Consider the following 48,844-nt stretch of genomic DNA (forward strand, 5'->3'; position numbering starts at 1 on the left):
GGCCGCTACCGGAGCCGAGCCTTCCAGAACACCGCCCGGCAAGGACCCATTAGTCGTGGAGACGGAACTCCAGGACCGTCTCCCAGCGGCTGGAGTCCGGCTGCGCGACCGGGTCGGTCACGTAGTGCTCCAGCCGGCAGCCCCACACCTCACCACGGTCCCCGAGGTGCATGTCGAAGACGTGCCCGTGTTGCGACGCCCAGTCCCGGAACGCGCCCGTGGCCTCTTCCAGCCTGTCGTAGGGGCCGGTGTGCGTGGCGGTCAGGTAGCGGCCCGCCGGCAGGACCCCGCCGACAGCCCGCCCGTCACCCGGTAGCTCGGCCGCCACCGGGACACCCACCTGGATCGCCAGCTCTCGCTCCATGTCGATGACGTCGTACCGCACGAGGGGGGCCCCGCTGCCCGCGGCGACGATCTGCGGCCTGTCGAGCACCTCCCGGACCAGCTCCTGGATCACCGAGTCGATGGTCTCCATGGTGACGACGGCGTGGATGCCGATGTAGCGGCGTGCCTCCCGCTCCACGACCGTCGGCGTGCTGAGGTTCACCGTCACGGCAGCGTCCTCCCGCTCATGGCCGTCGGCCCGTCCGGCCGAGGCCTTCGAGCCAGGTAGATCCGCGAGCACATGCGGACTCATCGGCCCGCCCTGGTCGGCGGCGCGCTTCCTGGACGACCACCGAGTGTCACGACTCAACCCGGACGGCGATCGTCCGCAATGGCCCCTACGGTGTCGGCCCTGGGCGCCCCGCCGGAGCTGCCCGAACCCGACTGAGGAGTGCACAACCATGGACATCGTGCTGGTCGCCGGTCTCTGGCTCGACGGATCGGCGTGGGACGCCGTCGTTCCTGAGCTCGACCGTCTCGGTCATCGCGCACGGCCGCTGACCCTGCCGGGCCAGGGCGACGGCACGTCGACGGCGACCCTGGACGAGCAGGTGGCCGCTGTCGTCGCCGCGGTCGACGCCTCCGCCGGGCCCCCCGTCGTCGTGGGGCACTCCGCGGCGTGCACGCTCGCATGGCAGGCCGCCGACGCCCGACCCGACGCGGTGGCTGCCGTCGCGCTCATCGGTGGCTTCCCGGCGTCGGACGGCGCGAAGTACGCGGACTCCTTCCCGGAGCGTGACGGCGTCGTGCCCTTCCCCGGGTGGGAGCCGTTCGAAGGGCCGGACGCCGCCGACCTCGATGCGCCGACCCGGCAGAGGATCGCCGCCTCCGCGGTCCCGGTCCCCGCACCCGTCGCCCAGGGCGTCGTCCGCCTCACCGACGCACGGAGGTTCGGCGTCCCCGTCACCGTCGTCTGCCCGGAGTTCAGCCCTGCCGAGGCGCGCGCATGGATCGCCGACGGGCACGGACCCGAGCTGGCCAAGGTGGAGCGTCTGGACCTCGTCGACATCGACTCGGGGCACTGGCCGATGTTCAGCAAGCCCGTCGAGCTCGCCCGGCTCCTCGCCGGTGTCGCCGACGGTGTCTGACGCCTGACCGGTCGATCGGTGGCTGCCGCCGGTCGGCGGCAGCCACCGTCGTGTCAGCGCTCGTGACGACCGAGGGTGGCTGCGAGCGTGGCGACGAAGCGGGTCCGTGCCTCCCTGCGAGGGTTGTGGCCCGTGGGGAGGGCGACGACGTCGCAGCCCCCCGGGCAGACCGAGGCGCAGCGCCGGGCGGCGGTCGCGGAGACGATCCCGCCGCGGGCGGGGTCGCCGCGCACGAGCGTCACCGGGCACCGGACGTCGGCGAGCAGCGCTGCCAGCGGCTCACCCCAGTCCACCGGGACCGCGACGTGCGCGGGGTCGACCTGCCGTTTGGACCTCATCCAGGGGCCGTACTCGTCGTCGGGCCAGTCCGGGGCCTCGGCGACGATCTCTGCGCGCAGCGCGTCGTCGGACATCCCCCGGAGGCGCTCGAGCGCCGCGAGCCGGGCGGCCGACGAGCGCACCCGGCGCATCGTCGTCCGGGCCGGGTCCTCCAGCAGCAGGTGACGGACGACGCCGGGCCTGGCCGCTGCGACCCGGGCGGCGGTGAGCGCCCCCATCGAGTGGCCGAGGAGCACGACCGGGCCGCGCCGGCCGGCGAGCCGGATCGCGGCGTCGACGACGGCGACCCCGCCCCGCGCGTGGTCGGCGACCACGTACTCGGGGGCCGGCGCCCAGCGGGTGCCGCCGTGCGCCGGCGCGTCGGGAGCGAGCACCGGCCAGCGCCGGCCGAGGGCCTCGGCGAGCGGGGCGAAGCACTCCCCGGAGTCCGTCCACCCGTGGAACGCCACGAGGACCGGCCGTCGGACCCCGCGCGGGACCGTCACCCCGGGAAAGGTGTGCACGGAGACCGGACCGTCGGCGGTGCGCACCGTGCGGACGGCGGCCGGCGCCGCCCGACCGCCCTCCGGGTCGTCGTCCATCCTGCCGCCCGCCCCGTCGTCCACCCGGTCATCCAACACCCGGGGTCCGACGATCTCGACCCCTGCGGCACCGGCGTTCGCGTGTGACGGGACCGACATGATCGCGGGATTGCTGTATGCAGAGTTGTATACCAAGATTCGTCCTATGAATTTCCGTGCCCGGCTGGCCCTGCGTCCGTGCGCTCGGCCCCGAGGCGCGAGATCGTGCTGCCAGCAACCGCGAGTTCCCGTCTCGAAGGGCCTGCCATGGACGCCGTGACCTCCGTTCCCGCCCCGGTCAACGAACCGGTCAAGGACTACGCCCCGGGCAGCCCCGAGCGTGCTGCCGTCGAGGCGGCGCTGGCCGACCTCGGCTCGGCCCGGATCGACCTGCCCATGACGATCGGCGGGCGCGAGGTCATGGGCACGGGGCGCCGGTTCGACGTCGTCCAGCCGCACGCCCGGCGCGCGGTCCTCGGCACGCTGCGGCACGCGACGAAGGCCGACGCCGCGGCCGCGGTGGCCGCGGCGAAGGCGGCCGCGCCGGCGTGGCGCGCGATGGCGTACGAGGACCGCGCCGCGATCTTCCTCAAGGCCGCCGAGCTGCTCTCCGGCCCGTGGCGGCAGACGCTGAACGCGGCGACCATGCTGGGCCAGAGCAAGACGGTCTACCAGGCCGAGATCGACGCCGCGTGCGAGCTCATCGACTTCTGGCGCTTCAACGTCGCATTCGGCCGGCGCCTCATCGAGGAGCAGCCGCCCGCGAACTCCAAGGGCATCTGGAACCGGACGGACCACCGCCCGCTCGAGGGCTTCGTCTACGCCGTCACGCCGTTCAACTTCACCGCGATCGGCGCCAACCTCCCGACGGCACCGGCGCTCATGGGCAACGTCGTCGTCTGGAAGCCGTCACCGACGCAGCAGTTCTCCGCGCATTTCACCATGCGGCTGCTCGAGGCCGCCGGCCTGCCGCCCGGGGTCATCAACCTCGTGACCGGTGACGGGATCGCGGTCTCCGAGGTCGTCCTGCGGGACCCGGACCTCGCGGGCATCCACTTCACCGGCTCGACGCCGACGTTCAAGACGCTGTGGCGCACGGTCGGGGAGAACCTCGACGTGTACCGCGGCTACCCGCGGATCGTCGGCGAGACGGGCGGCAAGGACTTCATCGTCGCCCACGCGAGCGCGGACGTGGACGTGCTGCGGACGGCGATGATCCGCGGTGCGTTCGAGTTCCAGGGCCAGAAGTGCTCCGCGGCGTCGCGGGCCTACGTCCCGCGGTCGGTGTGGCGCCGGCTCAAGGACGACCTCGTCTCGGCGACGCAGGCGCTGACCCAGGGCCCGGTGACCGACCTGTCGAACTTCATGGGCGCCGTCATCGACGACCGTGCGTTCGCCAAGCACGCCGCAGCGATCGACCGGGCGCATGCGACCGACGGTCTGAAGGTCCTCGCGGGCGGCACCTACGACGACAGCGAGGGCTGGTTCGTCCGGCCGACCGTCGTCGAGGGCAGCGACCCGACCGACGAGGTGTTCACGACCGAGTACTTCGGGCCGATCCTCGCCGTCCACGTCTTCCCGGACCGGCAGTACGACCGGGTGCTGCGCGAGATGGAGTCGATCGCGCCGTACGCGCTGACGGGCGCCGTCATCGCCCAGGACCGGCAGGCGATCGTCGACGCGCAGGAGGTGCTCCGGTACGCCGCGGGCAACTTCTACGTCAACGACAAGCCGACCGGTGCCGTCGTCGGGCAGCAGCCGTTCGGCGGCGCCCGGGCATCCGGCACGAACGACAAGGCGGGGGCGCTGCAGAACCTCCAGCGGTGGACGTCGACGCGCTCCATCAAGGAGACGTTCGTGCCGCCGACCGACCACAACTACCCGCACCAGGGCTGAGGCGGTCGACACCAGGTGACCCGCCGCAGCACGCCGACAGCGTCGTCGGCGCGGCAGTCGTCCGCCCGCCCGAACGGTGCGGGCGGACGGTCAGCCGCGTGCGAGCCAGGCGCGGCCCTCGCGCTCCTCGACCCGGATGGCGGCCCGGATCGCGGGCTCGACGGACTTCTCGATCTTGCCGCCCACGAGCGGGACGGACGCCTTGAGGTCTCCGTCGATGACCTCGACCGTGCCGGGACCCTCGGCGACGAGGCTCAGCGTCCCGGTCATCCGGACCGGGGCGCCCTTGATCTCGAGCACGAGCGTGCCCTCGCGGTTGCCCCGGTCGTCCGCCGCCTGCCAGTCCTGGATCTCCGAGACGACGAGCGTCTGCCCGACGAACGTCCGGACGAAGTCGGGGACCTGGTCGGTGGGCATCGTGCGGTGCGCGGTGACGACGACCCCGCCGTCGTCGAACTCCTCGATGGTGACGTCGTGCGCGAGCGCGCCGGTCGCGACGCAGCGCTTCGACTGGAAGTCCTCGTCGCAGAGCATCGCGAAGACCGCGTCCGGGGCCGCGTCGTAGCGGATGTCGGCGGTGAGTCGCACGGTCAGTCCCTCCGTCAGGCGCACGTGCGCCGGTCCTGCGGGAAGCGTAGCGACGTGCACCGTCCCTGCCCCGACGACCCGGCGCAGCCGGGGCCGGCCGGGCGACGGGCCGCACGCAGCACTCCAGGTCGGCGGCCGATCCGCCGACAGGGTGAGAGGGACCGATCTCGACCGCCCGCCGGGCGGTATCCCCACGCGGGGGCGTCCCGCAGCGTGGGTATGGTCGACACACGGCGTGCAACGGCGCACGCCGTTCGAGAGGTGCGAAGTGAGGCGCGCGATGGCGCACACCCAGGACGCTGAACGGACGCAGATCCTCGAGCGGGCCACCGAGGCGGGCCTTCGACAGGGGTGCCGGGAGCCCAACCTCTCCCAGCTCCTCGAGCGCTACTACCGCCACGTGTCGATCGAGGACCTCGCCGAGCGCGACCCCGTCGACCTCGCCGGGGCGGCGCTGTCGCAGCGGCAGCTCGCCGCCACCCGGCCCCAGGGCACCGCGAACGTCCGCGTCTTCACGCCGACGGTCGACGAGCACGCCTGGTCGTGCGGGCACACCGTCGTCGAGATCGTCACCGACGACATGCCCTTCCTCGTCGACTCGGTCCAGGCGGAGCTCTCCCGGCAGGACCGGGCGATCCACCTCGTCGTGCACCCGCAGGTCGTCGTCCGCCGGGACATCGCCGGCACCCTGCTCGAGGTGCTCGACCAGGGGCCCGGCGGCTGGGCGTCGTCCGACCACCCGCGGGACAGCCTCGTGGAGTCCTGGATCCACGTCGAGGTGGACCGGGTCACCGACTCCGACCACATCGACGAGATCACGAGCGGGCTGCGCGGCGTCCTCGAGGACGTGCGGGTGTCCGTCGAGGACTGGCCGCGGATGCAGCAGCGCGCCCGGGACACCGCCGACGCGCTCGACGCCGAGCCGCCCGCCGGGCTGCCGGCCGACGAGGTCGAGGAGGCGACCCAGCTCCTGCGCTGGCTCGCCGACGGCCACTTCACCTTCCTCGGGTACCGCGAGTACCGGCTCGACGTCCGGGACGGCCACGACGTGCTCGTCGCCGAGAGCGGCAGCGGTCTGGGCATCCTGCGCTACGACCAGCACGCGGCGTCCTCGAGCTTCGACCGGCTCACCCCGCAGGCCCGGGCCAAGGCCCGGGAGAAGACGCTGCTCGTCCTCACGAAGGCGAACAGCCGGGCGACCGTGCACCGGCCCGCGTACCTCGACTACGTCGGCGTGAAGACCTTCGACGCGGCGGGCGCGGTCGTCGGTGAGCGCCGGTTCCTCGGCCTCTTCGCGTCGTCCGCGTACACCGACAGCGTCCGGCGCATCCCCGTCGTGAGCCGCAAGGTCGCCGGGGTGCTCAGCCGCACCGGCTTCTCGGTCGACAGCCACTCGGGCAAGGACCTGCTGCAGATCCTCGAGACGTACCCGCGCGACGAGCTCTTCGAGATCGGCGCCGACGACCTCACGAACATCGCCGTCGCCGTCATGCACCTGCAGGAGCGCCGCCGGACCCGGCTCTTCATGCGGTACGACGAGTACGGCCGCTTCGTCTCCTGCCTCGTCTTCCTGCCCCGGGACCGCTACACGACCTCGGTGCGGCTGAAGATGGAGGCGATCCTGCGGGACGCGTTCGGCGGCTCGCACGTCGACTACACGACCCGGGTCAGCGAGTCCGTCCTCGCCCGCCTGCACTTCGTCATCCGGGTCGACCCCGGTGTCCCGCTGCCGCAGGTCGACGCCGCCGAGGTCGAGGCCCGGCTCGTCGAGGCCACCCGGTCCTGGGACGAGGACCTCGCGGACGCGCTGCGGCTCGAGGCCGGCGAGGAGGAGGCGGCCCGACTGCTGCGCACCTGGGCCCGCGGCTTCCCCGAGGCCTACAAGGAGGACTTCCCGGCCCGGGTCGGGGTCGCGGACCTGCGCCGGATCGAGGCGCTGCCGGCGCTGGACGACGTCCCCGCCGCCCCGGTCGGCGCCGCCGCCGACGCCACGCTGGGGATGAACCTCTACGAGCCCGTCGGCGCACCCGCGGGGGAGCGCCGGTTCAAGCTCTACCGGCTCGCACCGCTGTCGCTGACCGCCGTGCTGCCCTACCTGAGCAACCTCGGCGTCGAGGTCGTCGACGAGCGGCCGTACGAGATCGTCCGCGGTGACGGCGCGATCGCCTACATCTACGACTTCGGGCTGCGGTACGACGCCACCGCCGGGGTCGCCGCCGAGCAGCCCGAGAAGGCGCGCGAGCTGTTCAGCGAGGCCTTCTCGGCGGCCTGGAGCGGCCGCGCCGAGAGCGACGGCTTCGACCGGCTCGTCATGCTCGCGGGGCTCACGTGGCGCCAGGTCGTCGTCCTGCGCGCCTACGCGAAGTACCTGCGGCAGACCGGGTCGACGTTCAGCCAGGACTACATCGAGCGCTGCCTCGCGGCGAACGTCGGCATCGCCCGGATGCTCGTGCGGCTCTTCGAGGTGCGCTTCGACCCCGACCGCTTCGGCGGGATCCGGACCAACGGCAGCCACGACGTCGAGCGGTTCGACGCGGCCGACGAGCTCGCGACGAAGGTCCGCGAGGCGCTCGACCAGGTGGCGAGCCTCGACCAGGACCGGATCCTCCGCTCGCTCCTCGGCCTCGTGCTCGCGACGCTGCGGACGAACTTCTTCCAGACCACCGGCGGGGAGCCCACGCCGTACGTGTCGTTCAAGCTCGACCCGCAGGCGGTCCCGGACCTGCCGCAGCCGCGGCCGGAGTTCGAGATCTTCGTCTACTCGCCGCGCGTCGAGGGCGTGCACCTGCGCTTCGGCAAGGTCGCCCGCGGGGGCCTGCGCTGGAGCGACCGCCGCGAGGACTTCCGCACCGAGATCCTCGGGCTCGTCAAGGCGCAGATGGTGAAGAACGCCGTCATCGTGCCGACCGGCGCCAAGGGCGGCTTCGTCTGCAAGAACCTGCCGGACCCGGCCGTGGACCGGGAGGCCTGGCTCGCCGAGGGCGTGGCCTGCTACAAGACGTTCGTCCGCGGGCTCCTCGACGTCACGGACAACCTCGTCACCGACCCCTCGGCCGCGCCCGCGCAGTCGACGGACGGCACCGGGGCCGTCGTCGCCCAGGTGGTCTCGCCGCCGCCGCAGGTCGTGCGGCACGACGAGGACGACACCTACCTCGTCGTCGCGGCCGACAAGGGGACGGCGACCTTCTCCGACATCGCCAACGGCGTCGCGAAGGAGTACGGCTTCTGGCTCGGGGACGCCTTCGCGTCCGGCGGGTCCGTCGGCTACGACCACAAGGCGATGGGCATCACGGCCAAGGGCGCGTGGGAGTCGGTCAAGCGGCACTTCCGCGAGCTGGGCCGGGACACCCAGACCGAGGAGGTCACCGTCGTCGGCGTCGGCGACATGAGCGGTGACGTGTTCGGCAACGGGATGCTCCTGTCCCGGCACATCCGGCTCGTCGCGGCGTTCGACCACCGGCACCTGTTCCTCGACCCCGACCCGGACGCCGAGGCGTCGTTCGTCGAGCGGCAGCGGCTCTTCGCCCTCCCGCGCTCGTCATGGGCGGACTACGACACCTCGCTGCTGTCCCCCGGCGGCGGGATCTACCCGCGGACGGCGAAGTCGGTCCCGGTGTCGCCCGAGGTGGCCGCCCGGCTCGGCCTGCCGGTGTCGACCTCGGCGCTCACCCCGGCCGAGCTCATGCGGGCGATCCTCAAGGCTCCCGTCGACCTGCTGTGGAACGGCGGGATCGGCACGTACGTGAAGGCGTCGGCGGAGTCGCACGGCGAGGTCGGCGACAAGGCGAACGACGCGATCCGCGTCGACGGCCGCGACCTGCGGGTGCGGGTCGTCGGTGAGGGCGGCAACCTCGGCCTCACCCAGCTCGGCCGGGTCGAGGCGGCGCTGCACGGCGTCCGGGTCAACACCGACGCCATCGACAACTCGGCGGGCGTCGACTGCTCCGACCACGAGGTGAACATCAAGATCCTCCTCGACCGCGTCGTGGCCGCGGGGGACCTCACGGAGAAGCAGCGCAACACCCTGCTCGCGGAGATGACCGACGACGTCGGCCGGATGGTCCTGCGCGACAACTACGAGCAGAACGTGCTGCTCGGCAACGCGCGCAAGCAGTCGCACTCGATGCTCACGGTGCACCAGCGGTTCATCCGGTCGCTCGAGGCGCGCGGTGCGCTCGACCGGGCGCTGGAGTTCCTGCCGGACGACGCGACGCTCGCCGAGCGGGACGACGACGAGCGCGGGCTCACCTCGCCGGAGTTCGCCGTCCTCGTGGCGTACGCGAAGATCGCCCTCACCGAGGACGTCGTCGCGTCCGGGCTGCCGGACGACCCGTGGTTCGCCCGGACCCTGCGCGACTACTTCCCGCCGGCCCTCGTCGAGCGGTACGCCGACCGGCTCGCCCAGCACCCGCTGCGGCGCGAGCTCATCACGACGTGCCTGGTCAACGAGATGGTCAACCGGGGCGGCATCACGTTCGCCTTCCGGGTCCAGGAGGAGACGGGCGCCAGCCCCGAGCAGGTCGCGCGGGCCTACACGGTGTGCCGGGAGGTGTTCGGGCTGCGCGAGTTCGTGGCCGCCGTCGAGGCGCTCGACAACGTCGTGCCGACGGAGGCGCAGACGGTGCTGTACCTGGAGTTCCGCCGGCTCCTCGACCGCTCGGTCCGCTGGTTCCTCCAGGCCCGGCCCGGCCAGCTCGACATCGGTGCGGAGGTGGCGCGGTTCGCGCCGGTCGTCGCCGAGCTGGGGCCGAAGCTGCAGGACATGATCGTCGGCGCCGAGCACAAGGCGCTCGTCGAGCAGGCCGGTCGGCTGGAGAAGATCGGCGTCCCCGCCGAGCTCGCCCTCTCGGGCGCGTGCCTGCTCAACGTGTTCCAGCTCCTCGACGTCGCGCAGATCGCCGAGCAGGCGCAGCTGCCCGCCGAGGAGGTGGCGCGGGTGTACCTCACGCTGTCCGAGCGGTACGCGGTCGACGCGATGCTCACCCGGATCAGCGGCCTCGAGCGGCAGGACCGCTGGCAGTCGCTCGCCCGGGCCGCGTTGCGGTACGACCTGTACGCGGCCCTGGAGTCGCTGACCCTCGCGGTCCTCGGCTCGACGCCGGCCGGTGCCGAGCCGGTCGCGCGGATCGAGCGCTGGGAGCGGGAGAACGCCGCGGCCGTCGCCCGGGCCACGCAGACGCTCGAGGAGGTGCGCCGGCTCGAGAAGGGCGACCTCGCGTCGCTGTCGGTGGCTCTGCGCACGCTGCGCGGGGTGGTGCGGACGACGGCCTGACGCGCCCCGGCCGGACCGGCCCGGCCGTGCGGTGCCGGCCCGGCTCTCGACCCGGTGCCGGCCCGGTGCCGCCCCGGCGCCGCCCCGACGGCGGACGCGGGACCGGTGGCGCCGCCGTCTACTGTGGAGGTCGTGCCGACCCTGAGCGAGCTCGTCGCCGCGAACACCGACCTCGAGGCGGCCGACGTCGAGTGGCTCCACCTGCTCGTCGGGGACTGGCAGATGATCTCGGACCTGTCGTTCGCCGACCTCGTGCTCTGGGTGCCGGACCGCGACTCGGACGGCTGGGTGGCCGTCGCGCACTGCCGCCCGAGCACCGGGCCGACCGTCTACTACGACGACGTCGTCGGCACCCACGTGCCGCGCGGGCGCCGGGTGCAGGTCGACCGCGCCTGGGACCTGCGCCGGATCTGCCGCGAGCGGGACCCGGAGTGGCACGACGACGTCCCGGTCCGTGAGGAGGCCGTGCCCGTCGTCCGGCGGGACCGGGTCATCGCGGTCGTCGCCCGGCACACGAACCTCGCCGCCGCGCGCACCCCGAGCCGGCTCGAGCTGACGTACCTGCAGTGCGCCGACGACCTGGCCCGGATGATCTCGACGGGGGAGTTCCCGGTCGCGGGCGCCCCGACCGGCTCCCGACGGGGTGCGCCCCGCGTCGGGGACGGTCTCATCCGGCTCGACCGGGACGGCCGGATCAGCTACGCGAGCCCGAACGCGCTGTCCGCCGTCCACCGGCTCGGGTACGTCGGGGACGTCCTCGACCGCTCGCTCGCGGAGATCGTGACCCCGCTGCTCGACCAGAGCGGGCCCGTCGACGAGTCGCTGCCGCTGGTCCTGTCCGGTCGGGCGCCGTGGCGCAGCGAGGTCGAGGCCCGGGGGACGACGCTGTCCCTGCGGGCGATCCCGCTCGCGGCCGCGGCGCACCGGATCGGCGCGCTCGTGCTCCTGCGCGACGTCTCGGAGCTGCGCCGCCGCGAGCGGGAGCTGCTCACGAAGGACGCAACGATCCGCGAGGTGCACCACCGGGTCAAGAACAACCTCCAGACCGTCGCCGCGCTGCTGCGGCTGCAGGCCCGGCGGATCCCGTCCGAGGAGGGGCGTGCCGCGCTCCAGGAGGCGATGCGCCGGGTCGCGACGATCGCGCTCGTCCACGAGACGCTCTCCGAGGGGCTCGGTGAGACGGTCGACTTCGACGACGTCGTCGCCCGGGTCGTCAAGCTCGCCGTCGAGCTCGCCGGGGCGCAGGCCCCGGTGGCCGTGAAGCGGGAGGGCCGGTTCGGCGAGCTGCGTGCCGAGAACGCGACGCCGCTCGCGCTCGTGCTCACCGAGCTCGTGACGAACGCCGTCGAGCACGGGCTCGCCGCCGGCGGCGGGACCGTCACGGTCATCGCCCACCGTGAGGGCCGCAGCCTCCGGGCGGTCGTCAAGGACGACGGTGCGGGGCTGCCCGAGGGGTTCAGCGCCGGCGTCGACGGGCTCGGGACGCAGATCGTCCAGGCGCTCGTCGGCGGTGAGATGCGCGGCCGCATCATCTGGACGACGCCCGCGGAGGGCGGCACCGAGGTGAGCGTCGAGGTGACCGTGCACCGCGTGGACGGCGACGACGACCAGGACGCCGGCCGGAGCACGTCGGACGGCGCGGGCGAGGGTGTGCCGGCGGGGGTCTAGGCGGACCGCGCAGCCCGGTGCCGGTGACCCGGCGCGCACGACCGGTGCCGCTGGTGCCCCTGAGGTCGTCCCGGCGCCGGGTACGACGAAAGCACCGACGGCCGTGGTCTGCCGCCGGTGTTCGTCGTGGGTCTGCGGGCCCGGCCCCGGGGATCACGAGCCGGGGCGGACGCTGCCGCCCCGGCCTACGGGGTCTCGGTCGGTGGTGCGATCGTTCGTCGGTGCAGGTGGGTCGTCGTTCGGGAAGGTCAGCTCGCGCGACGTGCGCGGGCGTTGCGGCGCTTGAGAGCGCGACGCTCGTCCTCCGAGAGACCGCCCCAGACGCCGGCGTCCTGGCCGGAGTCGATTGCCCAGCGCAGGCACGTCTCGACGACGTCGCAACGCCGGCAGACGGCCTTCGCCTCTTCGATCTGCAGCAGGGCAGGACCCGTGTTCCCGATCGGGAAGAACAGCTCAGGGTCCTCGTCAAGGCACGCTGACTTGTGCCGCCAATCCGCCATCAGGTGTTCCACTCCTCCAGCCCCGTGCGGGGGGCCTCGTCGCTTTCGGTGTCTGCGCGATTGCAGTGAGTGCTGGTGTCCCGACGTCCGCAACGGCATCTGTTCGCGCCTGTCGCTTCGGTCGGTGAAAGCGCTTCTTCGCGCCTCCCTGTATCCAACGCCAAGCCTCACATCCTTGTGCCCGCTTTCACAAGGGATACGGGACAACTTTTCGTCACCGTCCGCTGTGAAATCGCTGAGCGCGAGGAACTGTGTTCGTTCATGCACTTGTTGTGATGACTGCTGCTCAGATGCCCTGCGACCGGGGTCTTGGGAGAGGGGCTGAGCCCTGTACGGTGGCCCTGAGACGTGGTGAACGTCTCCTGACGGTGACAGGATGTGACGAATCATGACTCGCGAGCGGACCGGTGACGGTCACGAGACTCACCGTGTCCGTCAGATCGTCGCTGCGATCGTTTGTGCTGAATCCATTGTCGTCATCGGGTACGGATCCGTCCTGGGGATTGAAACACTCGTGGACCGACCCGCCAGTTTTGTCGGCTCCGCATTCCTCGCCCTCCTTGTCGTCCTGCTGGGCGCGGGGGTTGCCTCGGTGTCCCTGGGGCTGTGGCGGGGGCAGCGCTGGTCCCGTTCGCCGGCGCTCGTCTGGCAGGCGCTCCAGGCCTCGGTGGCCGTCCCGGCGCTCGGCCCGCGACCGCAGATCGGGGTACCGCTCCTGGTTGCCGCCGTCCTCGTCGTCGTCGGTGCGTTCACGCCCGGGGTCGTCGAGGAGCCGCCGGACGGCCGGACCCCGCTCGACGGGGACTGACCCCGCGTCGGCGGCCGCCGCGGCGTGCAGGCGCGGTCAGGTCTCGTCGGAGAGGTTCTCCCGCAGCGTCGACAGGCTGCGCGCGAGGAGCCGGGAGACGTGCATCTGCGAGACGCCCACCTCGGCGGCGATCTGGGACTGCGACATCCCGCGGCCGAAGCGCAGCGCGAGGATCGTGCGCTCGCGCGCCGGGAGCCGTTCGAGGAGCGGACGCAGCGTCTCGCGGTTCTCGACGAGCTCCATCCCGGAGTCGACCTCGCCGAGCGTCGGCTGGGTGTCGTCGGGGACGCTCGGCAGCGGGACCGTCGCGTAGGCGGAGCCGGTGTCGATCGCCTCGAGCACGAGGTCGGCGTCGGCGTCGAGGTGGTGGGCGAGCTCGGGGACCGTCGGCGAGCGGCCGAGAGAGTGGGTCAGCGTCTCGCGCGCCTCGGCGACCCGGCGGCTCAGGTCCTGGAGCCGGCGCGGCACCCGCATCGCCCAGCCCCGGTCCCGGAAGTGCCGGCGGATCTCGCCGAGGATCGTCGGGACGGCGAACGCGGTGAACGAGTCGCGGCCCGCGTCGAACCGGTCGACGGCGTTGAGCAGGCCGATCGTGCCGACCTGCACGAGGTCGTCGTACGGCTCGCCGCGGCCGCGGAAGCGCTGGGCGAGGTGGTGGACGAGGGCGAGCTGGCTCTCCACGATCTGCTCGCGGAGCACCGCGTGCGCCGGGTCGTCGGCGTCGATCGTCGACAGCCGCCGCAGCAGAGGGACCACCGCGGCGTCCGCGGGGTGGAGCTGCGGGGACGGCTCGGTCGCCGCGCGTGCCGCGCTGCCGTCCCTCGTCACTACGCCCTCCGACCCCCGGTGTGGCTCAACCGGATCCAGCATCCCTCCTCGGTGGCCCCGGTCTCAACCCGGCCCACGAGTGCTTCGAGGACGGACCAGGCGAAGCTCGACCGGTCGGGGAGGGTCCGGGCCGGGCCGCGGACGTGCACGTCGAGCGCGCCGGGCCGGATCGTGAACTCGGTGTAGAGGTGCGCGTCGGGGTGCGTCGTGTGGCCGAGCAGCAGTGCGCAGGCCTCGTCGACGGCGATGCGCAGGTCCTCGATCTCGTCGAGGGTCAGGTCGAGCCGCGCCGCGAGGCCGGCGCTCGCCGTCCGGATGACCGTGAGGTAGGCAGGGTCTGCGGGCACGCGGAGCTCGACGACATCCGTCACGTTGGTCTTCCCGCTCTCCCCGACGACTGTGATCATGGAATTTACCCCTCGCTGCCCCGTGCGACCTGGTGTGCGCCCTTGGCTGCACATCGGCCGAACGGCCGGGGGTGTTACACAGACCGTACGACCGACCACGTCCCGTGCCTGTAACGGACGGAACTGCTCCGACGCTACCGGCGATCCTGCGCCGGCGACGTTCCAGGTGATCCCGCCGTCCCGGCCGCGGCGGCGGCCTGCCGGGCGAGCGCCCGCAGCGGGTCGCCGGTGAGCCGGTGGACCGTCCAGTCCCCGAGAGGCTCGGCCCCGAGCCGCCGGTAGAAGCCGAGCGCGGGCTCGTTCCAGTCGAGGACGTTCCACTCCAGCCGGGCGTAGCCCCGGCGGTCGCACTCGGCCGCGAGCTCGGCGAGGAGGGCCTGCCCGAGCCCGAGGCCGCGGTACGCGGGGCGGACGAAGAGGTCCTCGAGCCAGATCCCGTGCCGGCCCCGCCAGGTCGAGAAGCTGACGAACCAGACGGCGGTCCCGGCGATCCGGGCCTGCGTGTCCCAGCGGGCGGCATCGGTGCCGTCGGCCGTGCCGGGGCCGGTGCCGCCCTCGGTCGCGTCGTCCTCGGGCAGCACCTCGGCGACGAAGGCGTGCACCCGTGGGTCGGCGCCGAAGAGCGCGGTGCGGAAGGCGTCCTCGTCGGCCTCGACGGCGTCCGGTTCGCGCTCGTACTCGGCGAGCTCGCGGACCAGCCCGAGGATCGCCGGGACGTCCTCGGGACGGGCCACCCGGACCCGGGTCCTCGTCGTCACGTCGACCTCCTGCCGGTGCTGCCGCTGCCGCGCGTGCCGTCGGCTCACTCTCCCATCGCGGTCGCCCCGGGGGTGCGTGCGACCTGGACCGGGGTGGCACGGCCCCGGTCGACCACGACGCCCCGGCCCGGGACCGTGGTGCGGGGCGGGGCGTCACGGACGCCCAGCACCTCCGCCTCGCCGGGCCCGCACGTGCCGAGCAGCAGCCCGCACCGCGACCGCCGCGCGGCGGCGAGCAGGCCGCGGAAGGCGACGACGGCGTCCGCCGCGGTCGCGGCGACGACGGCGGTCGCACCGGCTGCGACGAGCTCCTCGACCTGGGACAGGACGGGCTCCGGCAGTCGGTCGACGTCGTCGGCGAGCACGACGACCGGCGGCGTCGGTGCCGTGCCGACCCCGTCCGGTCCTGCTCGCACCACGGGCCGTCCGGCCCGCGCGACCTGGCGGCCCAGTGTGGTGAGGGCCGTCGTCCGACCGGAACCCGGTGGCCCCGCGACGAGGACGACCTCGCCGGGCGGCAGCGGCAGCAGGACCGGTGCGGCGTCGTCCCCGCCGAGCCCGACGGCGACGGCCGCCGGGCCGCCCGGACCGTCGTGCGTGCGGTCCGCGTCGACGGGACCGGGACGGTCCACGCAGGCGTCGAGGTCCACGACGTCGACGAGCCCGGGCAACGGCACCAGACGCAGGGGCCGCCTCCCGGCCTGCGCGGGACCGGCTGCCAGGGCGCGGGCGAGCCGGACGAGCGCCGCCTCCTGCGCCGCGGGAGCGGGGTCGCGGTCGAGCAGCCCGACCTGCGCCTCGACGACGGACCGGGAGCCGTCGGTCGCCGCGCCGAGCCGGAGCACCCGGCCGGGCGGCATCGTCGCGGGCAGTTCGTGCGCCGCCAGACCGGCGACGAGCAGGTCGGTGGGGTCGGCGGTCGGCAGGAGCAGCCGGGTCGGCAGCAGTGCGCCGACCGGACCGGTGAGCAGGCCGCGGCCACCGGCGGCGACGACGCGCAGGCCGTCGGCGCCGCGGTCCCGGGCGAGCGCCACCAGGTCATCGAAGGGCCTGCCCCGGTCGTGCGCGCGCAGGGCGTCCGCGACCGGCTCCCAGCCGTCGACGACGAGGACCGTCCAGCGGGCCCGGACGGGATCGGTCGCCAGGTGTCGCAGCAGCCGGGCCGCGCGCTCGACGTCGTCGACGGTGGCGACGGTGCCCGCCCCCGGCAGGTCCGACGGGACGGTCCGCGCGCCCGGCGCCGCGAGCACGTGCACGTGCACGTGCACGTGCACGTGCACGGTGCCGGGTCTGGTGAGCAGGCCCGCGACGACGGCCCGCAACGCCGTCGTCCGGCCCGAGCGCGGGCCGCCGACGACGGCCAGGTGGCCGCGTCCGAGGTCCCAGGCGAGGGCCGCCCGGCGCTGCTCGTCGGGGAGGTCCGCCAGCCCGACCACGACGTGCGGCCCGTCGCCCGCCGTCGCTCCGGGTGCGTCCTCCGGGGGGAGGTCCGCGAGCAGCACCACGTCCGGCAGCGGCGGCAGCCACGGTGCGGGAGGTGCAGCCGCGCCGGTCCGGGCGACCGCCTCCCGGCAGGCCACGGCCATGCTGTCGACCGCGTCCGGGGGCCCCTCGTCACCGGGCGGTCGCGCCGGGCCGCCGGCGGTGCGCCCGCCGCCTGCGGGTCCCCCGGCGAGCACCCGCACCCGGACCGTGGCGTCGCCCGCCCCACCCACGTCGTCCGGCACAGCGAGCAGCGCGGTCTGGACCGTCCGCAGGTCGCCGCCACCGGTCCGGACCACGGCCCGCCCGGGCGCCGAGGCGGGCAGCCCGGCCGCGTCCGGCGCCTCGACGACGTCGTCCGAGTCGGTCCGGTCGCGGACCCGCAGGGCGACCCGGAGGTTGAGGTTCGCCCGCATGTCCGCGGTGACGACACCTCCGGGCCGCTGGGTCGCCAGCACGAGGTGCACCCCGAGCGAACGGCCGACCGCGGCCACCCGGACGAGACCGCCGAGCAGGTCCGGGAGCTCCTCGGCGAGCACCCGGAACTCGTCGACGACGATGACGAGCCGCGGCATCGGCGCGGCTCCTGCCCGGTCGGCGGCGGCGAGGCGGTCGAAGGCGTCGAGGTCGGCGGCGCCCGCGGCGCGGAGCACCCGTTCGCGGCGGCGCAGCTCGGCCCGCAGCGCGGTGAGCGTGCGACGGGCGCCGTGCGGGTCGAGGTCGGTGAGCAGGCCGCAGACGTGCGGCAGCGCCTCGAGCCCGGCGAACGCCGTCCCGCCCTTGTAGTCCACGAGCAGGACGGCGACCTCGGTCGGCGGATGCTCGGCCGCGAGCGCGGCGACGAACGTCCGCAGGAGCTCGGACTTCCCGGCGCCGGTCGTCCCGGCGACGAGGGCGTGCGGCCCGTCGGTGCGCAGGTCCACCGTCCACGGGCCGTCCGGGCCGCGGCCCAGGGCGACCCGCAGCGGGGGCGGGGTCCGGTCCGGTCGGGCCCAACGGCGTGCGAGGTCGGCACCCCAGCGCGCCGGGGGGCCGGGCAGACCGACCACCTCGGCCAGGGTGACCCTGGCCGGCAGCGCGGACCCGTCCGGCCGCGGGGTGGCGTCCCGGAGCCGGGCGACGTCGCGGGCGAGCCGGGCCGCAGTCCCCGGGCCGAGCCCGTCCGGGACGCAGCGGCGCACCCGTCCGTCGTGGCGCACCACGGCCTCGAGGCCCGCCGCCCCGGCCCCGGGCGCACCGACGACGACCGTGGCGAGGCACTCCGCGGGGAGCCGGGACACGTCGTCGTCCAGGCAGAGGACGACGACCCGGGCGCGCGGTGTGCCGTGCCGGCGGTCCGCGGCCCGGGCCTGTGCGGCGGCCCGGCGGAGGATCTCCGCGACGGCGGTGTCGCGTCGCAGGTCGTGCGCGCCGTCGAGGACGACGACCAGCACCGCGGGGGTGCCCGGCGCGTCCCCTGGGACGGGTGCCCCGGGTGCGAGGGCGGCGACCGGGTCATCGTCGAGGTGCGGCAGCCAGGCCGCCCAGGACCAGCCGCGACCGCGGTCACGGTCCGACGACCGGACCACGACCCGGACCTCCTGCGGCGTGTGCAGCGTCGCGACCTGGGCGACGACGGCCCGGGCCAGATCCGTTGCCGCGCAACGGGGACCGGCGATGCCGAGGACGCCCGCACCGAGCAGGTCGACCGTGACCGGTGCGACGGCGTGCTCGGCCGCCGGCGCCTGCGGACCCTCGACGCGGACCCCGGCGGGCACCGGACCGAGCCCCAGCCGGACGACGAGCGCGTCCTCGTCGGCCGCCGATCGTTCCCACAACCGCCGGGTCGGGGACGCGGCCGCGGTCGTGAGGCGGCCGAGGTCCGGACGCACGCGGTCGAGGCGCGCGGCGTCCAGGCGGAGGGCAGCGGTGAGGTTCTCGGACGCGACCGCGACGGCGGCCGCGTGGTCGGCGGCGGCCCGGCGCGCGTCCCGCCGGCCGCCCCGCCGCTCGACGAGGTGCTGGCCGAGCAGCGCCAGCGGTGTGAGGAGCGCGAGGAGCAGGAAGACCGGCTGGTGCCAGACCAGAGCCATCGGGACGGCGACCACGGCCGGGACGACGAGCGCCGGCCAGGGCAGCCTGTGCGGCCGCGCCGGTGGCGGCGGGTCCGGGAACCGCACGGTCAGGGGCGGGTCGTCCACCCGGACCCGGGGCGCACGGTTGACGAGCAGGTGCCCGAGCCCGTCGGGCACGGCCGCCGCCGGCTCGTCCTCGTCCGGGTCCCGCAGCACGAGGTGCGACGACCCCACGACGAGGCGCGCGCCGTCCTCCCACCGGGCCGGCCCGCCGTCCGGGAGCGGCTCCGGCGCACCGCCCGCAGATGCGAGCGCCGTCCCGTTCGTCGACCCCAGGTCCGACACGACGACCTCGCCCGGGGCGACGGTGACGACGGCGTGGGCCCGCGAGACGCCGGGGTCCTCGACGCGCACCGTCGCGTCCGGTCCCCGGCCCACCACCCACACGCCCGGACCGAGCGCGACCCGGCGGCCGGCGTCCGGCCCGGCGACGACGTGCACCTCGAGCAGCGGGACGCCGGGCGACGGGCCCGGCGCCCCGACGACGACCACCGCACCGTCGAGCAGCGGCGGCCGCCCGACGACGGCCTCGCCGTCGAGGACGACGCCGCCGACGGAGAGCGGTCGGCCCGGCACGAGGCCGGCGGCCGCCTCCAGGGCCGGGCGGGCCTCGGCGAGGCCCGCCCCCGCCGGGGCCTCGACGACGACGTCGCACGGGGCCGCCGTCCGGCCCCGGTCGACGACCGTGAGCCGGACGGCCATCCGCCCGCCGGGGGCAGGGGCCGTCACCGGAGGCCGTGGCGCGGAGGGGTCGTCATGGCCGGGGAGTCTGCGCCGGGGGACCGACGATCCGCCGCCCGCGGCCGCCGGCCTGTGGATAACCGGCCGGTTGTCATGCCGTTGGTCACTGACCTGTGGACAGCCGATGATGACGTCGAAGATCACCTATAGGTTGCGTGATCTCCGCCGGGCGAGGGGCCCGGCGAGCCTTCGGGAGGTGGCGTGGACGCGGTGGCGATCGTCGCCGACGAGGTGCGCGAGCTGATCCGCCGGCGCGGGCTCGACCCGGCCCGGGACCCGGGCGGTGTGCGCCGCCTCGTCGAGGACGTCGTCGCCGACTACGACGACCGGTCGGTGTCGGGGGCGCTGCCGCCGCTCGCGGACACCGCGGGCGCGGTGAAGCGCGTGCTCGACGACGTCGCCGGGTTCGGTCCTCTGCAGCCGTACCTCGACGACCCCGACGTCGAGGAGGTCTGGATCAACGAGCCCGGCAAGGTCTTCGTCGCGCGCGGCGGGGTCAGCGAGCTGACGACGGCGATCCTCACCGAGGAGGAGGTCCGCGACCTCGTCGAGCGGATGCTCAAGACGAGCGGGCGCCGGGTCGACCTGTCGTCGCCCTTCGTCGACGCGATGCTGCCCGTCGGCTCGCGGCTGCACGTCGTCGTCCCCGACATCACCCGGCGCCACGTCGCGGTGAACATCCGCAAGTTCACCGTGCGGGCGACCCGCCTCGAGGACCTCGTCACGCTGCGGACCCTCACCCCGCACGCCGCGCGCTTCCTCACCGGGGCCGTCGCCGCCGGGCTGAACATCCTCGTCTCGGGCGGCACCCAGGCCGGCAAGACGACGTTGCTGAACTGTGTGCAGTGACATTGGTCATGTCCGATGCGCGTTGGCTCCTGCTAAGCCTCGTGCGCGTTGCCGCGCTTTCGAAGCAGAGTTGCTCTCAGGTCCTGTAACTTCATCCCGGTGACAGATGTGCCGCAGCCCCCTGGCAACGAAGCCTCCACCGCTCAGGAAGATCCGGGGTCTTCGGTGGCCGCGCCGAGCAAGCAGGGCCAAAATGGCGGAGAACACATCGGCGACGCTTTGGTTGCGACAACCGCGATTCACGCGGATCCGGGCGGATTCTTCTTGCCACGCGCCCAATTGGCGGATGTCCTGGCGTCCATCGCCAAGACCGCCGCAGCGAACAAATCTTCGAATGTCAAAGGGCCATTTGTTGTGGCACTGGAAGATCTCCATCGGCTAGACAAATCTGTTCGACAGTTCATACCTGAAGATGCCGTACATACACCCACGCTTTCAATCAAAGTACTCTATGCCGACGAAAGTTCTGAACGATTCGACAACTGGGAGGCCTTCGCCTCCGAGGCATTCGCCGACCTCGACGGAACCAAGTTGAACGTTGAGTGGGAGGTATTCACTCCGGACGGCGCGTACAACATCGCCATGTCTTGGAAGGTGGAAGTCGAGAAGGACACTGCTTTCGACCGGTACGAACCAGCTAGTATTGAATATGTATTGCTCGGACCCAACCGGCAATGGCTGAGATGGGTGGAGGGTGAATTGTTGGTCATCCTGCGCTCGATGGCCCTCAACAGTGCTTACCGTCCGTTGAAGGCTCTTGCACACGCTCGCGTCCGCCTGTTCACAAAGCTCGGTGTGGCAGCACTGGCCCCGGCGCTGGCCTCGGTGTACTACTTCACGCACCCAAGAGATCCGAGGCCGACAACCAGGCAGCGATTCGACAACATCATGGCGGGCGAGACCCTGGACGAGCGCTTTCAGAGATTTGTTCACGATCAACTGTATTTGAGCGCGCCAGACGATAGTTTGCTGCTTGTTCTTGCCTTTCTCAGTCTGTTCGCCTTTGCCGCCGTAGTTATGCCGGGCAATCTAATCGATAAGCCCCTGTCTAGACTCGTTCCTAGATCCGGATTTGCCATCGGGCCAGCCAAGAAGCGATTCGAGGATAGGCAACGGACCTATCAATTCTGGGTCTACACTGTACTGATCGGTCTGGTGATCGGCGTGGTGTCGGGCGTCTTGGCGGGCCTGTTGGCATAGTGTTGTCTTCAGGTGAATTGTTGGGTCGCGAGCCTGTTTCGATCAGCTCGCGCCACCCACGAACGCTTTGACCGCGCCGGTGGTGTCGACCAGGGCACCGTCGAGCCGAGCGAGCGCCCGGAAGGTCACCAGGTCGTTGCCGAATGCGTAGTCGTCGGAGCGTGCGAACCGAATCGGCCCCACCTGCCTCACAAAATAACGTGAGAAATCCCCGAACAAGATCGACCGGGCCGAGAGGCCCACGGCAGCCACGTTCGGGTCGACGTAGACGGGGCGCCCGAGCAGCGTCCCGGCGGCTCCGGTGCCCGGTGGGACGTCCTGGGAGAACAGGTAGCGGTTCTGGCTGTCCTTCAACTTCCGGACCGAGGCGAGGGTCGCGTTCCGCATGAGCCAGCCCGCCGACCGGCTCCGGGCGTACGGGGCGGCGACGGAGTAGTAGAGGTCGATGAGGTTGTCGGCCGTGAACGCCCCGGCGACCGCCGTGCCGCCTGTGACGCCGACCGTGGCGCCGGTTGCGACCCCGGACGGCTGCGACGACCCGGTGCCGGTGACGAAGTGGGCTCCGGCCCCGTTGGCGAGGGCGAGGCCGGCCTGCTCGGCGAGGAATCCGAGGAGGTCGAACGCGGAGTCCTGGACTAGCTCGGTCGTGACCTGGATCTGGAACGCGTACTTGTAGGCGCTCAGGGCAGTCGTCCCGAGCGTGGGATCGGAGGCGCCGATGGCGCCGCCCTCGGCGACGATCGCGGCCGTGGAGAACGCAGTGGACGTGGGGACTCGGAGCGCCTCGCCGCTGTCGGTCTGGAGCAGGGTCGCCCCGGCGGCGAGGACGGCGGAGCCCTCGACCAGGTGGGAGACGAGGCGGTTGTAGAACGTCGTCCCGGTGAGGCCGGAGCCGGAGGTCGTCGAGACGGTGCGAGCCTCGACCCCCGGCTGCCAGCCGGAGCGCCGCTGCCGCGGGAGGACCTCGATGGGTCGTCGGTCGTTGGACAGGACGGCGGTCCGGAACGCGGCGTCCAGGTCCCGGTCCTCGCTGCTGACGTGCCTGCCGGTGACCGGGGTTGACTGGATCCGGGACATGGCCTCCCGGACGTCGTTCTCGCGCTTCTCCTGGTCGCGCAGTTCCTGGAGCCGCTGGTCGTAGGTGTCGAGGTCGGAGGTGAGGCGGTCGAACTCCGCCGCCTCGTCGGGACTGAGGGCGGCGCGCTGCTCGCGGTCCGCGCGGTCGAGGATCGCGGTCATGGTGTGGTGGATCTGGGCGCGCTTGTGCTCCAGATCGGTGATGAGGGACACGGGGTTCTCCGCGGTGGAGTCCCGCGCGGAGGGCGCACGACGGCGACGCCTCGGGGCGGGGATGCCTTGCTCAGGAAGTGGGGGGCCGCGGAGCCCGACTGTCGCCCTCGTGGTGCTGCCGGGTGCGGGTCGCGCTGCCCGGCCGGGCTCTAGCCGTCCGTGTCACTCCGTGCCGTGGTTGTCGACCTGCGGCAAGGGAGCCTTGTTATGAGGTCTAACTTACCAGACGAGGGCATGGCGAGGTTGATCACCTAGACGTCCCCGCGAAGGCCACAGGCGGCCGAGCACCAAGGTGCGACGTCTGGGCGGGAAGCGGGACCTGCAGGCCCCGGCCGTTCGTGCCGCACCGCTCCACGGCAAGCCAACGAGCGTGGAGGAACCCCTCATGCCTTCGACATCAACCGCTAAGCGGATTCTCCTTATAGCGAAAACTTGGAACCAGAATCCGTCATATCTCGGCGTTCACGCCCTAGTGTCGCAGCGCGATCCGCGACCCCTGAGAAATGTGCACAACCCTCTGGCGAGAGGCAGTTTGGGCGAGTCCGACGCCCCCCGCAACGCAAGCGCGGTTTCGCTCGAAGCTGAAAGCCGCATTCGACATGAACTCAAAAGTTCGTCTAAAAGCGTTGTGGCACATGCTGTCCGGGCGCCAAGTCTTTGACACTGCGGGCGCCTTGGCGGGACGATGACGAGCGAAGGGGCCGGGAGGATACGACCCTCCCGACCCCTTGAGACACAACCGATCTGAGCGGTCGCGTCGGTGCTGCAACAACCACGTTACCGCTCCCGTCAACGGAGCGTGAAGCCATGCAGAACCTCTTCCCCTACGGTGCCCCCGTCGTCGTGGTGATTATCTACGTGGCGGTGATCCGGCTGCGGGGCATCCGATGCGGCCCCTTCAGCATCACCTTCTTCGACCGCGGCCCCACGTCCTGACGATCAGAGGGCACCAGCGATGCCGTCCGTGAGGTCACGAAGCAACCCACGGACGGCGTCGCGCCGCTCGCAGACGAGGGCGACGGCCATCCCCCAGACGTCGACGAACCGCCCGCGCTTGTCGCGATGCTCGACGAGGAACCGCAGGAGCGCGGTCGTCTCCGCCATGCCGAGAAGGTCGAGGCGCCCCGCCAGGACTCCCGATGTTGCAGAAGTCCCGGCGGGGCGGTCCATCGCCGAAGGCGTCAGCCGTCGACGTTGACGTCGAACTCGGAGGAGCCGTCGGTGCCGCCGCGAGCGGAAGCACGGACCCGGTAGCCACCCACGGCGAGGACGATCACCGGGACGGCGAGAATGACTAGGAGCCAGCCGCGGTAGATGCCAGGAGCTAGCCCGCCGCCGCCTGCGAAGAGGTCGATGAGCGGGACGCCAATGACGACCAGCACCATGGCTGTGACCGTTGCGACGAAGACGAACGTGAAGGCCCACGCTTGGGGCCTCGGGGGGTGGCTGCGACGGTCGGCCACAGGCACCATCTCCTTCCGATCGGCGAAGCCGTCCGGACGCAAGGACTTGGGCACGACACACCTGGCCGGTAGTCTCCAAACTGCGACGTAAGGAAGACGTCCCCCGGCGAAGCGGGCCAGCCCCCGCCTCTACCCGGGGGACTTCTTTTTGCGCGGCTGCGGATTGAGCCGCGGATTCACAACGTACTCGGGGCCTTGGACAGGCGTGCGGACGCTCACTCCCCCTGCGCACCAACGGGAACGGGGGGCAGACTTGTACACAAAGCCGCTCTACCGTTCCCACCAGGGCCGACATGGCTGGTCATCGAGCAAGATCCATCCGATCGCCTCTTCCATTGTGTCGTAGATCACACGGACACCATCCCGGCGATCACACACCAGTGCGACTGCCATCCCCCAGACGTCCACGAACCGGCCGCGCCGGTCGCGGCGCTCGACGAGGAACCGCAAGAGCGCAGACCGCTCGGCCTCGCCGAGGAGGTCGAGGCGGCGGGCCAGCCGTCCAGGCTCCCCGACGCCCCCGGCCCGGAGGAGAAGCGCGAGGATGTCCGCCGTCCGGGCCGTCCCTCCGGGCAGATGGTGGGCCATCTCGTCGAGGGCGTCCGCCAGGGAGTTGCGGGCGTCCTCCTGAACGAGGGCGATGGCGGCCCGGAGGTCGGTCTCGGCGAGACTTTGACGCAAACCGGTCATGGTGCAAACGACATTTGACGCAACCCCGTTGTGGCTGCTAGGACGGACGACAGGACGCCCCGAAGTCCGGAGAGACCTAAACAGTCTTGCTCCGGACAAGGGAGGCCCACGGTGGCTGGCGTCGATCTCACCAACATCTCCGATGTGCTGCCGTACGTCCTCCCTACAGCGGGAGCTGTCGGTGCCGTCGTGTGGGGCTTCCTCCGGCGCCGCGGACGTGAGGTGCAGAGGTTCGGCGCGCGTGCCGCCGAGTCCCGCCTCGTTCGGACCGCGGGGTGGGCGTGGCTCATGAAGTTGCACGGCGTCGCGCCGGAGCGGGTCGCGGTGTTCGTCGAGGACGCGGCGCGCAAGAGCCAGGGGCTCACGGCGAGGGCGAGTCCGGAGGAGTCGCCCCCGAAAGCTCCCCAGGCGCCGGAGCTGCGCGTCGTCGACGGGGCCGGCGTCAGCGAGGGTGAGCTCTAGCCCTATTCGAGCCGGCCGAGGGTCCAACCCTGGACCTCGCTGATGCGCCCACGCCAGAAGGAGCGCGGGGTGTACGACCGTTAGGACCTACAACCTGGGCCTGCGCGACGTGGATGAAGTCGGGGCTCTTGAGGTAGGGCGCCGACTCAGTCATGAGCTCGAGGTCCTCCGCGTCGTCCGGGGGCGTCATGCCGGCGAGGAAGCGGATGGTGTCCCCCGTGCGAGACATGCCCTCGGGGATCGGCGACCCGTCATCGAGGGCGTCGAGGGTGGCGGCGAGGCCCTCGAACCATTCGTCCGCCCGGAGGAGGTTGCCGGTGATGAGGGTGCCGCCCACTGTGAGCGTGATGCCGGTGCCGCCTACCGGCGCTGCCCTGGCGAGGGCGAGGAGAAGGCTGCCACCGGAAGAAGGATCAGGGGATGAGGGTCTCGGCGTAGGGCAGGCGCACAAGCTTGACGTCGTTGCACTTGGCGGTCGTGCCGTCCCCAAACTCGACCTCTGTATCGCTGTTGACTGTGTACTTGATCGTTCGCCATCCACCCGTGAGGGTGCGTCCGTCGATGGGGAGGTGGTTCTCGACTCGCTGCTTGATCAGCTTCACCAGTTGCTGTGGAGTGGTGATCTCGAGCAACTGGGGGCGGCCAGCAAGATCTGACATCCCGTCAAGGAACGAAGATGCAAACCGCGCCCGACCTTGCACACGCGCAGCGGAAGCGACGCCACGAGCGATGACGTCACTAGCCACGACGACTGCCAGACCAAAGGCAGTTGCAGCAGCGACCACGGCTGTCGCCAAGATCAGGGCGACTGTGACCTCCTTACCTGCCGTCTCTACGAAGGAAGCTACAGTCGACGCGACAGTTCCCAAGAAGGTGAGGAGGCCACCTGCGCCTCCGATGGTCTGAAGTGCGCGCCTGGAGAGCGTCATTGTTCCGGCGCGGATGACCTGGACGGCCGAGTCGGTTGTCGCGAAGGCCTCGTCCTTGCTTGCCAACTTGTCGTCTGGAGTCATGAAGTGCAGGCGTACAGCCGCCTCGGCAAGTGAGGGCCCGTCACTCAGTGGGAATCGTAGTGCCTTGTCCGTCTGGACGTATTGGGACGGAGTCGTCTTGAGAACTGGTTCGGTCATCACAGCCCCCTCAAGGTGCCATATGTAACCATCGCAGCACCGCCTGTGACGGGCAACTAGTGCCCGAACGTCCTCCAAAACAGAAGGCCCCCTGTAAGAATAGGGGGCCTTCCTCGTGCTGGAGTCAGTTGCCGGCCTCGCGGTAGGCGTCGATGACTTCCTGCTTGATGCAGGGAGGCGCTACGGCAAGCGTCGCGCGGCCTGGACTGCGGTCAAGTGGGTGCTGGTAGGGCAGGGGAGCGTCGTGGTGGCGTAACTACTGGGGCTGACTAGTCGATAGATCAATCATGAGGCTGTCAGCAGCGGTAGCCTGCATAGATGGTCGAAGATGCAAGCGCCTTAGACGCAGAGATCGTTAGGGCCGTCGAGTCTCTGACGCATCAGGTACTGCAAGCCCAAGCATATTGGGAGCACGTAGATGATCTTCCAGTAGAGCTTCAAACGATTGCGTCGCTTGCCCATGCTGTGCTCGAACTCGTTGACAGGGTTCCAGACCTCGTCGATCTGTCAGATTATCCCTTTCGCCGAAATGATGAAGCAGTGGAGATTGGAGGACTATCTATAGCTGTGGCACATTTGCGGCGAACCGATCCTAAGGATCAAGTCCTCAATTCCTTCTTTCAAGTCTGTAGCAAGGTCTTCACGCTCGTTGATAACTATGCAGATGCGTCTGGGAATAGCGTCCTCTTCAAGTCAGATACACTCTCTAAAGTTCGGGTGCGGGATCTCCGCGACAATTGCCGCGCTGTCAACAGTCTTATTGAGAGCGCTGCAAAGCTTGAGAAAATCAGTAGCGCCGTTGAGGTGGCTGAAGGTGCAGCACAGGAGGCTAAGCAAGCTGCTGGTGTTGCAGGGGTAGCCACACTCACAGGCCACTTCGCCGAGTTTGCCAAATCGCAATCGCTCGCTGCCGCCTGGCGCCAGGCCGTAACAGTGCTGCTCGTTGGCTCGGTAGTCGGGATCGGCGTCTTCAGTGTCGTGCAGAAGCAAATCCCGGCAGGCTGGGGAGCTGAGACGGTGTTCAAACTGACGCTGTCCCTTCCGCTACTCGCTCTTGCTTACTACTTCGCCCGCGACGCATCTAGACACGCTCTCGCGGCTCAGCGAGCCAGAGAAATCGAAGTCCGTCTGAAGACTCTTGGTGCCTTCACCTCTGAGCTGACCGACGAGGTCAGACTGGACGTGAGGTCAACTTTCGCCAAGGCGCTCTACACCGTCGTTGACTACGGCGACAGCGACGCCAAGGAAGCCAATGCGCTGGGCAAGGAGCTCACAGACACCGTCAAGGTGCTCGCTGAGGCAGTAGCCTCCATCGCAGGCAAGGCCAAGGACGCAGCAAAGTAGGAGGACTAGTGGGTTCCGAGCACCCGAACATGCGGCCGCCGGGGCGTGCCGCTGAGTTCCCAGATGTGTACAAGGTCTGGGGGGTACGAGAGGGCCTGCTGTTTGGCACATACGAGGGAGTCGACACGCACGGTGATACCACCTACAGTGTTCGATCCAATCTGCTGACGGCCACCTTCGGCTACGCCGATACGTATTACGGGAAGTTGACGGAGGATCTCAACCGCTCCGCGCGCGTTATGCGGGACTTCAGTGCACTCTCGCTGCTGCTGCGACTGGAAGACCACCCAGAGACTACGTACACCGTCCAACGCATCTCTCAGGCGTCCCCGTTACTCATCTGGCTGACGGTGACCGTGCCCGCCGCCGCTTGGGGTATCAAGGTAGCGGTGGACCGTCTTTGCCAGGCTGCGAATACCGTCGGCGACACGCGACTTCAGATGTCTCAACGGAGAGCAAAGCGGGCCGTCTATGACGCTGTGGCGGACCACATCAACTCAGTTCCTATCGAAGACCTGATGCCGCGCAGATCGCGTAATTCCATTATTCAGCAGGCGGCGCGGTCCATACTCGCCATCAGCAGCCTGGAGAACCCTGCCCCCAGCGAAGCGCAAGATCTTCTCGCCGAGCCACCGGCAGCCCTTCCTCTGATGCCCCGTCAGGAGTAGTCACTTCGGCCCATATGCGCGTGGTGTCCGCCTTGTGCCCGGACCAACGTCTAGCCTCCATACGCGGGGAAGCGAGCGGTACGGAGTGATGTCGGGCCCACGATGTAGCCTCGCTTCCCACATCAGACAAGACGAGGCGTGAAGGGCTCTCACCGATGGCTGAACGGCACAGCAAGACACCGAGCGCTGCACCGGCTGAGCCCCCTGTCGCGAAGGTTCGCCGTACGCCGCTCTCGCAAGAGAACGTTCCATCCATGTCGCTGGAGCAGGCACTGCGTGTACCTCGAGCCATCGCGGAGAACTACGCCTTCCAGCCGACACGGCCCCTCAACGTGGCCGGCGCCGTGGGCATGAGCCCATCGTCGGGGACCTTCCGGATGATCACTGGTGCTTCGATTGCCTATGGCCTGACCGCAGGTGCTGCACAAGCCCCAGAGATCGGGCTCACGGCGCTGGGCAAGCGCATCGTCCGGCCGACCACCGAGGGGGATGACGTCGCCGCCAAACGTGAGGCGATCTTGCGCCCCAAGGTCGTAGGGGAGTTCCTTCGGCAGTACGACGGTGCACAGCTACCCGCTGACCAGATCGCCAAGAACGTCCTCCAGGACAAGGGCGTACCAGTAGACCGCCTGGACGATGTGCTCGAGTTGATACTGGAGAACGCCCAGTCTGTCGGCTTCATCAGAGAGATCAACGGCAAGCGCTACGTAGACCTAGCCGCAGCTGCTACCGCGACCGCAGAGGCGGAAGCGCCGGCCGCAGAGCCTGAGACTGCCTCGAACGGGACACTTCCAGTAGTCCAGCAGCCCAGTCAGGCGTATGCGGCACCGCACGTTGCAGTCGGGCCCGGAATCCACATCAACATCGAGATTCACATTGCCGCGGACGCGACGTCAGAGACGGTCGAAGAGATCTTCAAGAACATGCGGCGGTACGTGCTGAATGGAGACGGGACGGCTGACTAATGGCCGATCAACTGGACGCCGACCTACTCCGTCGGCTTCAGGAGTTCCAGTTCAGTGTGCGCCGACAGGTCAGCAGTCCCGTCGAGCCAGTAGTGCATGCCCGGGGTCCGCTGTCCGAGCGTGAAGCGGGCATCTTGGATCGGTTGCACAAGCTCTCGCCTAAGCTGGCCGCGTCGATGGAGCAGGCTCTGCGGGATCTCAACGACACGACAAGGCTCAGTTACATGGGTCCGGCCGGTGAGGTACGCGAGGTCATGCGCGCGGCCACTCAGCAACTTGCGCCCGATGAGGACATCCGCAAGCAGACCTGGTACCTCGGCATCAAGCAGGGCGACAAGATCAATCCCAGCCAAAGTGAGCGCATTCGGTATGCGGTTCAGCAGAAGGGTGGCAACCGCGACCAGGTAAAAGGCGTAGATGACATGATCGACGAGTTGATCGGTCAGATCGGTCGCCGTACTTACCAATCCGGGAGCAAGTCTCTGCATGCTGGAGCAACACGAGCGCAGGTTAGCAAGCTAGTGGGGTGGGTGTTCGCCATCCTGGACGAGGTTCTACCCGAGGCCTAGGCAACGGAGGTCGCCATGACAGTCGAATCGATCACTACCACCGGTGTCAGGCTGCTGGTGACATTTGATGAGCGCCGTCTGGCAGCGGAGAGAAAACACCGTCATTCTGTTTAGCGTCAACCATGCGGGTCGGCTGGGCGCCCAGTTGGCTGGCCTAGGTGCACTTACCGTGTTCTCGGCGTTCGCGAGACCGATCTGCGCCTTGGTCGTCGCGTGCGGGTTACCCGTCCTCGAGGTATGAGCGCTGAGGTTGCCAGCAGCAGCAGCAGAAGCTACAGCGGCGTCAGCTGCTGCCTGAGTTGCTGACACAGGTTTGGACGCGTCCGAGGTGTTGTCGACGTTTGGTAGCCCGACATCGGTCTTAGTGAGGTTCAGGTCGCCCTTGAGCTGGTCGGCCGTGCGAGAGGTCCAGGCGCTGGCCTTCCGCTGAAGCACCGCGTCGTCGCTGGGGGGCAGAGCCGCGATCGTGGTCAGGTCGGCGTCGAGGGGCTGCTTGGTGGCAAGTCCTGATGTCAACGACGAAGCAGACGCTCCTCCGAGGTTGGAGAGCGCCGTGGATGGGCTGGCGACGTCCGCGGAGTTCTGAGATCGGCGCGTGTAGCGGCCATCTACCTCAGTTGTGTCCAACTGGTGCTTGTGGTCGCGGCGTGAGGCTTGGTTGGCCGTCCCGCTGGTCGAGGCGGTGAGGCCGATGCTGGTGGGGGAGGCGATGGTGTCATCGAACGAGGCGCTGACGCCCGGAGGACCCTGCACACCGATGGTCTTGACGACAACGCGGCCGCCGTTGGTAACCGTCACAGTCTTCCGGCTCATCGGGTGACCTCGCGGTTGACGGTCACCTTGCCCTCAAGAAGCGGGTCCTGGGAGCCATCCGAGTAGTAGAGGAAGAGGTCGTAGACCCCGCTCATCCACGGAAGCGCCAGAGTCTCCTCATCGGTCAAACGGAGGGTGATGGTGCTGGCCGTTAGGTCGATGGTTATCCGACCGTTCTCCGTGGACAGCTCCAGGAGCACGTCTTCAGCGCCCTTGTGAGAGCGAATCTGCATCTTGGCGGATGCGCCTGTCAGGTCTACGTTTCCAAGAGCATCTTGGTACCCTAAGACGCTCGAAAAGGTGGCGTTGCGCTTGATGACGATGTCGTGGAGGCCAGCGAGTTCCATGCGGTAGTCCGTCAATGGGCGTCGCTGGACTCGCGACCTACTCCCAGTATATAGCGAAACCCGGGAGAGGAGGAATAGAGACTTGGAAAACAAGTCGCATCATGCCGCGACGGTAGGACTAGTACTAACCGCGATCAGTCTTGCATTCCTAGCTGTCAGTCTTATTGAACTGAAGCCGCAAGATCCAAGCTCTCGCCCTCCCATAGCGACAACGGACCACATAACACCCGTCGATACGAGAACTCACCCTGGAACGCCATCTCCTACGGGTGGAACTCAATCCCCAAGCCGTACATCCACTCCGAGCGGTACGACTAGTCCACCAACTTTCCTCCCATCAAGTTCACCGCCCTTAGCGTTACCCGATGTCCTGAAGTCTTGCGTAGAAGGATTGCTCGCATTCCGCAAGCCGGAGCGTATGCGCGCTGGCGACACAGAAACCTTTGTTGTAAACCTTGGTGCTGTCGGCGGTTCTCAATCGCCCGGGACGGGCATCCCCGGAACGGGCCGGGTTCAAACGCGAGGGGTAGCCGCTTGCCCGGAAATGTACGCAACGCTGACCGGCGACGACTTCAAGGTTGAACGCGCAGACGGCTCGGACGCAGATGCAGTACGGCTAGTGGGTGCCGATAGCCTCGCGTCTTGGCAATGGCGGATCACGCCAAATTCTGGAGGAGAGCGCGAGCTCTACGTAGCTCTATACTCCGTTCAACAGGGCAAGCCACGTACGTTCCTTACGAGGTACACAGAGACGATCACAGTTGACGTAGCGGCGACTCGCAAGGTTGGGTCCGTGCTGAAGTGGTCGCAGAGCTACGGCCTAAGCATCCCGGTGCTTGGTTTGGCCGCCTGGGGCGTGTTCCGCTACTGGCGGGCATCGAAGAAGAAGCCAGACCCCAGTAACGGAAATATTGTGATCCAGATACCGCCTGATGCCGACGACGTCGTGCTATCGGTCACGGGAAAGGACACGGCAACAGGCGGCGGAAAGTACAGCGCCGCCAAGACAGCCCCTTCAGCCAAGAAGGCTGTAGCGAAGAAGTCCACACCTGCAAAGAAGACAGCGGCCACGAAGTCACCTCCGGCTCCTCCGCAGCCCTAACAACTGAGGGTGAGAAGCGTGGCCACCGAGCAGTCACCTCCGCGTAGCTGGGTGCGGGGTCTGGCATCGAACGTGCTGGCAAACCTCGTGGCGGCTGGGGTAGTTGCGCTGCTTGTGGGGCTGTATGGGCTTGCGAGATCCTGGACTGGAAGCAAATAGGTATTACCTTCGCATTCGTGGCGGTGGGGATATTCCTGCTGCTTGGATGTTGGGCCTGTATTGACGAGGCGGCAACTAACCACCCTGACTCATCCATGATCGGGAAGACGCTGTACGGAATCTGGTACATCGTAAAAGGGAGCCTGACCCGGTTTCCCGGACACCATCGGTGTGGTGTTCAGGCCGCGGTGTGGGCCTGGGTGTGGGCTCGTTCGTAGTCGATCGGGGACAGGTAGTCCAGTCCTGAGTGGCGGCGGACGGGGTTGTAGAACCCTTCGATCCATTCGAAGATCGCGGTCGCGAGCTCGTGCCGGCTGGTCCAGGTGCGGCGGTCGAGGAGTTCGCGCTGCATGCTCGACCAGAACGACTCGATCATGGTGTTGTCCACCGATGAGGCGACCCGTCCCATGGATCCGAGCAGGCCGGCGGAGCGCAGCCGGTGCCCGAAGACCCAGGACGTGTACTGGCTGCCTCGGTCCGCGTGGACGATCGTCCCGGGGTCGGGGCGGCGTCGCCAGCGGGCCATCTCGAGGGCGTCGACGACCAAGTCAGAGCGCATGTGGTCGGCGATCGACCAGCCCACGATGACCCGGGAGTAGACGTCCAGGACGGCGCAGCAGTAGACCCTCCCCTCACTGGTGGGGTGCTCGGTGATATCGGTGCACCACAACCGGTTCGGGGCATCGGCGACGAAGCGCCGCTTGACGAGGTCGGCGTGCGGGGCGGTGTCCGGCCGGCGTCGGCGGTGTTTGCGGCGACCGCCGATCCCGGCCAGACCGGCGTTCCGCATCAGGCGGGCGACCCGCTTGCGTGCCACCGCGAGGCCGAGGCCCAGACGGAGCTCGGCATGCACGCGCGGGGCGCCGTAGCAGCCGCGCGAGGCCTCGTGCACGTCTTCGATCGTCGCGGTCAGGCCGGCGTCCTCGATGGCCCGCGCCGAGGGTGGTCGGTCGCGCCATTCGTAGTAGCCCGAGCGTGAGACGCCCCAGGACCCGGCAGGACACCGCCACGGAGAAGCCGTCGGCGGCGAGCTCGTGGACCAGCCGGAACCCTATTTTGGGAGCACGTTCTCCCGGGCGAAGTACGCCGAGGCCCGCTTCAGGATCTCGATCTCCATTGCCTGGACCCGGTTCTCGCGTCGCAGCCGGACCAGCTCGGCACGCTCGTCGCTGCTCAGGCCTTCCTTGCGGCCGGCGTCCACGTCGTCGCGGTCCATCCACCGCCGCAGGCAGGACTCGCTGATCCCGAGATCCTTCGCGATCGCGGCGACCGGCTTCTCGCCGAGCCGGACCAGGTCCAGGGCACGGCGACGGAACTCCGGCGGGTGCGGGGCAGGCATCACAGGACTCCTCTCCGAGACGATCATCGCCTCAGGACAGGTGTCCGGGAAACCGGGTCAGGCTCCAGGCGCTTGCGGCCAAGCTCGACTGGCTCTGCTCGCGCTCCAGCTCCGAGATGGACCGAGAGAAGGCAAAGGCCTTCAAGGTCGCCTACGTGCAGTTCTCCGAGGAGGTGCTAGCTCCCGAGTACGCCGAGGCACTCAACCGGTGAGGACAACGATCGTCCTCCCAGTCTCAAGAGCCGACTACCTCGATCGGGTGTTCTACGCCCTGGAGATGCTCACCTGCGACGCCAAGCGCACGGGGCTCCTCGTACTCGTCGACGGCGACCAGGAGCTTGTGACCACGGCTCAGACCTACGTGGAGCAGTCCAAGTCCGCGGAGCGCCGCTGTGTGCAACGCGACGACAGGTCACCCGTCACTCATGGCATCCCAGAGCGCCGACAGCGGATCGCGAACATCCTCAACGAGCTGAAGACCATGGTGACCAGTGAGTACGTCTTCGGGCTCGAGGACGACACCATCGTTCCCCGCATGGCACTTCAGCGCCTGTATGAGACCTACGCGCTGTTCCCGCACGCTGGGTTCGTCAGTGGAGTGGAACTGGGGAGGTGGGGCATCGCGCACGTCGGGGCATGGCTCGCTGACAACGTCTACGAGACGATCAGCCTCAAGACTCCTCCGATGGGGGAGGGCATCCAGCCGGTCGACGCGGCTGGCTTCTACTGCTTCCTCACCAAGACCCAGCACTACCGCAAGCACACGTTCAAGCCCTACGAGGACGCCCTCGGTCCAGACGTTGACTTCGGGCTCGCTCTGCGGCGCAACGGCTATCAGAACTACCTCAACTGGTCTGTGGCCTGCGAGCACCGACGTAAGGACGATTACCTCAAGCTCGGTCTGACCCCGCTCCAGGAGATCGAGGTGAAGCTAGAGGGCGGTGAATGGAAGGTGTGGATCTAGGCGGGCTTCTCCCAAACGGTGACGTCGAACGCGACCTTCGACGCGGATACGGAGATGATCTTCATGACCGCCAGGCGCTTCTCGCCCGTCATCAGGCAGACGCTGTACCCGGTCCTCAGTCTTGACACTTCAACGCCGTCGCTGGCCCCGATCTCTGTATTCGCAAGGCAGCTGGCATACGTAGCAGCAGACTTCACGAGGGCGATCTGAGAGAACTTGAAATCAACGTTTCCGTTGTAGATGCGGCCGATGTCGCCGAGAGGCGTATTGCCGCGCCCCCACTGGGGGTCGTCCTGCGGCGCATCTAGGTCCGCCGGCCCAGAGTCCTGTGTGACGATCAGCGGCCCCTTGTGCCGGACGTCTGGAGTCGCAGGCGATGACGGATCCACTGAGGTGGACGCACCAGCGTCGGCCAGTTGGCTCTTGAGCGCTTCGTTGTCCGTCTTGAGCTGATCGCGCTCCGCAGCGACCGAGGCAGACGCCGAAGAAACAGCCTGAAGCTCCTTGGACACGTCAGCGCTCTGGTTCTGAGCAGCCGAGACTTGGGTTACTGCCTCCTGCTTCTGGTCAGACTGGTTCTTGGCGAACAGGCCGATTACCGCTACGCCAAGGGTGAGAACGGCTGTGAAGACGGCCAAGAGCTGCACGATTGACTGAAACTTCGCAGCACGCGCCTCGTAGAATTCCTTGCCCGGTGGTGGCGTGCTCATATGCGTGCGAGGACCTCTCTGGATGGCTGAGATAGATGGCCGTTAGTCTTCAGCCCGGGAGTTCCCACGTAGTGACGAAGTAGCTGATGCTCTGCGACTTGATTTCCGTGATCTTCATGGTGGAGGTTCTGCCGTCGCTGGTGTAGACACAGATTGTCCACCCTGGCTTCATACTGGCTAGCTCGTACCTGAGGCCGCTCTCTAGCGTGGCCGCTTGGCAAGTTGTATAAGTCGCGTTTCCCTTGATCAGTGAAGTCTTGCTGAAGAATGTCTGGTTAACAGCTGCCGTTCCAAGGTCCTTGGTGCCGCCGCCGTTGCGCCCCCACTGTAGGTCATTGCTCGGGGAATCGAGATCTGCATAACCCGTTTTCGGAGTCACAGTGATTGGTCCCTTGTGGCGAATCTCGGGGACCTGTCCGGGGGGATCGGTTGAGACCGCCGTAGTACCGCCGAGGTCTTTGATCTGCTCTGCCAGTGAGCTGTTCTCGGTCGTCAGGCGGCTGTTCTCCGACTGGAGCTTGTCGCGCTCATCTGCGACGCTGGCCGACGCTGAACTAATTGCAGCAACCTGGTCGGTTGCAGCAGCACTCTGATCCTGAGCAGTCGAGGCGACGGTTTGGGCCTCTTCCTTCTGCTGGGTCTGGATCGTTGCGTAGATGCCAAGTCCAGCAGCAACGAGGGTCATGATCGCCCCTAGTGCTCCGAACGTCGCGGTCCAACGCTGAGTCCGAGCTGTCTTGAGCTTGAGCTGGTCCTCAGTCAGAGGAGCGCGCTTGGTGTTCGCCATGCCCTATGCCCCGTTCGCAGTAGTCCCCTCGCTGAGCGCAGCGTACCTGTGACGTTTCGCGGGCGTTCGCGGTTGCTGGGACTCGTAACATGACCAGAGTTGTCCTATGATTGGATCAATGGAACGAGCAGCACCACAAGACTTGACGAATGCCCCAGAAGGTTTGGAAACCGGAAAACCTAAGCGCCGTGGCGGTCCTCAGCCTGGCTATGGTCGCCCCAAGGGCAAGCTCTCGAAGACCACACTTGATCGGATCAAGGTTCTCGAGGAGATCCGCCAGCGGGTAGCTCGCAACGCTGATCAGCTTCTCAACGCTCAGATGAGCCTTGCCGTTGGCAACGTGCTTCTGTTTCGGGTTGACCAAGATGAGAAGGGCAAGGAACTGCCGGCCGTCCAAGTAACGAGCGCCGAGGAGATCAAGGCCTATATCGACGGTGACACCGAGGGCGAGTGTGATTACATCACGGCCAAGCTCCCCGACAACAAGGCGATCGACTCGCTCCTGGACCGGACCTTCGGTAAGCCAGAGCAAAGCATCGACCTCAAGAGCAAGGGTAAGCGGCTGACGGCCGCCCCCGTGATCGTCTCAACCATCAAGCCTCGCGATGCTGACTCTCAAGACCAAGCAGCATGAGGTCATCGAGGCAGTCAACGACCCGCGTGTAAGCACGATCGTTCTGATCGGGGCCGTGGGGACTGGCAAGACTGATGTGGCCGCCCACGCCACGATCTCCATCGCCTACGGATTCCCCAAGACCGACTGGCCGGTCTTCAGACAGAACGTCTCGACAGCCAAGCGGTCGGTGATCCCGTCCTCACCGTGACCGCCCGGGCCCGCGCCCGGGCCGGCTGAGGCCGCCCCCGGACGAGGGCTCCGACGTGCCGAGACCACCGACCCGTGGCAGCGTCGTCCGGGTGACCCCCCTCGATGGAGCCAGCGTCCTCGTCGCCGGAGCGAGCGGCGGCCTCGGCGCACCGCTGAGCCGGCTGCTCGCCGACCGGGGCGCGAACCTCACCCTCGTCGGGCGGGACGCCGGGCGGCTCGCCGCGGTCGGGCTCGAGAAGGCCGCCGCGCACGCCGTCGACCTCACCGCACCGGGGGCCCCGCAGGCGTGCGTCGACGCCGCGGTCGCGGCGTGGGGGCGGCTCGACGGGATCGTCTACGTCGCCGGCGTCGTCGCGTTCGGGCCGGCCATCGAGACCGACGACGAGACCCTCGACCGGCTCGTCGCGACGAACCTGCTCGCGCCGGTCCGGCTCGTCCGGGCCGCCTACCCGCACCTGCACGTCAGCGCCGTGGAGGGCCGGACGCCGTTCGTCCTCAACGTCTCGGCGGTCGTCGCCGAGCAGCCGATGGCCGGGATGGCCGTCTACACGGCGACCAAGGCCGGGCTCGCGGCGTTCGACGCCGCGGCGGGCCGCGAGCTGCGGCGCAGCCGGATCCGGCTCGTCGACGCCCGGCCGCCGCACACCGAGACCGGCCTCGCGACCCGCCCGATCGCGGGCCGCTCCCCGACGCTGCCGCAGGGCAAGACCCCCGACGAGGTCGCGGCCCGCCTCCTCGCGGCGATCGTCGACGACGAGCGCGACGTCCCGTCGTCCGCCTTCTGAGCGCACGACGCGTCAGGCACCGGGGGGCTTGCCGTAGTCGGCGCGGGCGATGGCCTCGACGGTCTGCTCCTCGGTGAACCGGTCCGAGCCGGGGATCTGCGGGACGAACCCGACGAGCACCCCGTTCGCCATGACCTGCGCCTCGAGCCCGGCGGCGCCGTCGACGTCCCACAGCGCCTCGCGACCGTCGCCGAGCGGCACCCGGATGCCGAACCGGAACGCCGCCGGCCGGGCCACCGCCGCCATGATCCCGTACTTGCGCAGGCCGTCGGCGATGCGCTGTGCCTCTCGCTCCTCCATGGGACCAGTCTGGGGGCACTCGGCTGGGAAGTCGCTGGGAGCGGGCTGGGCGGCATCTGGTTCGTGCCCCGGGCCGCCCTCCGCGTAATCTGATCGGTCGTGGCCGTCGACTTCCCCGCAGAACTGCGTGAGCTCCGCCAGACCCTGGGCTCGATCCTCGAGGTGAGCGACGTCAGCGCGCTCGAGAAGCAGGTCGCCGAGCTCTCCGAGCAGGCGTCCGCCCCCGACCTCTGGGACGACCCCGAGCACGCCCAGCAGGTGACGAGCAAGATGTCGCACGTCCAGGCCGAGCTCGACCGGCTCAGCGCCATGGTCAGCCAGGTCGAGGACCTCGAGACCCTCGTCGAGATGGCGACCGAGGAGAGCGACGCCGACACCCTCGCCGAGGCCGAGACCGAGCTCGTCAAGGTCAAGGAGGCGCTCGGCCGGCTCGAGGTCCGCACCCTGCTCTCCGGCGAGTACGACGAGCGCGAGGCGCTCGTGACGATCCGCTCCGAGGCGGGCGGCGTCGACGCCGCCGACTTCGCCGAGATGCTCCTGCGGATGTACCTGCGCTGGGCCGAGCGGCACGGCTACAAGACCGAGGTCTTCGACACCTCGTACGCCGAGGAGGCGGGCATCAAGTCGGCGACCTTCAAGGTCGCCGCGCCGTACGCCTACGGCACGCTCTCGGTCGAGCAGGGCACCCACCGGCTCGTCCGGATCAGCCCCTTCGACAACCAGGGCCGCCGGCAGACGTCGTTCGCCGGCGTCGAGGTGCTCCCCGTCGTCGCCGAGACCGACCACATCGACATCCCCGAGAACGACATCAAGGTCGACGTCTACCGCTCGTCCGGCCCCGGCGGCCAGTCGGTCAACACGACCGACTCCGCCGTCCGCCTCACCCACCTGCCGACCGGCGTCGTCGTCACCTGCCAGAACGAGAAGTCGCAGCTGCAGAACAAGGCGTCCGCGCTGCGCGTGCTCCAGGCCAAGCTCCTCGAGCGGGCCCGCCAGGAGCGCCAGGCCGAGCTCGACTCGCTCAAGGGCGACGGCGGCAGCTCGTGGGGCAACCAGATGCGGTCCTACGTGCTCCACCCGTACCAGATGGTCAAGGACCTGCGGACCGAGGAGGAGACCGGCAACCCGACCGCGGTCTTCGACGGCGACATCGACGCCTTCCTCGAGTCCGGGATCCGCTGGCGGCTCAACGCGGAGAAGTCCGCCGGCTGACGACGGCACGGAACCGGTTCGGCCAACTGGTCGTCGGTACCCGCGTGACGCTGGGATGATCCCGGCGACAGTTCGCAGGGCCCAGGGGGTCCGGGCCCGTCCGAGAGGAGCGCAGGGTGCGCAGCCAGTTGTTCGACACGGCGAACGCCGAGGTCCAGACCCAGGAGCGGTGGGTCAAGCAGAACAGCAAGATGGTCAAGGTGAGCCTCGGCCAGGACGTCCTGGCCGTGAAGGGCGCCATGGTCGCCTACCAGGGGCAGGTGACCTTCAACCACGAGGGCTCCGGCAGCGTCGGCAAGTTCATCCGCCGGGCGCTGACCAACGAGGACACCCCGCTCATGCGGGTCGCCGGCCAGGGCGAGGTCTTCTTCGCGCGGATGGCGGAGGACATCTTCTTCATCCAGCTCGAGGGTGACGGCATCTCGATCAACGGCACCAACCTGCTGGCGTTCGACGCGAACCTCTCCTGGGACGTCCACCGCGTCCAGGGTGCGGGGATGCTCTCCGGCGGGTCGTTCAACACGATCATCCAGGGCCAGGGCACCGTCGCCATCACGAGCGACGGCCCGCCGATGATCCTCGACTGCTCGCAGCAGCCGACGTTCGTCGACATGCAGGCGGCCGTCGCGTGGTCGGCGAACCTGTCCCCGCAGGTCGTGTCGAGCATGAACATGAAGTCGCTCCTGCGCGGCGGCTCCGGCGAGGCGTTCCAGTTCGCCTTCCACGGCCCGGGCTTCGTCGTCGTCCAGCCGAGCGAGGGTCAGCCCCTCGGCGGCCCCGGCGGCGGCCAGCAGCAGCAGGCCGGCGGGCTCGGCCAGCTCTTCAGCTGACCCTCCGCACCGCCCGCACGGCACGGCACGGACGGCGACCGGCAGCACCTGCTGCCGGTCGCCGTCCGTCGTGCCCGGCTCTGCGGAGCCCGCGCCCCGTCAGCGCAGCCCGGCGTCGCCGAGCAGCCGGGCGGTGATCTCCCCGACGTCCGCGAGGTGCTCGGGCAGGCCGTGGCCGACGAACCACGTCGCGACGTTCTGGACGTCGCGCGCGAGGAACGCCGGGCCCTGCGGGTTGCCCACGACGTCCACGACCTGCGGCAGGTCGATGAGGACGAGCCGCTCCTCGTGGACGAGCAGGTTGTACGCCGACAGGTCGCCGTGCGCGTACCCGGCGAGCGCGAGCGTCCCGAGCGCGTCGAGCATCTGCTCCCAGAGGTCGGCGAGCAGCGCCCCGTCCGGCCGCAGGGCGGCGAGCCGGGGTGCGGCCACGCCGTCCGGCGTCCCCATGAACTCCATGAGGATCTCGGTGCCGTCGAGCTGCACCGGGTAGGGCACGAGCGCGCGCCCGCCGGCGAAGCCGATCGACCACAGCCGGGAGAGGGCGCCGAACTCGGCGCGCGCCCACTGCCCGGCGATGACCTCGCGGCCGAACTCGGTGCGCCGCTGCATCGCCCGCATCTCGCGGGACCGGCGCACCCGGCGGCCCTCGAGGTAGCCGGCGTCACGGTGGAACTGGCGGTGCTCGTTCGACCGGTAGCGCTTGGCGGCGAGCAGGGTCACGGCGTCGGTGCCGGGCAGCCAGCGCTCCACGAGGTGGACGTCGGCCTCCTTGCCCGTCTTGACGACGCCCCGCTCGGCGTCGAGCGCGTTGTGGTCGGTGATGACCCACTCCGGGCGTGGCGTGGGGCCGTGCTCGGACCCGAACCACGAGGAGTAGCTGACGCCGTCCGGCAGGTCGTCCTCGGTGAGCCCGTCCGCACGGAGGTCGGACAGGTCGTCGGGGTCGTCGGAGCGGTCGTCCTGGCGGCCGCGCCGCGGCGGCTCGTCCGGGGCCGGGCCTTCGAGGTCGGACGCCGTGACCCGGCGTCCGTTCTTGCCGGCGCGCCTGCGGCGCGCGGGGATGTGGGTGCCGTCGTCGGACGGGTCGTCAGACGGGTAGTCCAGGTCGTGCGAGAGGTCGTACGTGGTCAACGGAGGAGCTCCTCGATCGGAAGGACATGGGCAGGGCACAGCCCTTGACAGGCGCCATGACGTGTCTCCTTCCGATCGGTGCGCACCCGGGGAGGGCGCGGTTGTCCTCGACGCGGACGTCGTGAGCGTGACGCGCGCGGCCCGGTGCGCGCAACTGGTTTTACGGGCGTGTGACACTGGACCCCGGTCCGCCGCGTGCGTGGCGGACCGCCCGGCCCGTTCCGTGTGCATAGAGTTGATCAGGCCGGACGACGTACGCCTGCTACACAGTGTCGCTGCGGATACGTTCCGTGACGACGGACCTGACCCCGAGACCGGCCGAGGACGACCTTCCGTGATCCGCTTCGAGAACGTCACGAAGATCTACCAGGGCACCACCCGGCCCGCGTTGGACAACGTGAGCCTGGAGATCGGCAAGGGGGAGTTCGTCTTCCTCGTCGGTGCGTCCGGATCGGGGAAGTCGACGTTCCTGCGGCTCAGCCTCAAGGAGGAGAAGCCGACGCGCGGGGTCATCCACGTCGCGGGCAAGGACGTCGCCCGGCTCCCCGGGTGGAAGGTGCCGCAGCTGCGGCGCCAGATCGGCGTCGTCTTCCAGGACTTCCGGCTGCTGCCGAACAAGACGGTCTTCGAGAACGTCGCGTTCGCGCTCCAGGTCATCGGCAAGCCGCGCCACGCGATCGTCCACACGGTGCCCGAGGTGCTCGACCTCGTCGGGCTCGCCGGCAAGGAGCAGCGCTTCCCGCACGAGCTGTCCGGTGGTGAGCAGCAGCGCGTCGCCATCGCGCGCGCGTTCGTCAACCGGCCCGCGATCCTGCTCGCCGACGAGCCGACCGGCAACCTCGACCCGACCACGAGCGTCGGCATCATGCGGCTGCTCGACCGGATCAACCGGACCGGGACGACCATCGTCATGGCGACCCACGACGACGAGATCGTCGACCAGATGCGCAAGCGCGTGGTGGAGCTCGAGGACGGCCGCCTGATCCGGGACCAGGACCGCGGCGTCTACGGCTACGCGCGCTGAGAGAGGCGAACAGACCATGCGGTTCCAGTTCATGCTGTCCGAGATCGGGATCGGCCTGCGGCGCAACCTGTCCATGACGATCTCGGTCATCCTCGTGACGACCGTGTCGCTCCTGCTGCTCGGCGTCGGGATCCTCGCCCAGAAGCAGGTCTCGGCGATGAAGAGCTACTGGTACGACCGGGTCCAGGTCTCGATCTTCCTGTGCGGCAAGGACTCCGACTCGACGAGCTGCGCCGACGGCGAGGTCACGCAGGAGCAGACGGCCGCCATCCGCGCCGACCTCGGCTCGCCCGCGCTCAAGCCCTACATCGACACCGTGTACTACGAGTCGAAGGAAGAGGCGTACGCGCACTTCAAGGAGCAGTTCAAGGGCAGCGTCCTCGCGGACAACGTCGTCGCGGACCAGCTCCCCGAGTCGTTCCGGGTGAAGCTCAAGGACCCGCAGCAGTACCAGGTCGTCTCGGACGCGTTCCGGGACAAGCCCGGCGTCGAACGGGTGCAGGACCAGAACCAGCTCCTCGACCGGCTGTTCGCGCTCCTCAACGGCCTCAAGTGGGGGGCCTGGTTCGTCGCCGGCCTGACCCTGCTGTGCACCGTCCTGCTCGTCGCGACGACGATCCGGCTCACGGCGTTCACCCGGCGCCGGGAGACCGGCATCATGCGCCTCGTCGGTGCCTCGAACCTCGTCATCCAGCTGCCGTTCGTCCTCGAGGGGATGATCGCGGCCTTCCTGGGCGCCGTCCTCGCCTCGGGCGTGCTCGTCGCGTTCACGCACTTCGCGGTGCAGGGCTGGCTGAAGAACTCGCTGCGGTTCGTCGAGAACTACGTCACCGTCGGCGACGCGCTGTCGATCGTCCCCTTCCTTTTCGTGGTCGGTTTGCTGATCGCTGGCGTGTCGTCGTTCCTCTCGCTGCGGCGATACCTCAAGGTGTAAGTCTCGACAAGTTGTCGAGACTTGCCCGACGGCGACTTCCCCGGCTCCACGTCGGACGGCGAGGTGTGCGGCGTCGTTCGCGGACGCCGGTGGAGGAGTGCCCATGCGCCCGACCGGGCTGCGTGCTGTCGTCGTGCTCGCCGCGACGTCCCTGGTCGTCACGGGTCTGACGTCCTCGACCGCGTCGGCCGCCCCGGGCGGAGCGGCCGCCCCGGCCGCTGCCGCGGCGGGCGGTCCGGCCAGGTCGGACCGCGTGACCGAGCGCAAGAACGACCTCGACAAGCAGATCGACGACATCCGGGAGAGCCTCGAGGGCACCTCGGCCGACCTCGTCGACGCCGCGGTCGCGCTCAAGCGGTCCGAGGCGGGTCTCGTCACCGTGCGGGCCGAGCTCGCCGCGGCCCAGGCAGCCCTCGCCGCGGCGGAGAAGCGGGACGCCGAGCTGGCGACCGAGCTGGCCGTCGCCCGCGAGGAGGAGGCCAAGGCCGTCAAGGCGCTCGAGGCGCAGGCGAAGGCGGAGGCGCAGACCCGGGCCCAGCTCGGGCGGCTCGCCCGCGAGGCCTACTCGGGCTCCGGGATGACCGGCCTCTCGATCGCGCTCCAGGCCGACAGCCCTGACCAGTTCGCCGAGCGGATGGCCGTCGCCGGCGCCGTCATGCGCAGCGAGAACAGCGAGGTCGACCGGCTCGTCGTCGCCCGGTCCGAGATGCGGGCGCGGACGGCGAAGCTCACCGCGCTGCGGGCCCGCACCGCCGAGCTGAAGAAGCTCGCGGCGCAGGTCGTCGAGCAGCGCGCGGCCGCGCAGGCCCGGGCCGCCGCGGCCGAGGCCGAGCAGACCCGACTCGTCGACGAGCAGACCACGGCGCTCGGCGTCATCAAGGACAAGCAGGCGCAGGAGAAGGACCGCCTCGCGAAGGCCCAGGCCGAGCAGGACCAGCTCGAGAAGATCCTGCGCGCCCGCGCCGAGAAGGCCCGCAAGGAGCGGGAGGCCCGCGAGCGGCGGGACCGGGCGAAGTCCGGCGGCGGCTCGAGGGGCGGCTCCAGCGGCGGCACGAGCGCCGGGTCCGGCGGGTCGCAGACCAACCGCGGCGGGTACCTGTCGTACCCGGTCAACGCCCGGGTGACCTCCGGCTACGGCATGCGCTACCACCCGATCCTGCACTACTGGCGCCTGCACGGCGGGACCGACTTCGGCGCCGCGTGCGGCACCCCGCTGCGGGCGCCGGCCGACGGCACGATCGTCCGCGCCGGCTGGGCCGGCGGCTTCGGCAACCAGATCGTCGTCGACCACGGCTACGTGCGCGGCGTCGACCTCTCGTCCTCGATGAACCACCTGTCGCGGATCTACGTCAGCAGCGGCCGCGTCCGGCGTGGCCAGGTCATCGGCCTCACCGGCACGACGGGTCTGTCGACGGGCTGCCACCTGCACTTCGAGGTCTACCAGAACGGCTCCCGGGTCAACCCGATGCGCTGGCTCTGAGCCGCGGGGCCCCGGACGTCCGTGCCGTCGTCCGTGCCGTCCGGGGAATCCCGGACGACGCGGACGGCGCCCGGCTCGTAGACTCGTCCGTCGGCCCGCACCGCGCGGGCCGTGCGACGCCGGAGGGAGGGCGCAACCGTGGGCAGGGCAGCAGACCAGAAGGCCCGCAAGGCCAAGAAGGCGAGCATCAAGGACGGCGCGGGCCGCGTCCTCGTGGCGAGCAACCGCAAGGCCCGGCACGACTACCACATCGACGACACCTACGAGGCGGGCATCGTCCTCATGGGCACCGAGGTCAAGGCGCTGCGCGCGGGTCGGGCGTCGCTCGTCGACGGGTACGCGTCGGTCGACAACGGCGAGATCTGGCTCGAGGGCGTGCACATCCCCGAGTACGCGCAGGGCACGTGGACCAACCACGCGCCGCGCCGCAAGCGCAAGCTCCTGCTCCACCGCCTCGAGATCGACAAGCTCGCCTCGCAGGCCAAGGAGAAGGGCTTCACGATCATCCCGTTGCAGCTGTACTTCCTCAACGGCCGGGCCAAGGTCGAGATCGGCCTCGCGCGGGGCAAGAAGGAGTACGACAAGCGGCAGACGCTCCGTGAGCGGCAGGACCGCCGCGAGGCCGACCGCGCCATGTCGACCCGCGCCGACCGCTGACCCGGGCGGGGCGCGGGGCCCCGGTCAGATCGGCTGCGGCCGGCCGAACAGCCAGCCCTGGCCACGGTCGCAGCCGTAGCGGCGCAGGGCGTCCGCCTGCTCCTCGGTCTCCACGCCCTCGGCCGTGACGACGAGCCCGTGCGCGTGGGCGAGCGACACGATCGCGGACACGACGGCGTCCGCCCGGGCGCTCGTGCCGAGCCGGTTGACGAACGACCGGTCGATCTTCAGGAAGTCCAGCGGGAACCGGTCGAGGTAGGCGAGGGCCGAGTACCCGGTGCCGAAGTCGTCGAGGCCGACGTGCACGCCGAGGTCCTTGAGCCGGCGCACCTCGCGGGCGCGCCGTCCGGTCGCGTCGAGCAGGCTGGACTCGGTGAGCTCGACGAGCACCCGGTCGGCGGGGACGTCGTGCGCGGCGAGCGCGGCCGAGAGCCGGCGCAGGTAGGTCGGGTCGTCGAGCGTGCGCGCCGACACGTTGACGGCGACGCGCAGGTGCCCCGGGACGTCCGGCCGGGCGAGGTAGGCGACGGCGAGCTCGGTGATCCGGCTGTCGATCTCGACGACGAGGCCGGTGTCCTCGGCGACCGAGATGAACTCGCCGGGCTGCATGAGCCCGTGCTCGGGGTGCTCGAGGCGGGCGAGGGCCTCGCCCGCGACCCGGTCCCGGCTGCCGAGGTCGACGACGGGCTGCAGGTGCAGCCGGACGCCGTCGTGCGCGAGCGCCGTCCGCAGCCGCAGCTCGGACTCGATCCGGGCGTCCGCGCGGGCCCGCAGCGCGTCGTCGAAGACGGCGCACATGTCCCGGCCGGCGTCCTTGGCCTGGTAGAGCGCCAGGTCTGCCTGCCGGTAGAGGTCGACGACCGACCGGCCCGCCTCGGCGCACCCGGTGACGCCGACGCTCGCCGTCGTCACGAGCGACGCGCCGTCGGCGAGCACGAAGGGCTCGGAGAGCCGCTCCCGCACGGTGGTCGCGACGACGAGGAGGGCGGCGTCGCCGGGGGCAGGGTCGAGCAGGACGGCGAACTCGTCGCCGCCGAGCCGGCACACGGTGGCGCCGCGCGGCGCGAGCCCGACGAGCCGGCGGCCGACCTCGACGAGCAGGGCGTCGCCGGCGACGTGGCCGAGGGAGTCGTTGACCACCTTGAAGCGGTCGAGGTCGAGGAGCAGGAGCCCGACCGGGTGCTCGGGGGAGGCGACGGCGAGCGCCTGCTCGAGCTGCTGCTCCAGGCAGGTCCGGTTGCCGAGGCCGGTGACGGGGTCCGTCAGGGCGAGCCGCTGGAGCTCCTCCTCGGCCGCGCGCTTGGCGGTCATGTCGGTGATGTGGAGCAGCACGCGGGTCGTGCCGTCCCGGCGGACGTCGGCGACGGCGGCGTGCACCCAGACCGGGATGTCGCGCCCGTCGCTGCGGACCGCGCGGACCTCGAGGGAGCTCTGCGGGGCGGGGCCGGTGAGGCTGTCGAGGAAGGCCGCGGCGGCGGCGCGGTCCTCGGGGTGGATCACCCCGGCCGCGAGCCCCATGGGCCGTTCCGGCAGGGAACGCCCGATGAGGTCGCCCATGGCCCGGTTGACCCGGTGCGCGGACCGGGTGCCGTCCGGCGCGACGTCGAACATGACCATCCCGATCGGGGCCTCGTCGAACGCGAGCCGGAACTTCTCCCGGCTCATCTCGAGGACGGCGACGTGCTCGGCCTCCTGCGTGACGTCGAGGGTCGCGCCGATGATGCCGACGATGTTCCCCTCGTCGTCGTGGACCGGCTCGGTCCAGGCGCGCAGGGTCCGGGTGCGGCCGTCGGGCGGCGTCGTCCGGAACTCGTTGCGCCAGCCGACCCCGGCGGCGAGGCACGCCTCCTCCTGGAGCCGGGTCCGCTCCCGGTCCACCGGGTCGAGCCACGTGCTCCAGGCGTTGAGGTCGACATGGGTGCCCGGGTCGAGACCGACGAGCGCGAACATCTGCGGCGACCAGTGGATCGTGTGGTTGCGCAGGTCCCACTCCCAGATCGCGATCCCCGTGAGCTTGCGGGCGACGGCGAGGTGGCGCTGCGCCTCGGACGCGTCACCGGCGACGGCGACGTCCTCGGTGACGTCGACGAGGGTGACGACGGACGCGGCGGCGGCATGCATCCGGGGGGTCACGGCGGTGGTCGCGGCGGACAGCCAGCGGGGGCCGGCAGACGTCGTGACCGGGACGAGCCGGCGGTGGCCGACGGGGTCGGCGGGGAGGTCGAACGGGGGGTGCGACCCGAGCAGCGTGTCGCGGGGGACGTCGAGGAGGACCGCGGCGGTCGGGTTGGCGTCGAGGACGACCCCGTCGGCCGAGAGCAGCAGCATGCCCTGCGCGAGCCGGTCGAAGAGCAGGCCGAGCTGGGCGGCGTCGTCGCCGCGCTGGTCGTCGGGCGTGGCGGGGCCGGGCCGGGTCTTCGTCCCGGGGCCCGCCGGGCCGTGCGGGACCGGCACCCGGCCGGCCGCCGTGCGTGGGCTCATGGCGGCGTCACCCCTGCGCGGCGTCGGCGGCATGGCGCTGTCGCGCGCGGCGGATGTCGTCACACGTGTGGTCTCGGTCCGCCCCGGGCGATCCTGGATCACCCGTCCGGGCTACTGCGGACATGGGACGGGACGGTATCGCCCCGCGGGGCGTCCCCGCGCGCCGCCGGGAACAGGGGCCGGGGTCCGGCTGTTGGACCGAAAGGACGTCGCGGCCTGTCCGGCGCGGCGGCTACAGTGTCGGAGCGGGTCCCTCGGGCCCCGTGGTTGACAACTGCACAGGGGGTGACAGGTTTCGACGTTGGACGTCGTTCCAGGAGAAGCGGGCCGAGAAGGTGACGTGATCTCGTAAACCTCGTCGCAAACCAATAGGTGCTAACACAAACAGCGCCGACTACGCCCTCGCCGCCTGAGCGAGTGTGATAGTCCGTCAGCCCGGGCACGCCTTCGGCCCGGTCGCTGGCGTCAGCTAGAAGGCCACTGGCCAAGGGTCCGGTCACGGGATCTGCGGCGACACCAACAGTGACTGAGCCCGGCTCGGCGACATGCATGCTGGATCGCCGGGGCTGAGAAACGCCGTAGCAGGCTGCGCCCGGAGAAGACCTGGTTCACCGCCAACGGACGCGGGTTCGATTCCCGCCACCTCCACGAAATGGGTCGAGGCCCTCGCACAGCACCACCGTGCGAGGGCCTCGACCCATTTCATGCAGCCCGTGGGATCCGTCGCCTGCACCCATCCGTGCGGCGAGGAACGAGCCGCAGGGCATGCGCGACGGATCCCGCCACCTCCACTCGCGGCGAAGCCGCGAAGGGCCGAAGAACCACCGCAACGCGGCGAAGCCGCGAGCACACCTGCAACGCGGCGAAGCCGCGAGCCCCACGGACGCCCCCCACCCC

General features: G+C 70.0%; 43 protein-coding genes, 1 other RNA gene and 2 pseudogenes. 25 read left to right on the plus strand and 21 right to left on the minus strand.

Going from position 1 to position 48,844, the window contains the following annotated elements:
* Positions 1–49: 49 nt before the first annotated feature.
* On the minus strand, positions 50–553 hold the full coding sequence (locus ECOMGDLI_RS24915; protein ID WP_158221145.1) for a GyrI-like domain-containing protein: 504 nt from the start codon (positions 551–553) through the stop codon (positions 50–52).
* 232 nt (positions 554–785) lie between these two features.
* Here ECOMGDLI_RS24915 and ECOMGDLI_RS24920 point away from each other — a divergent pair, with 232 nt between their 5' ends.
* Positions 786–1,472, plus strand: coding sequence for an alpha/beta fold hydrolase (locus ECOMGDLI_RS24920; RefSeq protein ID WP_088319552.1), 687 nt, complete (start codon positions 786–788; stop codon positions 1,470–1,472).
* A 53-nt stretch (positions 1,473–1,525) separates the two neighbouring features.
* Here the strand turns inward: ECOMGDLI_RS24920 and ECOMGDLI_RS24925 are convergent, their stop codons facing one another.
* Entirely contained in the window at positions 1,526–2,416 is an 891-nt protein-coding gene (locus tag ECOMGDLI_RS24925) for an alpha/beta fold hydrolase (protein WP_158221146.1), read from the minus strand.
* A gap of 222 nt (positions 2,417–2,638) precedes the next feature.
* Here ECOMGDLI_RS24925 and pruA point away from each other — a divergent pair, with 222 nt between their 5' ends.
* The gene (gene pruA, locus ECOMGDLI_RS24930; protein ID WP_088319554.1) at positions 2,639–4,267 is read left to right on the plus strand and encodes an L-glutamate gamma-semialdehyde dehydrogenase; all 1,629 of its coding nucleotides are present in this window, start codon (positions 2,639–2,641) and stop codon (positions 4,265–4,267) included.
* A gap of 90 nt (positions 4,268–4,357) precedes the next feature.
* Here pruA and ECOMGDLI_RS24935 read toward each other — a convergent pair whose 3' ends face one another.
* A complete protein-coding gene (locus ECOMGDLI_RS24935) occupies positions 4,358–4,855 on the minus strand; it encodes a DUF2505 domain-containing protein (RefSeq protein WP_143447916.1) in 498 nt (165 codons plus the stop codon).
* Between the two features lie 280 nt (positions 4,856–5,135).
* Between ECOMGDLI_RS24935 and ECOMGDLI_RS24940 the strand changes: the two genes are divergently transcribed.
* Entirely contained in the window at positions 5,136–10,127 is a 4,992-nt protein-coding gene (locus ECOMGDLI_RS24940; protein ID WP_088319556.1) for an NAD-glutamate dehydrogenase, read from the plus strand.
* Positions 10,128–10,259: 132 nt separating this feature from the next.
* Positions 10,260–11,795, plus strand: coding sequence for a histidine kinase N-terminal domain-containing protein (locus tag ECOMGDLI_RS24945; RefSeq protein WP_088319588.1), 1,536 nt, complete (start codon positions 10,260–10,262; stop codon positions 11,793–11,795).
* A gap of 248 nt (positions 11,796–12,043) precedes the next feature.
* Here ECOMGDLI_RS24945 and ECOMGDLI_RS24950 read toward each other — a convergent pair whose 3' ends face one another.
* Positions 12,044–12,295, minus strand: a complete 252-nt coding sequence (locus ECOMGDLI_RS24950) for a WhiB family transcriptional regulator (protein ID WP_088288970.1) — start codon at positions 12,293–12,295, stop codon at positions 12,044–12,046.
* A 514-nt stretch (positions 12,296–12,809) separates the two neighbouring features.
* Between ECOMGDLI_RS24950 and ECOMGDLI_RS24955 the strand changes: the two genes are divergently transcribed.
* A complete protein-coding gene (locus tag ECOMGDLI_RS24955) occupies positions 12,810–13,103 on the plus strand; it encodes a hypothetical protein (RefSeq protein WP_143447917.1) in 294 nt (97 codons plus the stop codon).
* Between the two features lie 36 nt (positions 13,104–13,139).
* On the opposite strand, the gene ECOMGDLI_RS24960 is transcribed toward ECOMGDLI_RS24955, so the two are convergent.
* The 4 genes from ECOMGDLI_RS24960 to ECOMGDLI_RS24975 form a co-directional block, all read right to left on the minus strand.
* Complete coding sequence (locus ECOMGDLI_RS24960) at positions 13,140–13,931, minus strand: SigB/SigF/SigG family RNA polymerase sigma factor (protein ID WP_158221147.1); 792 nt, start codon at positions 13,929–13,931, stop codon at positions 13,140–13,142.
* Complete coding sequence (locus tag ECOMGDLI_RS24965) at positions 13,931–14,338, minus strand: ATP-binding protein (RefSeq protein WP_088319559.1); 408 nt, start codon at positions 14,336–14,338, stop codon at positions 13,931–13,933. The genes ECOMGDLI_RS24960 and ECOMGDLI_RS24965 overlap by 1 nt, the downstream gene beginning before the upstream one ends.
* Positions 14,339–14,472: 134 nt before the next feature.
* A complete protein-coding gene (locus ECOMGDLI_RS24970) occupies positions 14,473–15,096 on the minus strand; it encodes a GNAT family N-acetyltransferase (protein ID WP_088319589.1) in 624 nt (207 codons plus the stop codon).
* A gap of 44 nt (positions 15,097–15,140) precedes the next feature.
* Complete coding sequence (locus ECOMGDLI_RS24975) at positions 15,141–19,421, minus strand: FtsK/SpoIIIE domain-containing protein (RefSeq protein ID WP_088319560.1); 4,281 nt, start codon at positions 19,419–19,421, stop codon at positions 15,141–15,143.
* Between the two features lie 213 nt (positions 19,422–19,634).
* Here ECOMGDLI_RS24975 and ECOMGDLI_RS24980 point away from each other — a divergent pair.
* Both ECOMGDLI_RS24980 and ECOMGDLI_RS34025 read left to right on the plus strand, forming a co-directional pair.
* Positions 19,635–20,276, plus strand: a pseudogene (locus tag ECOMGDLI_RS24980) (ATPase, T2SS/T4P/T4SS family); the annotation flags it as partial.
* 105 nt (positions 20,277–20,381) lie between these two features.
* Entirely contained in the window at positions 20,382–21,482 is a 1,101-nt protein-coding gene (locus ECOMGDLI_RS34025; RefSeq protein WP_143447918.1) for a hypothetical protein, read from the plus strand.
* A 42-nt stretch (positions 21,483–21,524) separates the two neighbouring features.
* On the opposite strand, the gene ECOMGDLI_RS24990 is transcribed toward ECOMGDLI_RS34025, so the two are convergent.
* Positions 21,525–22,772 carry a phage major capsid protein gene (locus ECOMGDLI_RS24990; protein ID WP_088319563.1) on the minus strand — a complete coding sequence of 416 codons (1,248 nt, stop codon included), beginning with the start codon at positions 22,770–22,772 and terminating at the stop codon, positions 21,525–21,527.
* Positions 22,773–23,579: 807 nt separating this feature from the next.
* On the opposite strand from ECOMGDLI_RS24990, the gene ECOMGDLI_RS36345 reads away from it, so the two are divergent.
* Positions 23,580–23,708, plus strand: a complete 129-nt coding sequence (locus tag ECOMGDLI_RS36345; RefSeq protein WP_255396024.1) for a hypothetical protein — start codon at positions 23,580–23,582, stop codon at positions 23,706–23,708.
* 3 nt (positions 23,709–23,711) lie between these two features.
* On the opposite strand, the gene ECOMGDLI_RS34890 is transcribed toward ECOMGDLI_RS36345, so the two are convergent.
* From ECOMGDLI_RS34890 to ECOMGDLI_RS25000, 3 genes are all read right to left on the minus strand, one after another.
* The gene (locus ECOMGDLI_RS34890) at positions 23,712–23,876 is read right to left on the minus strand and encodes a hypothetical protein (RefSeq protein ID WP_158221148.1); all 165 of its coding nucleotides are present in this window, start codon (positions 23,874–23,876) and stop codon (positions 23,712–23,714) included.
* A 77-nt stretch (positions 23,877–23,953) separates the two neighbouring features.
* On the minus strand, positions 23,954–24,289 hold the full coding sequence (locus tag ECOMGDLI_RS24995) for a hypothetical protein (RefSeq protein ID WP_088319564.1): 336 nt from the start codon (positions 24,287–24,289) through the stop codon (positions 23,954–23,956).
* Between the two features lie 216 nt (positions 24,290–24,505).
* Complete coding sequence (locus ECOMGDLI_RS25000; RefSeq protein WP_088319565.1) at positions 24,506–24,925, minus strand: hypothetical protein; 420 nt, start codon at positions 24,923–24,925, stop codon at positions 24,506–24,508.
* A gap of 111 nt (positions 24,926–25,036) precedes the next feature.
* Here ECOMGDLI_RS25000 and ECOMGDLI_RS25005 point away from each other — a divergent pair, with 111 nt between their 5' ends.
* Positions 25,037–25,387 carry a hypothetical protein gene (locus ECOMGDLI_RS25005; protein WP_088319566.1) on the plus strand — a complete coding sequence of 117 codons (351 nt, stop codon included), beginning with the start codon at positions 25,037–25,039 and terminating at the stop codon, positions 25,385–25,387.
* Positions 25,388–25,800: 413 nt separating this feature from the next.
* Here ECOMGDLI_RS25005 and ECOMGDLI_RS25015 read toward each other — a convergent pair whose 3' ends face one another.
* Positions 25,801–26,400 (minus strand): hypothetical protein, encoded by a 600-nt coding sequence (locus ECOMGDLI_RS25015; RefSeq protein ID WP_088319568.1) that lies wholly within the window; start codon positions 26,398–26,400, stop codon positions 25,801–25,803.
* A gap of 435 nt (positions 26,401–26,835) precedes the next feature.
* Between ECOMGDLI_RS25015 and ECOMGDLI_RS34030 the strand changes: the two genes are divergently transcribed.
* The 4 genes from ECOMGDLI_RS34030 (at position 26,836) to ECOMGDLI_RS25035 (ending at position 30,063) form a co-directional block, all read left to right on the plus strand.
* Entirely contained in the window at positions 26,836–27,861 is a 1,026-nt protein-coding gene (locus ECOMGDLI_RS34030) for a hypothetical protein (protein WP_143447919.1), read from the plus strand.
* Positions 27,862–27,869: 8 nt separating this feature from the next.
* On the plus strand, positions 27,870–28,529 hold the full coding sequence (locus ECOMGDLI_RS25025; RefSeq protein WP_088319570.1) for a hypothetical protein: 660 nt from the start codon (positions 27,870–27,872) through the stop codon (positions 28,527–28,529).
* Positions 28,530–28,783: 254 nt separating this feature from the next.
* Positions 28,784–29,494, plus strand: coding sequence for a hypothetical protein (locus ECOMGDLI_RS25030; protein ID WP_088319571.1), 711 nt, complete (start codon positions 28,784–28,786; stop codon positions 29,492–29,494).
* Positions 29,494–30,063, plus strand: coding sequence for a hypothetical protein (locus ECOMGDLI_RS25035; protein WP_088319572.1), 570 nt, complete (start codon positions 29,494–29,496; stop codon positions 30,061–30,063). The genes ECOMGDLI_RS25030 and ECOMGDLI_RS25035 overlap by 1 nt, the downstream gene beginning before the upstream one ends.
* Here the strand turns inward: ECOMGDLI_RS25035 and ECOMGDLI_RS34035 are convergent.
* A complete protein-coding gene (locus ECOMGDLI_RS34035) occupies positions 30,049–30,876 on the minus strand; it encodes a hypothetical protein (RefSeq protein WP_143447920.1) in 828 nt (275 codons plus the stop codon). The genes ECOMGDLI_RS25035 and ECOMGDLI_RS34035 overlap by 15 nt on opposite strands.
* Complete coding sequence (locus ECOMGDLI_RS25040; RefSeq protein ID WP_088319573.1) at positions 30,873–31,223, minus strand: hypothetical protein; 351 nt, start codon at positions 31,221–31,223, stop codon at positions 30,873–30,875. The genes ECOMGDLI_RS34035 and ECOMGDLI_RS25040 overlap by 4 nt, the downstream gene beginning before the upstream one ends.
* Positions 31,224–32,016: 793 nt before the next feature.
* Between ECOMGDLI_RS25040 and ECOMGDLI_RS35505 the strand changes: the two genes are divergently transcribed.
* The gene (locus ECOMGDLI_RS35505) at positions 32,017–32,325 is read left to right on the plus strand and encodes a hypothetical protein (protein WP_198955160.1); all 309 of its coding nucleotides are present in this window, start codon (positions 32,017–32,019) and stop codon (positions 32,323–32,325) included.
* Between the two features lie 337 nt (positions 32,326–32,662).
* On the opposite strand, the pseudogene ECOMGDLI_RS25050 reads toward ECOMGDLI_RS35505, so the two are convergent.
* A pseudogene (locus ECOMGDLI_RS25050) lies at positions 32,663–33,823 on the minus strand (IS3 family transposase).
* 208 nt (positions 33,824–34,031) lie between these two features.
* Here ECOMGDLI_RS25050 and ECOMGDLI_RS25060 point away from each other — a divergent pair.
* On the plus strand, positions 34,032–34,787 hold the full coding sequence (locus ECOMGDLI_RS25060; RefSeq protein WP_088319576.1) for a hypothetical protein: 756 nt from the start codon (positions 34,032–34,034) through the stop codon (positions 34,785–34,787).
* On the opposite strand, the gene ECOMGDLI_RS25065 is transcribed toward ECOMGDLI_RS25060, so the two are convergent.
* Together ECOMGDLI_RS25065 and ECOMGDLI_RS34045 are read right to left on the minus strand one after the other, a co-directional pair.
* Complete coding sequence (locus ECOMGDLI_RS25065) at positions 34,784–35,497, minus strand: hypothetical protein (RefSeq protein ID WP_088319577.1); 714 nt, start codon at positions 35,495–35,497, stop codon at positions 34,784–34,786. The genes ECOMGDLI_RS25060 and ECOMGDLI_RS25065 overlap by 4 nt on opposite strands.
* 49 nt (positions 35,498–35,546) lie before the next feature.
* Entirely contained in the window at positions 35,547–36,284 is a 738-nt protein-coding gene (locus tag ECOMGDLI_RS34045) for a hypothetical protein (RefSeq protein ID WP_143447922.1), read from the minus strand.
* A gap of 118 nt (positions 36,285–36,402) precedes the next feature.
* Between ECOMGDLI_RS34045 and ECOMGDLI_RS34050 the strand changes: the two genes are divergently transcribed.
* The 3 genes from ECOMGDLI_RS34050 (at position 36,403) to ECOMGDLI_RS25075 (ending at position 37,895) form a co-directional block, all read left to right on the plus strand.
* A complete protein-coding gene (locus ECOMGDLI_RS34050; protein ID WP_143447923.1) occupies positions 36,403–36,918 on the plus strand; it encodes a hypothetical protein in 516 nt (171 codons plus the stop codon).
* The gene (locus ECOMGDLI_RS34055; RefSeq protein WP_143447924.1) at positions 36,890–37,108 is read left to right on the plus strand and encodes a hypothetical protein; all 219 of its coding nucleotides are present in this window, start codon (positions 36,890–36,892) and stop codon (positions 37,106–37,108) included. Before ECOMGDLI_RS34050 ends, ECOMGDLI_RS34055 begins: the two co-directional genes overlap by 29 nt.
* Before the next feature lie 91 nt (positions 37,109–37,199).
* Positions 37,200–37,895 carry an SDR family oxidoreductase gene (locus ECOMGDLI_RS25075; protein ID WP_088319579.1) on the plus strand — a complete coding sequence of 232 codons (696 nt, stop codon included), beginning with the start codon at positions 37,200–37,202 and terminating at the stop codon, positions 37,893–37,895.
* A gap of 12 nt (positions 37,896–37,907) precedes the next feature.
* On the opposite strand, the gene ECOMGDLI_RS25080 is transcribed toward ECOMGDLI_RS25075, so the two are convergent.
* On the minus strand, positions 37,908–38,195 hold the full coding sequence (locus tag ECOMGDLI_RS25080) for a hypothetical protein (protein WP_088319580.1): 288 nt from the start codon (positions 38,193–38,195) through the stop codon (positions 37,908–37,910).
* A gap of 99 nt (positions 38,196–38,294) precedes the next feature.
* Here ECOMGDLI_RS25080 and prfB point away from each other — a divergent pair, with 99 nt between their 5' ends.
* A complete protein-coding gene (gene prfB / locus ECOMGDLI_RS25085; RefSeq protein WP_088319581.1) occupies positions 38,295–39,407 on the plus strand; it encodes a peptide chain release factor 2 in 1,113 nt (370 codons plus the stop codon).
* 116 nt (positions 39,408–39,523) lie between these two features.
* Positions 39,524–40,237, plus strand: coding sequence for an AIM24 family protein (locus ECOMGDLI_RS25090; protein ID WP_088319582.1), 714 nt, complete (start codon positions 39,524–39,526; stop codon positions 40,235–40,237).
* A gap of 99 nt (positions 40,238–40,336) precedes the next feature.
* On the opposite strand, the gene ECOMGDLI_RS25095 is transcribed toward ECOMGDLI_RS25090, so the two are convergent.
* Positions 40,337–41,302 (minus strand): serine protein kinase RIO, encoded by a 966-nt coding sequence (locus tag ECOMGDLI_RS25095; RefSeq protein ID WP_369812789.1) that lies wholly within the window; start codon positions 41,300–41,302, stop codon positions 40,337–40,339.
* Between the two features lie 403 nt (positions 41,303–41,705).
* Here ECOMGDLI_RS25095 and ftsE point away from each other — a divergent pair, with 403 nt between their 5' ends.
* From ftsE to smpB, 4 genes are all read left to right on the plus strand, one after another.
* Positions 41,706–42,395, plus strand: a complete 690-nt coding sequence (gene ftsE / locus ECOMGDLI_RS25100; RefSeq protein ID WP_088288884.1) for a cell division ATP-binding protein FtsE — start codon at positions 41,706–41,708, stop codon at positions 42,393–42,395.
* A 16-nt stretch (positions 42,396–42,411) separates the two neighbouring features.
* Positions 42,412–43,329, plus strand: a complete 918-nt coding sequence (ftsX, locus tag ECOMGDLI_RS25105) for a permease-like cell division protein FtsX (protein ID WP_088319584.1) — start codon at positions 42,412–42,414, stop codon at positions 43,327–43,329.
* A 103-nt stretch (positions 43,330–43,432) separates the two neighbouring features.
* Entirely contained in the window at positions 43,433–44,809 is a 1,377-nt protein-coding gene (locus ECOMGDLI_RS25110; protein WP_088319585.1) for a M23 family metallopeptidase, read from the plus strand.
* A 186-nt stretch (positions 44,810–44,995) separates the two neighbouring features.
* The gene (gene smpB / locus ECOMGDLI_RS25115) at positions 44,996–45,466 is read left to right on the plus strand and encodes an SsrA-binding protein SmpB (RefSeq protein WP_143447926.1); all 471 of its coding nucleotides are present in this window, start codon (positions 44,996–44,998) and stop codon (positions 45,464–45,466) included.
* A 24-nt stretch (positions 45,467–45,490) separates the two neighbouring features.
* Here smpB and ECOMGDLI_RS25120 read toward each other — a convergent pair whose 3' ends face one another.
* Entirely contained in the window at positions 45,491–47,947 is a 2,457-nt protein-coding gene (locus tag ECOMGDLI_RS25120; protein ID WP_158221149.1) for a bifunctional diguanylate cyclase/phosphodiesterase, read from the minus strand.
* Between the two features lie 281 nt (positions 47,948–48,228).
* Here ECOMGDLI_RS25120 and ssrA point away from each other — a divergent pair.
* Positions 48,229–48,598, plus strand: a transfer-messenger RNA (tmRNA) gene (ssrA, locus tag ECOMGDLI_RS25125).
* Positions 48,599–48,844 lie beyond the last annotated feature (246 nt).

This window comes from Kineosporia sp. R_H_3, assembly GCF_002198675.1.
In the GTDB taxonomy this organism is placed as follows: Bacteria; Actinomycetota; Actinomycetes; order Actinomycetales; family Kineosporiaceae; genus R-H-3.

What these genes read in the sequence shown, in the direction of transcription:
- ECOMGDLI_RS24920 (WP_088319552.1), top strand. Translation starts at nt 786, where the DNA reads ATGGACATCGTGCTGGTCGCCGGTCTCTGGCTCGACGGATCGGCGTGG.
- pruA (WP_088319554.1), top strand. Translation starts at nt 2,639, where the DNA reads ATGGACGCCGTGACCTCCGTTCCCGCCCCGGTCAACGAACCGGTCAAG.
- ECOMGDLI_RS24940 (WP_088319556.1), top strand. Translation starts at nt 5,136, where the DNA reads ATGGCGCACACCCAGGACGCTGAACGGACGCAGATCCTCGAGCGGGCC.
- ECOMGDLI_RS24950 (WP_088288970.1), bottom strand. Translation starts at nt 12,295, where the DNA reads ATGGCGGATTGGCGGCACAAGTCAGCGTGCCTTGACGAGGACCCTGAG.
- ECOMGDLI_RS24965 (WP_088319559.1), bottom strand. Translation starts at nt 14,338, where the DNA reads ATGATCACAGTCGTCGGGGAGAGCGGGAAGACCAACGTGACGGATGTC.
- ECOMGDLI_RS36345 (WP_255396024.1), top strand. Translation starts at nt 23,580, where the DNA reads ATGCAGAACCTCTTCCCCTACGGTGCCCCCGTCGTCGTGGTGATTATC.
- ECOMGDLI_RS34890 (WP_158221148.1), bottom strand. Translation starts at nt 23,876, where the DNA reads ATGGCGGAGACGACCGCGCTCCTGCGGTTCCTCGTCGAGCATCGCGAC.
- ECOMGDLI_RS25000 (WP_088319565.1), bottom strand. Translation starts at nt 24,925, where the DNA reads ATGACCGGTTTGCGTCAAAGTCTCGCCGAGACCGACCTCCGGGCCGCC.
- ECOMGDLI_RS25015 (WP_088319568.1), bottom strand. Translation starts at nt 26,400, where the DNA reads ATGACTCCAGACGACAAGTTGGCAAGCAAGGACGAGGCCTTCGCGACA.
- ECOMGDLI_RS34030 (WP_143447919.1), top strand. Translation starts at nt 26,836, where the DNA reads ATGGTCGAAGATGCAAGCGCCTTAGACGCAGAGATCGTTAGGGCCGTC.
- ECOMGDLI_RS25030 (WP_088319571.1), top strand. Translation starts at nt 28,784, where the DNA reads ATGTCGCTGGAGCAGGCACTGCGTGTACCTCGAGCCATCGCGGAGAAC.
- ECOMGDLI_RS25035 (WP_088319572.1), top strand. Translation starts at nt 29,494, where the DNA reads ATGGCCGATCAACTGGACGCCGACCTACTCCGTCGGCTTCAGGAGTTC.
- ECOMGDLI_RS34035 (WP_143447920.1), bottom strand. Translation starts at nt 30,876, where the DNA reads ATGAGCCGGAAGACTGTGACGGTTACCAACGGCGGCCGCGTTGTCGTC.
- ECOMGDLI_RS25040 (WP_088319573.1), bottom strand. Translation starts at nt 31,223, where the DNA reads ATGGAACTCGCTGGCCTCCACGACATCGTCATCAAGCGCAACGCCACC.
- ECOMGDLI_RS25065 (WP_088319577.1), bottom strand. Translation starts at nt 35,497, where the DNA reads ATGAGCACGCCACCACCGGGCAAGGAATTCTACGAGGCGCGTGCTGCG.
- ECOMGDLI_RS34045 (WP_143447922.1), bottom strand. Translation starts at nt 36,284, where the DNA reads ATGGCGAACACCAAGCGCGCTCCTCTGACTGAGGACCAGCTCAAGCTC.
- ECOMGDLI_RS34050 (WP_143447923.1), top strand. Translation starts at nt 36,403, where the DNA reads ATGGAACGAGCAGCACCACAAGACTTGACGAATGCCCCAGAAGGTTTG.
- ECOMGDLI_RS34055 (WP_143447924.1), top strand. Translation starts at nt 36,890, where the DNA reads ATGCTGACTCTCAAGACCAAGCAGCATGAGGTCATCGAGGCAGTCAAC.
- ECOMGDLI_RS25080 (WP_088319580.1), bottom strand. Translation starts at nt 38,195, where the DNA reads ATGGAGGAGCGAGAGGCACAGCGCATCGCCGACGGCCTGCGCAAGTAC.
- ftsX (WP_088319584.1), top strand. Translation starts at nt 42,412, where the DNA reads ATGCGGTTCCAGTTCATGCTGTCCGAGATCGGGATCGGCCTGCGGCGC.
- ECOMGDLI_RS25110 (WP_088319585.1), top strand. Translation starts at nt 43,433, where the DNA reads ATGCGCCCGACCGGGCTGCGTGCTGTCGTCGTGCTCGCCGCGACGTCC.
- ECOMGDLI_RS25120 (WP_158221149.1), bottom strand. Translation starts at nt 47,947, where the DNA reads ATGAGCCCACGCACGGCGGCCGGCCGGGTGCCGGTCCCGCACGGCCCG.